Below are 56,115 nucleotides of genomic sequence, written 5' to 3'. Positions count from 1 at the left end.
ATCATGCTGGCGCTGTTCGCGGTGGCGCTCGCCGGCACCGGCCTGCTCACCACGGTCGGCGTGATCGTCGCCATGGACACCTTCGGGCCGGTCTCCGACAACGCCCAGGGCATCGCCGAGATGTCCGGCGACGTCGAGGGCGCCGGCGCCCAGGTCCTCACCAACCTGGACGCCGTCGGCAACACCACCAAGGCCATCACCAAGGGCATCGCCATCGCCACGGCCGTCCTCGCGGCCTCGGCGCTGTTCGGTTCGTACCGCGACGCCATCACCACCGGCGCGCGGGACGTGGGCGAGAAACTCAGCGGCGACGGCGCGCCGATGAGCCTGATGATGGACATCTCCCAGCCCAACAACCTCGTCGGGCTGATCGCGGGCGCGGCGGTCGTCTTCCTCTTCTCCGGACTGGCGATCAACGCGGTGTCCCGGTCGGCGGGTTCGGTGGTCTTCGAGGTGCGCCGGCAGTTCCGGGAGAAACCCGGGATCATGGACTACACCGAGACGCCGGAGTACGGCAAGGTCGTCGACATCTGCACCAGGGACGCCCTGCGCGAACTCGCCACGCCCGGACTGCTCGCGGTGATGGCGCCCATCTTCATCGGGTTCACGCTCGGCGTGGGCGCGCTCGGCGCCTTCCTGGCGGGCGCGATCGGCGCGGGCACGCTGATGGCGGTGTTCCTCGCCAACTCCGGCGGCGCCTGGGACAACGCCAAGAAACTCGTCGAGGACGGCCACCACGGCGGCAAGGGCAGCGCCGCCCACGAGGCCACCGTCATCGGCGACACGGTCGGCGACCCCTTCAAGGACACCGCGGGCCCCGCCATCAACCCGCTGCTGAAGGTCATGAACCTGGTGGCGCTGCTCATCGCGCCGGCGGTCATCAAGTTCTCCTACGGCGCCGACAAGAGCGTCGGCGTCCGGGTGCTGATCGCGGTCGTCGCGTTCGTCGTCATCGCCGGGGCGGTGTACGTGTCCAAGCGGCGCGGCATCGCGGTGGGTGACGAGGACAACACCGACCAGGAACCCAAGTCGCCCGATCCGGCCGTCGTTTCGTAGACGCCGTTCCGGGCGGCCTGTTCAAACACGGGCGGACAGCGCGTACTGACGCGTCGTCCGCCCGTGCGGTGCGTCTGCGCGCCCTCACCGTGAGCCTTCTCTCCCATGGTGCAAATGGCTGCAATACGGTCTTCATGGATGTTCGACCTGCGAGTGTCCCCCATCCGGCGTGTATGTTCCGGGGCCGAGAGCCATGGAAGGGACCAATCCGGTGAACAAGAAGCTCGCGGCCGCACTGTCCGGCGGTGCGGTACTGGTACTGGCGCTGACGGGATGCAGCAGCGACGACGGCAACGACAAGCTGGACTCGTGGGCCAAGCAGGTCTGCGACGGAGTGCAGCCGCAGGCGAAGAAGATCGAGGCCGCCAACGCCGCGATCCAGAAGGAGACCTCGGACAACAGCACGCCGGAGCAGGTCCAGAAGACCGACGCCAAGGCCTTCCAGGACATGTCCGACGCCTACAAGGCGATGGCGGGCACGGTCCAGAACGCCGGGGCGCCGGACGTCGACAACGGCGAGAAGAAGCAGCAGGACGCGGTCAAGGAGCTCAACGGCCTCTCGGCCTCCTACGCCTCCCTGAAGAAGCAGGTGGAGGCCCTCGACACCAAGGACCAGGCGAAGTTCGCCGACGGTCTCAAGGACGTCGCCACCGAGCTGAACAAGCTCAGCAAGTCCGGCAGCGACGCGCTGAAGACCCTCGAGGAGGGCGACGTCGGCAAGGCGATGGCCCAGCAGCCCAGCTGCACGTCGGCCACTCCGTCGGCGCCGGCGGCCACGAGCTGACAGACCACGGCACGGCGGAGCCGGTGGCCGGGGCGAACCCGGCCTCCGTTCGGCGGGCGCGAGGCGGAGCGCGGGCCACAATGGGGGTGTGAGTAACGCCAGCCTCTCCCCCCTGCCCTCCGCCGACCGTCCCGACGTCGCCGCACGGCTGCGGGACGCCCTGCTCGGGGCGTCCTTCACCGCCGACGGACTGCTGGAGCTGCTCGGCGCCCCCGCCTACGCGGCGCTGTCGCGCAGCGAGGTCGTGCCCGCGCTCCGGGCCACCCGCGGCGACACGCCGCTGGAACTGCTCGTCCGGCTGTTCCTCCTCCAGCAGCCGGTGCCCCACGCGCGCGCGGCGGACGTCCTGCCCGTCGACGCGTGCCTGGAGAGCGGATGGCTCGTGTCCGTCGACGGCGAGCTGGCGGCCACCGTGGACGTACGGCCGTACGGCGGGCCCGACGGCGAGGACTGGTTCATCGTGTCCGACCTCGGCTGCGCGGTCGGCGGCGCGGGCGGCATCGGCAACCGCGCGGAGGGCGTCGTCCTCGGCGTCGGCGGCGCCTCCACGACCCTCGCCGGCCTCACCGTCCGCACCCCCGTCTCCGCCGCCCTCGACCTCGGCACCGGCTCCGGCATCCAGGCGCTGCACGCCTCCCGGCACGCCACGCGCGTGACGGCGACGGATGTCAACCCGCGCGCGCTGCACATCACCGCGCTCACGCTCGCCCTGTCCGGGGCCCCGGCCGCCGACCTGCGCGAGGGCTCGCTCTACGACCCGATCGACGAGGGGGACACCTACGACCTGATCGTGTCGAACCCGCCCTTCGTGATCTCTCCCGGGGCCCGGCTGACCTACCGGGACGGCGGGATGGGCGGGGACGATCTGTGCCGCACGCTCGTTCAGCTGACGGGGGAGCGCCTGAACGAGGGCGGGTTCGCGCACTTCCTCGCCAACTGGCAGCACGTGGAGGGGGAGGACTGGACGGACCGGCTGCGCTCCTGGGTGCCGCGCGGCTGCGACGCGTGGATCGTGCAGCGCGAGGTGCAGGACATCACGCAGTACGCCGAGCTGTGGCTCAGGGACGCGGGCGACCACCGCGGCGACGAGACCGAGTACCAGGCGCGCTACGACGCGTGGCTGGACGAGTTCGAGGCGCGCAAGGTCAGGGCCGTCGGCTTCGGCTGGATCACGCTGCGCAGGACGGCGGCCGCGGAGCCGTCGATCACGGCGGAGGAGTGGCCGCACCCGATCGAGCAGCCGCTCGGCGAGACGGTGCGGGCGCACTTCGCCCGCCTCGACTACCTGCGCGACCACGACGACGCGGCCCTGCTCGAGGCGCACTTCGCGCTGGCCGCCGAGGTCGTCCAGGAGCAGGTCGGCCTGCCCGGCGCCGAGGACCCGGAGCACGTCGTGCTGCGCCAGAACCGCGGCATGCGACGGGCCACCCGGGTCGACACCGTCGGCGCCGGCTTCGCGGGCGTCTGCGACGGGACCATGAGCGCCGGCCGCATCCTGGACGCCATCGCCCAGCTGGTCGGCGAGGACCCGGTGGCGCTGCGCGACCGCACGCCCGCGCAGATCCGGCTGCTGGTGGAGCAGGGATTCCTGGAGCCGGCGTAGGGATTTCTCGCCGCGTCGAGAGGCCGGGGCCGGCCGCCCCGGTGCGTCCCGGCACCGGCGGCGGACCCGGCGGAACGCGCCACGGGCAGGGCCCGTCGGCTCCCCGTTCACCTCGGGTTCGCCTGCCTGCCGCCCGCGCGTGACAGCCTCCCGGAGGCTGGGCACTCGCGGACGGAGAAAAGGGGCACGGGGACCATGGAAAGCGGGCCGGCGATCTTCGCGGGATTGGTGTTCGCCCTGTTCGGGAGCGGCCTGCTGGTGTGGACCGTGACACGGGTGCGGCACGGCCGGCCCGTCGCGCTCGGTGTGAGGCCTGTCGCATCGGCGACCGTCGCGAGCGTCGTCTCCCTGGCCGCGCTGGCCGCCGGGGTCTGGTGCCTGACGCGCGTGTGAGGGGCCGGATCCGGACGCCGGCCGCGGCCTCGCCCCGGTAACCGGGGGATCGCGCTCCGGATACGCACATCATGGCTGGTGGACACTCCGGGCGGCAGGAACAGGGTTCGTCGGGTTACCGTTCGAGTGGCCGTTGCGGGCTTTTCCCGTTTGACACGGGGGCGGGAGGTACCGTCACACTCCGCAGCGTCACGACCGAAATGCAGCACGACCCGACCCCGGGAGCACTGCCTGGGTCAGGCCCCAGCGTCGACCGGAGAGAAGAGCGAAGTTGTCCCCGACCAGCGAGACCGCGAACGGCGGCCGCCGACTCGTCATCGTCGAGTCGCCTGCCAAGGCGAAGACGATCAAGGGCTATCTCGGCCCTGGCTACGTCGTCGAGGCGAGCGTCGGGCACATCCGCGACCTTCCCAGCGGCGCCGCGGAGGTGCCCGAGAAGTACACCGGTGAGGTCCGCCGCCTCGGTGTGGACGTCGAACACGACTTCCAGCCGATCTATGTGGTCAACGCTGACAAGAAGGCGCAGGTCAAGAAGCTCAAGGACCTGCTGAAGGACTCGGACGAGCTCTTCCTCGCCACCGATGAGGACCGCGAGGGCGAGGCCATCGCCTGGCACCTCCAGGAAGTCCTCAAGCCGAAGATCCCGGTCAAGCGCATGGTGTTCCACGAGATCACCAAGGACGCGATCCGGGCCGCCGTCGCCAACCCGCGCCAGCTCAACCAGAAGCTCGTTGACGCCCAGGAGACCCGCCGCATCCTCGACCGTCTCTACGGCTACGAGGTCTCGCCGGTCCTGTGGAAGAAGGTCATGCCGCGCCTGTCGGCCGGCCGTGTCCAGTCCGTCGCGACGCGGCTCGTGGTCGAGCGGGAACGCGAGCGCATGGCCTTCCGTACCGCCGAGTACTGGGACCTGACGGGCACCTTCGGCACGGGCCGGGCCGGCGACGCCTCCGACCCGTCGACGCTGGTCGCCCGGCTCCAGACCGTGGACGGCAGGCGGATCGCGCAGGGCCGCGACTTCGACTCCCTGGGACAGCTCAAGAGCGCGAACACCCTCCACCTCGACGAGGCGAACGCCCGCGCGCTCGCCGCCGCGCTGGAGAACACGCGCTTCGCCGTCCGCTCCGTCGAGTCCAAGCCGTACCGCCGCTCGCCGTACGCCCCGTTCCGTACGACGACGCTCCAGCAGGAGGCCTCGCGCAAGCTCGGCTTCGGTGCGAAGGCGACCATGCAGGTCGCCCAGAAGCTGTACGAGAACGGCTACATCACCTACATGCGTACGGACTCGACGACCCTGAGCGACACGGCGATCACCGCCGCCCGCGCCCAGGTCACGCAGCTGTACGGCGCCGACTACCTGCCGGCCCAGCCGCGGACGTACGCCGGCAAGGTCAAGAACGCGCAGGAGGCGCACGAGGCGATCCGCCCCTCCGGCGACCGCTTCCGCACGCCCGCCGAGACCGGACTGACCGGCGACCAGTTCAAGCTGTACGAGCTGATCTGGAAGCGGACCGTCGCCTCCCAGATGAAGGACGCGACCGGCAACAGCGTCACCGTGAAGATCGGCGGCGCCGCCTCCGACGGCCGGGACGTCGAGTTCAGCGCGTCCGGCAAGACGATCACCTTCCACGGCTTCCTCAAGGCCTACGTCGAGGGCGCCGACGACCCGAACGCCGAGCTGGACGACCGTGAGCGCAGGCTTCCGCAGGTCGCCGAGGGCGACGCGCTGACCGCCGACGAGATCACGGTCGACGGCCACGCCACCAAGCCCCCGGCCCGCTACACCGAGGCGTCGCTGGTCAAGGAGCTGGAAGAGCGCGAGATCGGCCGCCCGTCGACGTACGCGTCGATCATCGGCACGATCCTGGACCGCGGCTACGTGTTCAAGAAGGGCACGGCCCTCGTCCCGTCCTTCCTGTCCTTCGCCGTGGTCAACCTCCTGGAGAAGCACTTCGGCCGGCTCGTCGACTACGACTTCACCGCCAAGATGGAGGACGACCTCGACGCCATCGCCCGTGGCGAGGCGCAGTCCGTGCCGTGGCTGAAGCGGTTCTACTTCGGCGAGGGCACGGGCGAGGGCGGCGCCGCCGACGCCGGCAACGGCGACGGGGACCACCTCGGCGGCCTCAAGGAACTGGTGACCGACCTCGGCGCGATCGACGCCCGCGAGGTGTCGTCCTTCCCCGTCGGCAACGGCATCGTGCTGCGCGTCGGGCGCTACGGCCCGTACGTCGAGCGCGGCGAGAAGGACACCGAGGAGCACCAGCGCGCCGACGTTCCCGACGACCTGGCGCCGGACGAGCTGAGCGTCGAGCTGGCGGAGAAGCTGCTGGCCGAGCCCAGCGGCGCCCGCGAGCTGGGCACCGACCCGGCCACCGGTCACGCGATCGTCGCGAAGAAGGGCCGCTACGGCCCCTACGTCACCGAGGAGCTTCCCGAGGGCACCCCGAAGACCGGCAAGAACGCCGTGAAGCCGCGGACGGCCTCGCTGTTCAACTCGATGTCCCTGGACACGGTGACCCTGGACGACGCGCTCAAGCTGATGTCGCTGCCGCGGGTCGTCGGCGCCGACGCCGAGGGCGTCGAGATCACCGCGCAGAACGGCCGCTACGGCCCGTACCTCAAGAAGGGCACGGACTCGCGGTCGCTGCAGTCCGAGGAGCAGCTCTTCACGATCACGCTCGAAGAGGCGCTGGCGATCTACGCCCAGCCCAAGCAGCGTGGCCGGGCGGCGGCCAAGCCGCCGCTGAAGGAACTGGGCACCGACCCGGTCAGCGAGAAGCCGGTCGTCGTCAAGGACGGCCGCTTCGGCCCGTACGTCACCGACGGTGAGACCAACGCGACCCTGCGCTCCGGCGACAGCGTCGAGGACATCACGCCGGAGCGCGGCTACGAGCTGCTCGCCGAGAAGCGCGCCAAGGGGCCCGCCAAGAAGACGGCGAAGAAGGCCGCGGCCAAGAAGTCCACCGCCAAGAAGGCCCCGGCCAAGAAGGCGGCGGCGAAGAAGACCGCGGCCAAGACGACGGCCGCCAAGAGCACGGCCGCCAGGACGACGGCGAAGAAGACGACGAAGACGGCCACCAAGGCGGCCGCTTCCGAGGCTGCGGAGGACTGAGGGCCACCGGGAGGGGACTGAGCCGGTCTCAGGCCCCCCGCGGCACACACTGCCGTTCGCTGAGCGAACGCCCCGGCATCGATTCGGTGTCGGGGCGTGCGTACGTTCGGCCGGGTGCCACGGCCTGTCGGTGCCGCCCGATAGGCTGAACGCATGACGCGAGCCGAGCAGCCAACGGCCCCTCACCCCGCCTCGGACGACGCCCTGGTCGCGGACTCCCGCGAGCGCGCCGTCCGCGCCCTGCTGCGCCGACCGCAGTTGAGGCGGTTGTGGAGCGCACAGCTCGTGGGGGGTGTCGGCGACACCCTCGCCCTGCTGGTGCTGGTCCTCCTCGCCGTGCAGGCCGCCATAGGCGCGGGCTCGTTCGGCGGGGGCTACCGGGGCGTGGCGTTCGCAGTGGCGACCGTTTTCGGCGTCCGCGTCCTGGCGACGCTGCTCTTCGGCGCGGTCCTGCTCGGCCCGCTCACGTCGCTCACCTCGCAGGACGGTCCCCTCGACCGCCGCTGGACCATGGTGGGCGCGGACGGTCTGCGGGCGGCGCTGCTGATCGTGGCGCCGCTGTGGATCGACTGGACACCGGACGACGCCCTCGCCGTCCTCCTGGTGACCGGCTTCGTCACCGGCGTCGCCGAGCGCTTCTGGACCGTGTGCCGGGAGAGCGCGGCCCCCGCGCTGCTGCCCGCCCCGCCCCCGGAGGGCGCGACGGTACGGCCGCTGCCGGACCACATGGACGCCCTGCGCCGTCTGTCGCTGCGCACCGGCTTCGTGGCGATCCCCCTCGCCGGCGCCGTGCTCGTCGTCGCGGGCCTGCTGAACAACCTGCTGGGCGCCGGCGTCGACTGGTTCGCCCAGCACCAGGCCGCACTCGGCTCCTACGTGGCGGCCGGACTGTTCGCCGCCTCGCTGTCGCTGGTGACCTTCCTCGAACTGCCCGGTGCCCGCACCCCGCGCGCCCGGTCGCCGCTGGAGGGCCTGCGCCGCCCGAAGACGGCCGCGGGCGTCGACAAGGGCCGCACCGGTGCCCTGCCGCTGCTGGTGTTCGCCTGCGCGGCCGTCGCCGCCGCCGTGTCCGCCGCGGTCGCCGTGGCGGTGCTGCACGCCAAGGACCTGGGCGGCGGCCCGGTGCTGTACGGGCTGATGGTGGGCGCGCTGACCGGCGGAGTGGTCGTCGGCATCCGCACGGCCCCCGCCCTGCTGCCCTCCCTGTCGCGCCGCCGGCTGCTGGCCCTGGCGATCGCCTTCGTGGGCGTCGTCCTGCTGGCCGCCGGTCTCGTCCCGGACGTCACCAGCGTGCTGCTGCTCCTGGTGCTGGCCGGTGTCGGCGCGGGCGTGGCCGCCAACACCGGGCACGCGCTGCTCGACCAGGAGACCGAGGCTCAGCGCCGGACGCGGACGACCGAGCACCTGCACGCCGTCGTCCGGGTCTGCGTGGCGCTCGGCGCGGTGATCGCGCCCGTGGTGGCTGCGGCGATCGGGCCGCACCGGCTGGAGAACGGCAAATTCGTCTTCGCCCACGGTGGTGCCGCGTTCGTGCTGATGCTGGTCGGCGCGCTGCTGCTGCCGGTGGCCGCGCTGGTGCTGGCGAAGGTCGACGACCGTTCCGGGGTGCCGCTGCGGCACGACCTGAAGGACGCGCTGCTCGGCGGCGACGACCCGGTGCCGACCCCCGCGGCGAACGGTTTCTTCATCGCCCTGGAGGGCGGCGACGGCGCCGGCAAGTCCACTCAGGCGGAGGCTCTCGCCGAGTGGATCAGGGGCAAGGGGCACGAGGTCGTGCTGACGCGCGAGCCGGGTGCGACGCCGGTGGGCAAGCGCCTGCGGTCGATCCTGCTGGACGTGTCGAGCGCCGGTCTGTCGCACCGCGCGGAGGCGCTGCTGTACGCCGCCGACCGCGCGGAGCACGTGGACACCGTGGTCCGGCCCGCGCTGGAGCGCGGCGCCGTGGTCATCTCCGACAGGTACATCGACTCCTCCGTGGCCTACCAGGGCGCCGGCCGCGACCTGTCGCCGACCGAGATCGCCCGGATCAACCGCTGGGCGACCAACGGTCTCGTCCCGCATCTGACGGTCCTGCTGGACGTGCCGCCGGAGACCGCGCGCGAGCGGTTCACCGAGGCACCGGACCGCCTGGAGTCGGAGCCCGCCGAGTTCCACGCGCGCGTGCGGGCCGGTTTCCTGACGCTGGCCGCCGCCGACCCCGGCCGGTACCTCGTCGTGGACGCGGGCCAGGAGCCCGAGGCCGTCACCACCGTCGTACGGCACCGGCTCGACCAGGTGCTGCCGCTGTCCGAGGCCGAGATCAAGGCCCAGGAGGAGGCGCGCCGCAAGGCCGAGGAGGAGGCCCGGCGGAAGGCCGAGGAGGAGGCCGCGCGCAAGGCCGAGGAGGAGCGCCTGGAGCGTGAGCGCCTCGAGCAGCTGGAGCGGCTGCGCGCCGAGGAGGAGGAGCGCAAGCGGCGCGAGCTGGAGGAGGCGCAGCGGCGCGAGGCCGAGCGGCAGGCCGAGGAGGCCCGGCAGCGGGCCGAGGAAGCGCGCCGGAAGGCGGAGGAGGAGCGGGCCCGGCTCCTCGCGGAGGAGAAGGCCCGCGCCGAGGAGGAGGCCCGCCGCCGTGCCGAGGAGGAGCGGCGCCGCAAGCAGGCCGAGGAGGAGGAGCGGCTGCGGGCCGAGGCCGAGGCCCGGCGCCTGGAGAAGCAGCGCAAGGCCGAGGAGGCCCTGATGCGCGCCGAGGAGGCACGCCGGGCGGCGGAGCAGGCGGCGGCCGCGGCCGCGGCGGGCCCCGGGCCGGCGGCTCCGCCCGTGGCGGACGCTCCCCGGCGCACTCCGGCCGCTGCCGATCCCTCGGACGCGCTGACCGTTCCGACGCCCCTCGTGACGCCGACGAACGCTTCCGGCGGTCCGGTGGAGGACACGGCGGTACTGCGGCCGGTGCGGGACACACGGGACGACGAGCGCGGTGACGCGGAGGACCGGGCCCGGGGCGGGCGCGGCGACGACGGCCGGGCGTCCGGCGTGTCCGAGTCCGAGGTGACGGCCGAGCTGCCCGTGCCGCCGGTGCCGTCCGGCGCGGCGGACGAGACGGCGGTGCTGCCGGCGGTGGAGCCCGGGGCCGCCGACGAGACGGCGGTCCTGCCGCCCGTGACGCCGGGAGCCGCCGACGAGACGGCGGTGCTGCCCCCCGTGCGCGGGGACGATCCCGCCGACCGGGTTCCGCCGGGCTACTTCCGGGAGGAGGGCCCGGCCGGTGCCGACCGGTCCGGGGAACCCCAGGAGACCACCCGCGAGCTGCCGCGGGTCGACCCCGACCAGGTGCCGCCCCGCAGGCGTCGCTCCGACTGGGCCGAGGAGACCCCGCTGGACGATCTGCCGACACTGGCGGACGAACTGCTCGGCCCGCGGGACGACGACCGCGACGAGGGCCGCGACGGCGACGGGGGAGGCCGCGGCAAGGGCCGGGGACGGCGCTGACCGGCGCCCGCCGACCGGCCCGGGGACGACGCTGACCGGCGCCCGCCGACCGGCCCGGGGACGGCGCTGACCGGCGCCCGCCGACCGGCCCGGCGCCCGTTGTCGGAGGCGGCCCCCACAATGGAGGGCGTGGCGCAGAGTGTGCGGCGGAGTGTGACGGAAGGACGGCGTGACCCATGACCGTGTGGGACGACCTCGTCGGGCAGGAGAAGGTGAGCGAGCAGCTCGCCGCCGCCGCCCGGGACGCCGACGCCTTCGTCACCGCCGCCGCGACCGACGGCCCCCTCCCCGAGACGTCGAGCATGACGCACGCCTGGCTGTTCACCGGCCCGCCCGGTGCGGGGGTGACGCAGACGGCGCGGGCCTTCGCCGCCGCGTTGCAGTGCGTGAGCCCCGACCGCGCCCTCGGCGGCTCACCGGGCTGCGGCTTCTGCGACGGGTGTCACACGGCGCTGATCGGCACCCACGCGGACGTCAGCACGGTGGTCGCCGTGGGTGCGGAAATCCGTGCCCAGGACATGCGGGACACCGTCCGCAAGTCGTTCACCTCACCCGCGAACGGCCGTTGGCAGATCATCCTCGTCGAGGAGGCCGAGCGGCTGAACGAGAAGTCGGCCAACGCCGTCCTCAAGGCCGTCGAGGAACCCGCCCCCCGCACGGTGTGGCTGCTGTGCGCCCCGTCCGTCGAGGACGTGCTGCCCACGATCCGTTCCCGCTGCCGCCACCTGAACCTGCGCACGCCCCCGGTCGAGGCCGTCGTCGACATGCTCGTACGCCGCGAGGGCATCGAGCCGGAGGTCGCCGCCGCAGCCGCCCGGGCCACCCAGGGTCATGTCGACCGCGCCCGCCGCCTCGCGACGGATGCGGCCGCCCGGGACCGCCGGGCCGCCGTGCTGAAGCTGCCGTTGCGAGTCGACGACGTCGGCAGCGCGCTGAGGGCGGCGCAGGAGCTGGTGGACGCGGCGGCGGCGGACGCCAAGGAACTCGCCGAGGAGATGGACGGCAAGGAGGCGGAAGAGCTCAAGGCGGCCCTGGGCGCCGCCCAGGGCGGCCGGCTGCCGCGCGGCACGGCGGGTGTGATGAAGGATCTGGAGGAGAACCAGAAGCGCCGCAGAACGCGCACGCAGCGCAACAGCCTCGACCTCGCCCTGAGCGACCTCACCACCTTCTACCGGGACGTCCTGGCCCTCCAGCTCGGCTCCCGCGTGGCGATCGCCAACGCCGACTCCATGGACGTCCTGGAGCGCCTCGCCCGCGCCGGCTCGCCGGAGGCCACCCTCCGCCGTATCGAGGCGATCGCCGCCTGCGGGGAGGCCCTCGACCGCAATGTGCCGCCACTGCTCGCGGTGGAGGCCATGACGATGGCGCTCAGATCGGGCTGACGAGTACACCGACAGCGGTTGACCGGGGAACCCGTTCGGGGCACGACGGGTACGTAGAGCGTTCGTGTCGTCGCGGAGAGTTACGCTCGCTGGATGGACACCAGGCGTACCCACCGCAGAACCCGTACCGGAACCACGCTGCTCGCCGCGGCGTTGCTCGCCACCGCCTGTTCGGCCGGGGGCGCGTCGTCCTCGGCCGGTTCTCCGGCCGCGGAGGAGGCGGCCGGAGCGACCAAGGCGGCGCGGCTGACCCTGGCCGCGCTGCCCGCGTCCACGCCGTCGTCCCTGGCCCCGTACTACGGGCAGAAGCTGAGCTGGCGCGACTGCGGCGTCCCGGGCTTCCAGTGCGCCACGATGAGGGCGCCGCTCGACTACGCGAAGCCGGCCGAGGGGGACGTACGCCTCGCCGTGGCGCGCAAGAAGGCCACCGGCCCCGGCAAGCGGCTCGGCTCCCTGCTGGTGAACCCGGGCGGGCCGGGCGGCTCCGCGATCGGCTACCTCCAGCAGTACGCGGGCATCGGCTACCCGGCACAGGTCCGCGCCCGGTACGACATGGTGGCGGTCGATCCGCGGGGCGTGGCCCGCAGCGAGCCGGTGGAGTGCCTCGACGGGCGCAGGATGGACGCGTACACGCAGACGGACGTCACCCCGGACGACGCCAGGGAGACCGACCGGCTGGTCGACGCCTTCAAGGGGTTCGCCGAGGGCTGCGGAGCGGACGCGCCGAAGCTGCTGCGCCATGTCTCGACCGTCGAGGCGGCCCGGGACATGGACATCCTGCGGGCGGTACTGGGCGACGAAAAGCTGTCCTACGTCGGCGCCTCGTACGGCACGTTCCTGGGGGCGACGTACGCGGGTCTGTTCCCGGGCCGGGCGGGCCGCCTGGTCCTGGACGGCGCGCTGGACCCGTCCCTGTCCGCGCGCCGGCTGAACCTGGAGCAGACGGCGGGCTTCGAGACGGCGTTCCGGTCCTTCGCGAAGGACTGCGTCCAGCAGCCGGACTGCCCGCTCGGCGGCAAGGGCACCTCTCCCGCCCAGGTCGGCAAGAACCTGAAGGCCCTCTTCGACGACCTGGACGCCAAACCCCTCCCCACCGGTGACGCCGACGGCCGCAGGCTCACCGAGTCGCTGGCCACCACCGGCGTGATCGCGGCGATGTACGACGAGGGTGCCTGGCAGCAGCTGCGCGAGTCGCTGGGCTCGGCGATGAAGCAGCACGACGGCGCCGGCCTGCTGGTCCTGTCGGACAGCTACTACGAGCGCGAGGCCGGCGGCGACTACAGCAACCTGATGTCGGCCAACGCGGCGGTGAACTGCCTGGACCTCCCGCCGGCCTTCTCCTCCCCGGACCAGGTGCGCGAGGCCCTCCCCGCCTTCGAGAAGGCGTCCCCCGTCTTCGGTGAGGGCCTGGCCTGGTCCTCGCTGAACTGCGCCTACTGGCCCGTGCACCCGACGGGCGAGCCGCACCGCATCGAGGCCGCGGGAGCGCCGCCGGTCGTCGTGGTCGGCACCACCCGCGACCCGGCGACCCCGTACCGTTGGGCCCAGGCCCTGGCCGACCAGCTCTCCTCCGGCCGCCTCCTCACCTACGAGGGCGACGGCCACACCGCCTACGGCCGCGGCAGCACCTGCATCGACTCGGCGATCAACACCTACCTCCTGCGCGGCACCCCTCCGGCGGACGGCACGCGCTGCTCGTAACCGCCTCGCCCGCCCCGGAACCCCACCTCCGGGGCGGGTACGAAGCACCCCTGGAAACTGTGTAGACTTACCGACGTTGCTGATCGCACCATGGTGCGCACAGCGCGCCGCCTTAGCTCAGATGGCCAGAGCAACGCACTCGTAATGCGTAGGTCTCGGGTTCGAATCCCGAAGGCGGCTCCACTTGAAGCCCAGCTCGGACACTGTCTGAGCTGGGCTTTTGCGTTCAGTGGACCGCGCAGTGGATTCACTCGTTCGGCGGATGCCGAGTAGCTCGAACGGCTCAGCGGCCCGAGGCTTTATACGTACGCCCGAGATTGGACGATCCGAGCGACCGACGAATTCTCCTCGGAGGTGCGCATGTCCACGCTCATCATGGAAGAGTCCCGGCCCATCGAGGCGTTCCACCCCGATGACGGCTCGTACACGGCGTATCCCACCACCTCGGTGAACGTCATGATCAAGGGCCTCCAGACTCCCCCTCCACCCGACGGCTGGGACGTGTGTGTCCACGTCGGGCTCGCCCGCCACGAGGCCGAGCACGCGGAGGTGGGGATCATCTCGGTGGCCAAGGTGGGCCTCGGGCCGAGTGTGACGTTCGATCCGTGGGAAACAGCGGCCTACGGACAGATCCTGGGGTTCACGGTGGGGGCCTACGCCCGCCACGGAGCCATGCGGGGCTGGTGGCTCTGGCAGCTGTGGAAGACCTGACCGCTGCTCACTTGGCGTCCGCGTAGCACTCCACCACGGCCGTCGTGAACGGGAAACGTACCGGCGTCCGGCCGAAGGTGAGGCGGCCCGCCAGGTCGGCCGCCTCGCGGATCGCCGCGACGACGGTGTCGGCCTCCTGACGCGGACAGTGCACGATCACCTCGTCGTGCTGGAAGAACACCAGCTCGGCCGCCATGTCCGCGCAGGCCTGCCGCAGCGCGGCGAGCATCAGCAGGGCCCAGTCGGCGGCGCTGCCCTGGACGACGAAGTTGCGGGCGAAGCGGCCACGCGCGCGGGCGTTGGTGGAGGCGTAGCCCGGCACCCACTCCTGGGCGTCGGGCGCGTCCTGGGGGATGCCCGCCTCCTCGGCGGGGTCGTCGCCGTTCGCCCCCGCCGCCGGCGGGCAGGTGCGCCCCAGCCAGGTCCGCACGAGCCGGCCCTCCTCACCCGCGCGGGCCGCGTCGTCGACGTACGCCACCGCCCTCGGGAAACGGCGTCTGAGTGCGGCGAGGTTCTTCAGGCCGTCGCCGGAGGTCTGGCCGTACACCGCGCCGAGCACGGCGATCTTGGCCTGGGCGCGGTCGCCGGAGAAGGCCCGGTCGGACACCGACTGGTAGAGGTCGGTCTCCCGGCCGGCCACCTCCATCAGCCCGGGGTCGCGGGAGATCGCGGCGAGGACGCGCGGCTCCATCTGGTCGGCGTCGGCGACGACGAGGCACCAGCCCGGGTCGGCCACGGCGGCCCGCCGGATCACCTTGGGGATCTGCAGCGCGCCCCCGCCGTTGGTCACCCAGCGTCCGGTGACGGTGCCGCCGGCGAGGAACTCGGGGCGGAAGCGTCCGTCGCGCACCCAGTCCTGCAGCCAGGACCAGCCGTGCGCGACCCAGATCCGGTACAGCTTCTTGTACGCGAGCAGGGGCTTCACGGCCGGGTGGTCGACCGATTCCAGTTCCCAGCGGCGGGTGGAGCCGACCTTGATCCCGGCCCGGGCGAACGCCTTGACGACGTCGGCGGGCAGATCGGGCCGCACCCGGTGCCCGAACGCGGCGGACACCTCCTCCGCCAGCTCGGCCAGGCGGCGCGGCTCGCCCCCGCCCGCGTACCGCTCGCCGAGCAGGTCGTGGAGTACCTGGCGGTGCACGTCGGCCCGCCAGGGCAGTCCGGCGCGGTTCATCTCGGCGGCGACCAGCATCCCCGCCGACTCGGCCGCCGTCAGCAGCCGCAGCCGGTCGGGGTGCGCGGACCGGTCGTGGCGGCGCTGCTGCTCGGCGTAGACGGCGAGGAGGTCGTCCAGGGGCAGGTGCACGCCCTGCGGTTCGAACAGCGGGGACTGCGCGCCCGGTTCGGCGGACCGCTGGGGCGGGTCGGGCGGCACGGGGCCGCCGCGCAGACGGGCGAGGGCGGCGGCGGCCGAGTGCGGCTGCCCGTACCTCCCCTCGTGGCCGAGCAGGAGGGTCTCGGCGGCCTCCATGTCGTAGCACCGCTCCACTCGCACCCCCGCGGCGAGCAGGCGCGGACAGATCTCGGCGGTGGACCGCCACACCCACCGGGTGACGTCCGGCCGGCCGCGTACGGACTCGGCGAGGTCGGGCTCCCGCCGCACCGGTCCGGCGGGCAGCCCGTCGGGACCGAGGGGGGCGACGTCCACGCCACCGTCCTCGGCCACGGCGAGCGCCCACCGGTCGGCCATGCCGCGAGTGTGACAGGAGGGTCTGACAACGGCCCGCGGAGCCGGGGCGCGGACCGGGGGCTCGGTTCGGAGGCGTGGTTCGGGCGTCGGCCCCGCTCAGGTGCCCCGGCCTCAGGTGCCCCTACCTCAGACGTCTCCCGTCTCTGACGCAGCCCGCCTCAGCTGCCCTCCGCCCCGGCCGCCTCCTGCCCCGACTCCTCTGCCGCCTTCAGGAACTGGGACACCGTCTCGGTGACGTACCGCTCGATCGCCTCCTTGCCGATGCCGAGGCCGCTCAGCACGCCCTCCCCGTGCTCGTGCTCCAGCAGGGCGAGCAGGATGTGCTCCGTGCCGATGTAGTTGTGGCCGAGGCGCAGGGCCTCGCGGAAGGTGAGTTCCAGGACCTTCTTGGCCGCCGGCCCGTAGGGCACCAGCTCCGGGACCTCGTCGGCGGCCGGCGGGAGCACCGCCGTGGCCGCCTCCCGGACCGCGTCGAGCGGGACGCCCTGCTGGGTGATCGCCTTGGCGGCGAGGCCGTCGCGCTCGGTGAGCACGCCGAGGAGCAGGTGCTCGGGCAGGCCCTCGGTGGCGCCCGCGGCCACGGCCTCGTTGTGCGCGGCCATCACCGCGTTGCGCGCGCGGGGCGTGTAGCGGCTGAAGCCCTGGCTCGCGTCGAGGTCGGCCGACTCCTTGGGCACGAAGCGCTTCTGCGCCGCCTGCCGGGTGACGCCCATGCGCCTGCCGATGTCCGTCCAGGACGCGCCCGAACGCCGGGCCTGGTCCACGAAGTGGCCGATGAGGTGGTCGGCCACCTCCCCGAGGTGCTCACCCGCGATGACGGCGTCCTGGAGCTGTTCGAGCGGCTCCGCGTGCGCCTTCTTGATGGCGTTGATGAGTTCGTCGAGACGTACGGATGACGTGATGCTGCTCGGGTTCGTCGTCATGTGTCAACCGTAGGTTGCGCTTCAGAGGCTGTCAACCGATGGTTGACAGTGCTCGACAGTGACCGACAGGGCCGGCGGCGACTACTTCGGCGAGGCCACCACCAACCGCACCGCCAGCCCCGTGAACACCGTCCCGGAGGCGATGTTCAGCCAGCGGTTCACCCGCGCACTGCGCCTGAGCAGGCCCGCCAGCCGGCCGGACAGCAGCCCCACGAAGCCGTCCCACAGGAAGCCCATCACCACGAGCGTGCCGCCGAGCAGCAGTAGCTGACCGGGCACGTGTCCGAGGGCGGGGTCGACGAACTGCGGCAGGAACGCCACGTTGAAGAGGATCACCTTCGGGTTGAGCAGATTGGTGATCGCGCCCTGCCAGAAGGCCCGCCGCATCCCCGCTCCCCGGGGCGCCGCGTCCTCACCCGGCACCGACCGGTCCCGGAAGGCCTTCACCGCCAGGTACAGCAGATAGGCCGCGCCCGCCCAGCGCAGCACGTGGTACAGCGTCGGCAGCGTCGTGAACAGCGCGGACAGGCCGAGCGCCGCGGCGACCGCGTGCACCAGCATCGCGCAGGCCACCCCGGACGCGGCCATGACGCCCGCCGCGGGCCCGCCCCGCCCGCCCATCGCCACGATGAACATCATGTCGGGCCCCGGAGTGACGCACAGCGCGAAGGCGGCGACGAGGAACGCCGCGTAGAGAGTCGTGTCCACCATGCGCGCCATGCTCGGCGGTGCGGGCCGCGGCCGACGACCGAATTCCGCGGACCGAGACACGCCGCGGGACCGGATCCGGGGACCGTGGCACCATCTCCGGGTGAGTACGTCCACCACCGTCGACCGCGCCTTCGGGGCCGCCCTGTACGACACCGCCGACACCGCCCTCGACACCGCGGCCTCGCTGCTCGCGGCAGATCCGGCGGCGGACGCCGAACTGGCCCGGCGGGGCGAGGAGTTCGTGGCCACGGCCTGGCGGCGCGGTTGGCAGCCCGCCGACGTCGTACGGATCGTGCGGCGCGAGCTCGACGACGTGCACGTACGGCTGGTGGCCGGGCTGATCCGGGCCCAGGCGGCGCACGAGCGCCCGCGCGGCCCCCGCTGGGCCGGGCAGCTCGACGACCTGCCGGACCCGGCGGCGGCGCCCCGCACCGACCGCTTCTCGCACGCCACCGCCGTACTGGAGCTCTACCGCCTGCTGCTGCGCCTGCCCGTGCTGGAGCCGCTGGAGGCGGGGGCGCCGCGCCACGAGCCCCGGCCGGAGTCCCGCGCCCTCGCCCGCATCCGCGCGCTGCTCGCCAAGGCGGAGGCGACCGGCTATCCGCAGGAGGCGGAGGCGCTCAGCGCCAAGGCGCAGGAGCTGATGGCCCGGCACAGCGTCGACGAGGCGCTGCTGTCGGCGCACGCCCCCTCGCCCGACGCGCCCGGCGCCTGCCGGATCGGGGTGGAGCCGCCCTACGAGCAGGCCAAGGCGGTGCTGCTGGACGCGGTGGCCGCCGCCAACCACTGCCGGGCCGTGTGGAACGAGGCGTTCGGTTTCTCCACCGTCGTCGGCTTCGAGGCCGACCTGGAGGCGGTCGAACTCCTCTACACCTCCCTGCTGGTGCAGGCCGAGACGGCGATGACGAAGGCGGAGGCCGCCCAGCGCGCCGGCGGCCGTAAGCGGACCAAGACCTTCCGTCAGTCGTTCCTCGTGGCCTACGCCCACCGCGCGGGCACCCGCCTGCGGGCCGTCGCCGAGCGGACGGCCGCCGAGACCGGGGCGGCGGACGCCGATCTGCTCCCCGTGCTCGCCTCCCGCGAGGTCGCGGTCACCGACCGCCTGGAGCGGATGTTCCCGGAGACGACCACGACCCGGCTGCGGGGCGCCGACGACGCGGCGGGCTGGACGGAGGGCACCCGCGCGGCCGACCGGGCCCAGGTCGGCCGGCGGCGCCCGCTGCCCGGACAGTAGACCCGGGCACCCGTGCGGTCAGTCCCCGGCGCGCTGGAACGCGCTCACCGTCGCGTCCGGTGCCCCGCCCTTCATCGCCACCTCGCCGTACGACCACGGGAAGCGGTGGGTGGTGGCGGCACCGGGCAGGGCGAACTCCGCGGACGACACGACGAGACCGCCGGTGCCGCCCCGTACGTAGGTCAGGGTGAAGGTGGCCGTGCCCTGCGCGGCGAGGGTCATCCGCTGCGGGACGGCGGCCTCGTCCACGGGGACCTCGGCCGGGGTGCCGTCGGCGGTGAGCGTGACGGCGGGGGAGCCGTCGAGCGTGCACTCCGGGCCGCGGTTGGTGAGGTTCACGGAGACGGTGCCCGTGTCCCCGGCGGCCGGAGCGGGGCTCGGCGCGATGTCCACGCCCATCTCCCCGATCCGGCAGGCGGCGGGGCCCCGGTCGTCGGTACTGCTCTTGCCGGCGTCGTCGTCGCCACCGCCGTCGCAGGCGGTGAGGAGGAGTGCCGCCGTGACGGCGGCCATGGCCATGACGGCCGGCTTGATGGTGCGCATGGGTGTTGTTCCTTCGTGCGTGCGGTTCAGGACCCCAGACCGGCCGTCGGCAGTCCGGGTGGCAGCGATCCGCCCTCGGACCTGGTGTAGGACTCCTCGCCCACGGCGCCCTGCCACCTCACCTTCAGTGACGTCCCGTCGACCGACTCGACCGTCCCGTCGGTCCGGTCGTCGCTGCCGTCGGTGCACTTCAGGCGGATGGTGCGGGTGCCGGACTCCTCGCCCGCGGTGCCGCTGCACACGGACCCGCCCGTGGCGAAGAGGGCGGCCTTGTCACCGGTGACCATCAGGGCGACGGCGTGGCCATCGGTGGTCGCCAGCCAGCTGCCCTCCAGTTCACCGGCGGCGGCGGACGGCGAGCCGCCGTCGGCACCGCCCGTGTCCGCGCTCGCCGAGGCGCTGGGCGCGGCCGAGGACGTGCCGTCCTTGGCGGAGTCGCCGTCGGAGTCACCGCCGTCGGTGCACGCGGTCAGCGCCAGCGCGCCCACCAGGGCGAGGGCCGCGGCGGCCGCCCGGACGGAGCGCCGCGCGCGCCCGCGGGCGCCACCGGAGCCGTCCGCGCGGACTGCCGGGCAGGCCGCGTCCGCCGTACTCGTCGCGTTCGCCGTACTCGCCGTGCTCCGCGCAGTCACCAGTGTCACCGCAAGCTCCAAGCTGTAGCCGGACGGCCGGGTGGGCCCCACGTCAGCGGCAAGCTACCAGGACGACGTGCGAACTCCCGGCAGATGCCCGGCGTGTGCCTGCTCACGCAGGTTCAGCCGGGACAGGCCGAAGGCGCGGAAGTAGCCGCGCGGGCGCCCGTCGACCTGGTCTCGGTTGCGCACCCGTGTGGGGCTCGCGTCCCGGGGCTGACCGCGCAACTCGCGCCGCGCGGCGAGTCGTTCGGCCTCGGTGGACGACGGACTGCGGATGATCTCCTTCAGTTCGGCCCGCCGTGCGGCGTACCGCGCGACGGTCTTTCGGCGTTGTTCGTTCTTCGCGACCTTGCTCTTCTTCGCCATCAGATCCGCACCCCTCGCGCGCGGATGCGCGCCACGGCCGCCTCGACGCCGATCGCGTCGACCGTCCTGATCGCCTTGGTGCTCAGTCGCAGCCGTACGTGCCGGCCCTCGCTCGGCAGCCAGTAGCGCCTGGTCTGGATGTTGGGGTCGAAGCGGCGCGAAGTCCGCCGGTGGGAATGGGAGATGCGGTTGCCGAAGCCGGGCTGGGCGCCGGTGAGCATGCAGTGCGCGGACACGGTGACGTACCTCTCGTCAGGTGTGGATGCTAATGGAATTCATTTTCAGTAAGGTACCAGCATGGCACGCAACGAACTCCGCCCGGTCATCAAACTCCGGTCCACCGCCGGGACCGGCTTCACCTACGTGACCCGCAAGAACCGCCGCAACGACCCGGACCGCCTGACGCTGCGCAAGTACGACCCGGTCGCCGGCCGCCACGTCGACTTCCGAGAGGAGCGCTGACCGCCGCCATGCGCAAGGGAATCCACCCGGAGTACCGCCCGGTCGTCTTCCGCGACCGCGCCGCGAACCACGCCTTCCTCACCCGGTCCACGATGACCGGTGAGCGGACGGTCGAGTGGGAGGACGGCCGCACCTACCCGGTCGTCGACGTCGAGACCTCGAACGTGAGCCACCCCTTCTACACCGGCACCGCCCGCGTCCTGGACACCGCCGGACGCGTGGAGCGCTTCGAGCGCCGGTACGGGAAGCGGGGCGGGGCATGAGCTCGTCGACGGCCCTGCCGGTGGTGATCGTCGGCGGGCTGCACGCCGACGCCCGCCGGGCGGCCGTGGCGCGGCTGCTGACCGACGTGCCCGGCAGCGTGGTCCTCCACCACGACCTGGCGACGGCCACCGCGGGTACGGTCGTCCGCACCGTCCGGGACGCCACCGGCGTCCTGTCCACCGACGAGGCGCCCCTCGTCAACGACTGCGCCTGCTGCGCCCTGCGCGAGGACCTCGTCCCGGAGCTGGAACGGCTGGCGGACGCAGGCGGCACCCCGCTCGCCGTGGTCGAGCTGTGGGACTCGGTCGAACCAAGGGCGATGGCCGAGGTGGTGACAGCCGGCGGCTTCACCGTCACCGGCGTGATCACGGCCGTCGACCCGGCACTGGTGCTGCCGTACCTCGGCAATGGCGACGACCTCGCGGAGGGCGGCCTCGCCGCCGCGGCCACCGATCAGCGCACCGTCGCCGACACCTTCGCGCGCCAGCTGGAGTACGCCCCCGTCCTCGCCGTCGCCGACTCCCCGGAGGCCGACGACGAGGACCGGGAGCTGCTGTCCCAGCTGCACCCGACAGCCCGCCGGGTCCCGATCGGCCACGGTGACCCGGCGGGCGCTCCCTCCGCCCTGGCGCGGGCGGCGTTCGCCGGCTTCGACGTGGAGGCCGCGGCGGCCGCCCAGCACCCGGCCTGCGCGCTGCTGCCCGCGGAGGCCGACGCGCACGGTGTCGCCACCTTCGTCTGGCGCCGGCACCGCCCCTTCCACCCGGAACGGCTGTACCAGGCGCTGGAGGACCTGACCTGCGCCGCCGCCCGCAGCCGGGGCCGGTTCTGGCTCGCCGACAAGGCCGACGCGCTGCTGCACTGGGACGCCGCGGGCGGGGCCCTGTGCGTGGAGAGCGCGGGGCCGTGGCTGGCGTCGCTTCCCGACGCGGCCTGGGAACTGGTCCCGCCCGTGCGCCGCGCCGCCGCCGCGCTGGACTGGCACCCCGAGCACGGCGACCGCTGCCAGCACCTGGTCTTCACGTCGCCCGGGCTCGACCGTGACGGACTCGAACGGCTCCTGGAGTCCTGCCTGCTGACCGACGCCGAGTACGCCGCCGGGCGCGCGGCCTGGCGGCGGCTGCCCCCCGCCTTCGACACCCTCCTGGAGGTCTGACCGCCATGCCCCGCACGAGTGACCGCAAGCCCGCCAAGCACCGGCCCAATCCGCTGGACCGGGACGGGGTGACGTACGTCGACTACAAGGACACCGATCTGCTGCGGAAGTTCCTCTCCGACCGCGGCAAGATCCGCAGCCGCCGCGTCACCCGTGTGACGTCCCAGCAGCAGCGGCAGCTCGCCAGGGCGGTCAAGAACGCGCGGGAGATGGCGTTGCTGCCGTACGCGGTCCGCTGACGGCGGCGTCTTCGCCGGCGCACCGACGACACCGGGGCCCACTCCGTCGGGCGGGCCCCGGTGTCGTCGCATGTTCTCCTGATCCCCGGGCAGACGCGGGAACGGCTTCCTCGGAGTGGGCGTCAAAGAGGGCAAGGGCTTTCGGCGGAGCGGTCGGCAACGCTGTAACCGGAGGAACACCCCGCGTGCACGTGCATTTGCTCATGCATCTGCACGTGGACAGGGTTATGATCCGAACCAGTTGACCGCTGCATCAATGGCCACACCAGCCAGTGCACCACCGGGGAGCGACCTGTGGACCACGACGTGTACGACGTTGACGACGCGTCCGGCGTGTACAACGGCATGGCGGCCACGCAGCTGCACGACGTGGCCTGGCAGAAGAGCCGGCACAGCAACTCGCAGGGATCCTGTGTGGAGTTCGCACGGCTGCCCGACGGCGGTGTCGCCGTGCGCAACTCCCGTTTCCCCGACGGTCCCGCGCTCGTCTACACGCGCGCCGAGATCGAGGCCATGCTGCTGGGCGTCAAGGACGGGGAGTTCGACCACCTGATCGCGAGCTGATGCGAGCTGACGGCGAGCCGGCCCGCGTGCTGATCGCGAACGGTCAGTCGGCGGTCTGCTGAAGCCGGAACAGGGCCCAGACGACCTTGCCCCCGAGCGTCCCGGCGAGCGGGTGCCAGCCCCAGCTGTCGCTGAAGGAGTCGACGAGGAACAGGCCGCGGCCCGACTCCGCCGAGAAGTCGTCGGTGTCCCGGGCGACCGGGCTGTCGTGGCTGGGATCGCGCACCGCGCACACCAGCCGCTCGGTCCAGCGCATCAGGTGCAGCCGTACCGGGCCGTTCTGGTCGGCCAGTCGCGGGGCGTTGGCCGGCAGCGCGTGCCGCAGCGCGTTGGTGACGAGCTCGGACACGACGAGGCAGACGTCGTCGAAACGGTCGCCCATCTCCCAGCCGTCGAGCGTTCTGCGGGTGAACCGGCGGGCCTCGCGCACCGCCTCGTAACGGGGTGGCAGGGCGCAGGAGGCGGCGTTGGAGACGGCCGCGGGGTCGAGTGGTGGAAGGCCCTGCCGTAACGGCTCGAGCATGGTCGATCCATTCGTCCCCATGCGAGGCACTCCCGGGAATTCGCGGTCGTAGCGATGCGGCGCGGTGGTGCGGGACCATGGTTTCGGATGCGTACCGCAGATGCAAGGGCAGATGCACGTGCACGTGACCGAAATGGACCTGCCCGTACCGCTTGTTGGGCAATTTTTCCGTCGTCTTCGCGCCGTCTTCACCTCACATCGCGAACGGACGGCGTCAACTCCCGGTCCGTTGCTGCGCGTTCCCTTTGGCTCGATTCCGTTTCCGTAACCGGACGAGTACTGCTCGGAGTGTTTTAGTGGCAGACTTCGGCCCCTGGAGACGGCTGGGGAGGCTGGCGAACGTGAGCGCGGGAGAGCCCGGATCGGTGGTGCGGCGCATGCTGCTCGGATCACAACTCAGGCGACTGCGTGAGACGCGGGGGATCACGCGCGAGGCGGCGGGCTACTCGATCCGCGCCTCGGAATCGAAGATCAGCCGGATGGAGCTGGGCCGGGTGAGCTTCAAGACGAGGGACGTCGAGGACCTGCTGACGCTGTACGGCATCACGGACGAGCAGGAGCGCGCCTCCCTGCTCTCCCTGGCCAAGGAGGCCAACGTCGCGGGCTGGTGGCACAGTTACTCCGACGTGCTGCCCAGCTGGTTCCCCACTTATGTGGGCCTCGAGGGCGCCGCGTCGCTGATCCGCGTGTACGAGGTGCAGTTCGTCCACGGCCTGCTGCAGACCGAGGAGTACGCCCGCGCGGTCGTCCGGCGCGGCATGAGGGGCGCGAGCGAGGCGGACGTCGAGCGGCGGGTGGCGCTGCGCCTGGAGCGGCAGAAACACCTCGTCGGCGAGAACGCCCCCGAGTTCCACATCGTCCTGGATGAGGCCGCGCTGCGCCGTCCGTACGGCGACCGCACGGTGATGCGCGGGCAGTTCCAGCACCTGATCGACATGTCGGAACGCCCCAATGTGCGGCTTCAGGTCATGCCGTTCGGCTTCGGCGGGCACTCGGGCGAAAGTGGCGCGTTCACGCTCCTCAGCTTCCCCGAGTCCGACCTCTCGGACGTCGTGTACCTGGAGCAGCTCACCAGCGCCCTGTACCTGGACAAGCGCGAGGACGTCACCCAGTACGAGACGGCGCTCAAGGAGCTCCAGCAGGACAGCCCGGGTCCGGACGAGAGCCGGGACCTTCTGCGGGGGCTTCTCCAACTCTCCTAGGACTTCTCCAACTCGCCTTAAACATAAGTACGATGACGCTCGATCAGGCGGCTCGCTCGCGGCAGCTGCGGCAGCTAGGGGATTGAGGGTTCACATGTCGTCGTACTTCACCGACCTCGCCCAGCAGTACATCGACGGCGAGTGGCGTCCGGGCACCGGGTCCTGGGACATCATCGACTTCAACCCGTACGACGACGAGAAGCTCGCCTCGATCACGATAGCCACCGTCGACGAGGTCGACGCCGCCTACCGGGCGGCCGAGCGGGCCCAGAAGCAGTGGGCGGCGACGAACCCGTACGCGCGCCGCGCGGTGTTCGAGAAGGCGCTGCGCCTCGTGGAGGAGCGCGAGGCGGAGATCAGCGAGGCGATCATCGCCGAGCTGGGCGGTACGCGGCTGAAGGCGGCCTTCGAGCTGCACCTCGCCAAGGAGTTCCTGCGCGAGGCCGTCCACCTGGCGCTGCGCCCCGAGGGCCGGATCATCCCCTCGCCGGTCGACGGCAAGGAGAACCGCGTCTACCGGGTGCCGGTCGGCGTCGTGGGCGTCATCAGCCCCTTCAACTTCCCCTTCCTGCTCTCCCTGAAGTCGGTCGCCCCGGCCCTCGCCCTCGGCAACGGTGTCGTCCTCAAGCCGCACCAGAACACGCCGATCGTCGGCGGCACCCTGGTCGCGAAGCTCTTCGAGGACGCCGGCCTGCCGGGCGGCCTGCTCAACGTCGTGGTCACCGACATCGCGGAGATCGGCGACGCCTTTCTGGAGCACCCGGTCCCGAAGGTCATCTCCTTCACCGGCTCGGACAAGGTGGGCCGCCACGTGGCCACCGTCTGCGCCGCGAACTTCAAGCGCTCGGTACTCGAACTGGGCGGCAACAGCGCCCTAGTGGTCCTCGACGACGCCGATGTCGACTACGCGGTCGACGCCGCCGTCTTCAGCCGCTTCGTCCACCAGGGTCAGGTCTGCATGGCCGCCAACCGGGTGCTGGTCGACCGCGCGGTCGCCGACGAGTTCACCGAGAAGTTCGTCGCCAAGGTCAAGACCCTCAAGGCCGGCGACCCGCGTGACCCGTCGACCGTCATCGGTCCGGTGATCAACTCCTCGCAGGCGGACGCCGTCTCCGGAGTAGTCGAACAGGCACTCGCCGAGGGCGCGACGGCCCTGGTGCGCGGCACGGTCACCGACAACCTCGTCACGCCGTCGGTCCTGACCGACGTCCCGGCCGGATCCGCGCTGCTCCGGCAGGAGGTCTTCGGCCCCGTCGCCTTCCTCGTCCCCTTCGACGGCGAGGAGGAGGCCGTACGCCTGGTCAACGACACCCCCTACGGCCTGAGCGGCGCCGTGCACACCGCGGACGTCGAGCGGGGCGTCGCGTTCGCCAAGCGGATCGACACCGGCATGTTCCACGTGAACGACGGCACCGTGCACGACGAGCCGATCGTGCCCTTCGGCGGCGAGAAGCACTCCGGCATCGGCCGTCTCAACGGCGACACGATGCTGGACGCCTTCACCACCCAGAAGTGGATCTCGGTGCAGCACGGGCGGAGCGGTTTCCCGTTCTGAGCGGCGCGGGCCGGACCGGCGTCGGGTCCGGCCCCTTCCCCGCCTAACCTGGACCCCATGTCAGTGATCCGTCTCCTCGTGCTCGGCGCGGTGCGTCAGCACGGGCGGGCCCATGGCTACCAGGTGCGCAACGACCTGGAGTACTGGGGCGCGCACGAGTGGTCCAACGCCAAACCCGGATCGATCTACCACGCGCTCAAGCAGATGGCCAGGCAGGGACTGCTGCACGCCCACGAGGTCGCCCCGTCGACCGCGGGCGGTCCGCCGCGCACGGAGTACGAGATCACCGAGAAGGGCACCGAGGAGTACTTCGCCCTGCTGCGGGAGTCCCTCACCGCCTACGACCAGAAACCGGACGTGCTCTCCGCCGGACTCGGCTTCATGGTCGACCTCGGCCGCGCGGAGGTGCTGGCCCTCCTGGAGGAGCGGATCCGGGCCATCGGGGAGTGGCGCGAGTCCGTCACCACGTACTACACGCCCGAGGACGGGCCCGGCCAGCTCGGGCACATCGGCGAGATCATGAACCTCTGGGTGCACTCCGCCGACACGGGCGCCGAGTGGACCCGCGCACTGGTGGAGCGCATCCGCGGGGGCGCGTACACCTTCGCCGGGGAGGGCGAGCCGTTCGTCGGCGTCCTGGCGGAGGGCGAGGAGAACCCGTACGCGACGGGGGAGCGGCATCCCCGGGATGCCGACTAGTCAAGTTTGACCAAACTCCTGAGCGGGTGTACCTTCGCCAGTCGAGTAGTCAAGTTTGACTAGCTGGGGGAGGCTCAATGGCCGACGCGGCGATCACCGTCGAAGGGGCACGCAAGAGGTACGGCGGCAAGAACGCGCTGGACGGACTCGACCTGACGGTCACGCGTGGCACGGTGCACGGGGTGCTCGGGCCCAACGGCGCGGGCAAGACCACCCTCGTCCGGATCCTGTCCACCCTGCTGCGGCCGGACGCGGGCCGGATCGAGGTGGCCGGGCACGACGTCGTCACCGAGGCGTACGCCGTACGGCTGCGCATCGGCCTGCTCGGCCAGCACGCGGCGCTCGACGAGGAACTCGGCGGCCGGCAGAACCTGGAGATGTTCGGCCGCCTGCACCACCTCGGCGCCCGGCGGGCACGCGCGCGTGCCGGTGAACTGCTGGAGCGCTTCGGCCTCACCGCCACCGGACGCAAGTCGGTCAGCGCCTACAGCGGCGGCATGCGGCGCCGTCTGGACCTCGCGGCGTCCCTGATCACCGAGCCGGAGGTGCTCTTCCTGGACGAACCGACCACCGGACTCGACCCGCGGGGCCGCGCGGAGGTGTGGGACTCGGTCCGCTCCCTGGTCGGCGGCGGTACGACGGTCCTGCTCACCACCCAGTACCTGGAGGAGGCCGACCAGCTCGCCCACCGCATCTCCGTCGTGGACGCCGGCCGGGTCGTCGCCGACGGCACGGCGGACGAACTGAAGGCCGCCACCGGCGGCGACCGCATCGACGTCGTCCTGCGCGACGCCGGCCGACTGGGCGCCGCGGCCGGCCTGCTGCCGCTCACCGGCGTCCGCGTCGACCCCGACCGCCGGCTGCTCAGCGCGCCGGTAACCGACCGCATGGCGGCGCTCTCCGGCGTCGTACGGACGCTGCGGGAGGCCGGGATCGAGGCCGAGGACGTGGCCCTGCGCCGGCCGACCCTGGACGAGGTGTTCCTGCACCTCACCGACCACGCCGAGGAGGCCGTGTGACCGCCTTTGCCCTGACCGACTCCTGGACCATGACCCGCCGCGAGCTGGCCCGCTGGGCACGGCAGCCCGTCACGGTCGTCGTCAACCTGGTCTTCCCCGTCATGCTGCTGCTGATGTTCGGCTACCTGGTCGGCGGCGGCCGGGGCGTGAGCGGCGACTACGTCGACTACCTGGTCCCCGGGATGCTGGCGCTCACCATGGCCTTCGGCCTGGAGGGCACCATGATCGCCGTCACCAGGGACCTCGACAAGGGCGTCATCGACCGCTTCCGCTCGCTGCCGATGGCCAACGGCGCGGTGCTGGTGGGCCGTTCGGCCGCCGACATGCTGCAGTCGGCCGCCGGGCTCGCGGTGCTGATCGCGGTCGGGTACGCGCTCGGCTGGCGCGCCCACGGCGGCCCCGGCGCGTTCCTGGGCGCGGTGGGCCTGCTCCTGCTGTTCCGGTTCGCCATGCTGTGGGCCGGCATCTTCCTGGCTCTGGTGGCGGGGAAGCCGGAACTCGTGCAGGCGGTGCAGATCCTGGTCTGGCCGGTCGGCTTCCTCTCCAACGCCTTCGCCACACCGGAGTCCATGCCCGGCTGGCTGGGCACGGTCGTCCAGTGGAACCCGCTGTCCCAGACCGCCACGGCCGTACGCGACCTGTTCGGCGGCCCCGGCGGCGAGCCCGGGCACCTCTGGGCGGCCGTCGTCTGGCCGCTGGCCCTGCTCGCGGTGTTCTTCTCGTCGGCGGTCCGCAGGTTCGCGCACCTGAGCCGGTAGATCCGCCCGGTCCTAGTGATGGAAGCCGGTGGCCGCGCCCTTGTCGCGCGTCAGGGGGTGCGGCTGGCGGCGCAGGTCCGGCAGCAGCCGCTCCAGGTCCTCCAGGAGCAGGTCCGCCATGTCGGCCGAGAAACCGTTGCGGCACACCACCCGCAGCACGGAGAGGTCCTCGCGGTGCGGCGGGAAGGTGTACGCGGGCACCAGCCAGCCGCCCTCGCGCAGCCGGCGGGACACGTCGAAGACGTCGTACGCCGTCACGTCGTCCGCCGTGGTGAAGGCGAACACGGGCAGCTGGTCGCCCCGGGTCAGCAGCCGGAAGTCGCCGAGCGCTTCCACCCGCTCCGCCAGCCCCTGGGCCACGTCCCGCGTCGCCTGCTGCACGGCCCGGTAGCCCTCGCGGCCCAGCCGTAGGAAGGTGTAGTACTGCGCGACCACCTGCGCCCCCGGGCGGGAGAAGTTCAGGGCGAAGGTCGGCATGTCGCCGCCCAGGTAGTTGACCCGGAACACCAGCTCCTCGGGCAGGGCGTCCGCGTCCCGCCACAGCGCCCAGCCGACGCCCGGGTACACGAGCCCGTACTTGTGCCCCGACGTGTTGATCGAGGCGACCCTCGGCAGCCGGAAGTCCCACACCAGGTCGTCGTCCAGGAAGGGTGCGACCATGGCCCCGGAGGCCCCGTCGACGTGCACGGGGATGTCGAGGCCGGTCCGCTCCTGGAGGGCGTCCAGGGCCGCGCACAGCTCCGCGACCGGCTCGTAGGACCCGTCGAAGGTGGAGCCGAGGATGCCGACGACGCCGATGGTGTTCTCGTCGCACAGCTCCGCGGCGGCCTGGGGGTCGAGGTGGAAGCGGTCGCCCTCCATCGGCACCTGCCGGGCCTCCACCTCCCAGAAGGTGCAGAACTTCTCCCAGCACACCTGGACGTTCACGCCCATCACCAGATTGGGCCGCGCCCCCGGATACCGGTCGGCGTTGCGCAGCGCCCACCGCCGCTTCAGCGCCATCCCGGCCAGCATGCACGCCTCGCTCGAACCCGTCGTCGAGCAGCCCACGACCGCCGACGGGTCGGGCGCGTGCCACAGGTCGGCGAGCATCGCCACGCAGCGCCGCTCCAGCTCGGCGGTGCGCGGATACTCGTCCTTGTCGATCATGTTCTTGTCCCGGCACTCGCTCATCAGCACCCCGGCCTGCGGCTCCATCCAGGTGGTGACGAAGGTGGCCAGGTTCAGCCGGGCGTTGCCGTCCAGCATCAGCTCGTCGTGGACCAGCTCGTAGGCCGTGAACGGCGGCAGGGGAGAGTCCGGCAGGCGGTGCGTGGGCGGCGCCTCGGTCATGCCACTGGTCGGATTCGCCGAACCGTGGAACGGGTTCGCGGCGAGCCGACGGCGGTCGGCGTCCTCGCTGTGCGGGTGGTGCCCGTGATGCAGTGGCATGCGTCCGACGGTAGGTCCGGGCCGTGCGCCGCGCATCCGGGCTTGCACCTCACGTGACGTGAGGAGGCAGCGTGGACGGCGTCACAGAAGGGAGCGGAAGTGAGCTACTCCGTGGGACAGGTGGCCGGCTTCGCCGGAGTGACGGTGCGCACCCTGCACCATTACGACGACATCGGCCTGCTCGCCCCGAGCGAGCGCAGCCACGCGGGCCACCGGCGCTACAGCGACGCCGACCTCGACCGGCTGCAGCAGATCCTGTTCTACCGCGAGCTCGGCTTCCCGCTCGACGAGGTCGCCGCCCTGCTCGACGACCCGGACGCGGACCCCCGCGCGCACCTGCGCCGCCAGCACGAGCTGCTGACCGCCCGGATCGAGAAGCTGCAGAGGATGGCGGCGGCCGTGGAGCAGGCCATGGAGGCACGCAGCATGGGCATCAACCTCACGCCCGAGGAGAAGTTCGAGGTCTTCGGCGACTTCGACCCCGATCAGTACGAGGAGGAGGTTCAAGAACGCTGGGGCGACACCGACGCCTACCGCCAGTCGCAGCAGCGGGCCGCCTCGTACACCAAGGAGGACTGGCAGCGCATCCAGGACGAGGCCGACGAGCTCACCCGGCGCTTCGTCGCCCTGATGGACGCCGGTGAGCCCGCCGACTCCGCAGCGGCCATGGACGCCGCCGAGGACCACAGGCAGGGGATCGCCCGCAACCACTACGACTGCGGGTACGAGATGCACACCTGCCTGGGCGAGATGTACGTCTCGGACGAACGTTTCACGCGAAACATCGACGCCGCCAAGCCGGGCCTCGCCGCCTACATGCGCGACGCGATCCTCGCGAACGCCGCCCGCCACACCTCCTGAGCGCCGTGGCCCGGATCACTCCCGGGCCACGACCACCGCCGTCCCGTACGCGCACACCTCGGTGCCCACGTCCGCCGCCTCGGTCACGTCGAAGCGGAACGACAGCACCGCGTTGGCGCCGCGCGCGCGTGCCTGCTCCACGAGCCGCTCCATGGCCTGGTTGCGGGTCTCGACGAGGGTCTTGGTGAGCCCGCGCAGCTCACCGCCGACCAGCGATTTCAGCCCGGCGCCGATCTGGCTCCCCAGGTGCCGGGAGCGTACGGTCAGTCCGAAGACCTCCCCGAGCACCTCCTGCACCCGGTGGCCGGGCAGGTCGTTCGTGGTCACGACGAGTACGTCGGGCTGGGGTCCCTGTCCGCCGCCGTATTCTTCAATGCCCATGGTTCACAGGGTTCCCCGGCCGGGAGTCCAGCGCACCCCTTGGACGTCCGTGGAACCTGGGCCCCGACGGCCGCGTTGATACGTTGGGGCAGCCAAGCCCCAGCCCGCCCCCCAGTGCAGGAGCCACAATCCCGTGACCACGCTTGCGCTCGGCCCCGAGTGGCTGAGCCCGGACTACCTGATCGAGACCTTCAGCCTGGCAGGCATCCTGCTGATCGTCTTCGCCGAGTCCGGTCTCTTCGCGTTCCTGCCCGGCGACTCGCTGCTGTTCACGGCAGGCCTGTTCGTCGCCCAGGGGCAGTACATCAGCCAGCCGCTGTGGCTGGTGTGCACGCTGATCGTGGCCGCCGCCGTCCTGGGCGACCAAGTGGGTTACATGATCGGCAAGTTCTTCGGCCCCAAGCTCTTCAGCCGGCCCAACTCCAGACTCTTCAAACAGGAGAATCTGGAGAAGGCCCACGAGTTCATGGAGAAGTACGGCCCCAAGGCGATCGTCCTGGCCCGCTTCGTGCCGATCGTGCGCACCTTCGCCCCCATCGTGGCGGGCGCCGGCCGCATGAAGTACCGCACGTTCCTCACGTACAACGTCATCGGCGGCGTGGCCTGGGGCACGGGCGTCACCCTCGCGGGCTACTGGCTCGGCCAGATCGAGTTCATCCGCACCAACGTCGAGGCGATCCTCGTCCTGATCGTCGTGGTCTCGGTGGTCCCGATCGCCATCGAGTTCCTGCGTGAGCGCGGCAAGAAGAAGCGCGCCGCCGCGAACGCACCGGTGCCTCCGGCGGCCCAGCAGTCCCAGCAGCCGCAGTACCCGGTCATGGACGACGCGACGACCCAGCTCCGCCGCGTGGACCCGTACCAGCAGCCTCAGCAGCAGTACGACCAGGGCTACGGCAACCAGTCCAACGGCAACCAGGGCTACGGCGACCAGTCCCATGGCAACCAGGGCTACGGCAACCAGCAGCAGCCGTACGCACAGCAGTACCCGCAGAACTACGGCCAGCAGCCCTACGGCGACCAGCAGAGCGGCCAGTACCCGTACAACCAGGGCCACTGAAGCGCCCGAAGGGGCGCGGGGACTGCGCTGGACACCACGACGCACCCGTACTCGCCGTCGTACCGCACCCCCGCCCCATGGGGCGCCCTAGAAACCCCGGGTCCGTTTGGCCGCCCGCCTGCCGGCGGCACTCGCCGCGCCCGGCACCTTCAGGAACAGCCGCGAGATCTCCCCACCGAGGTTCACCCCGATGGCGATGGCCATGGCGAGCGCCACCGCCTTCGACAGCGACAGCAGCCCCGCGTCCACCTCGCTCTGCGCGATCGCCAGCAGCCCGAAGTACGTCGCCGAACCAGGCAGCAGCGGCCCGATCGCCGCGGTGGTGTACGGCAGCGCCGACGCGAACCGGTACCGGGACATCAGCTGCCCGAACAGGCCCACCAGCCCCGCCGCCGCGGCCGTGGAGGCCACCGGCGAGATGTCGCCGGTGTAGTGCATGGCGCCGTACACGCACCAGGCGATGCCGCCGTTCAGGGTCACCGCCAGCACGGTGGACCGTTCCTGCTGGAGCAGGATCGCGAAGGCCAGCGACAGCAGCATCGACGCGAAGATCTGCACGACCGGCTGGTCGCCGGTGCCCAGCGCGGCGTCCGGATTGAGCTCGGCGCCGAGCTGGACGCCGAAGTACAGCACCACCAGCACCCCGGCGACGATGCTGACGAAGAAGTACATGACCTCCAGCAGGCGCGCGGCAGCCGTGATGTAGAAGCCGGTCAGGCCGTCCTGCACGCCCGCGACCAGTGCCCGCCCCGGCAGCAGGGCGAACAGGCCACCGGTGATCACCGCGGACGACTTCACGTCGACGTGCGCGAGCGTCAGCGCGATGCCGATCGCGGCCGGCGGCATCGCGGCCACCGCGAACTGGTAGAACTCCGGCAGCCCGCGTCCCGCGCACAGCCATGCCAGCCGGTCGCCGAGCATCGCGCCGAACAGCGCCGCGAAGAACACGATCACGTCACCGCCGACCAGCAGCGAGGCCGCGCCGGCCAGTGATCCGCTCGCCACGGTCAGGACCCAGGTCGGGTACGGGTGCCGGTTGCGGCGGATCTCCGCGAGGCGCCGGTAGGCCTCCTCCAGGGAGGTCTGCGTGTCCGGGTCGCTGAGGTCGTCCACCAGATGGAACACGGCCGCGAGCCGCGTGTAGTCGGTGCCCCGGCGGCGCACCGTCCGTGACGCCGTCACCGGGTCCTCGACCAGGGACGGCTGGTGGGAGATCGACAGCAGCGTGAAGGTGACGTTCGGCTCGCAGCGGTCCAGGCCGTAGGAACGGCAGACCGCGAACATCGCCGCCTCCACGTCCTCGGCGCCCTCACCGCCCGCCAGCAGCAGCTCCCCGATACGCAGCGTCAGGTCGAGCACGCGCGGCACGGCGGGGCCGGTGTCGTCGTCGTGCCGCTGCGGTGTCTCCGGCGCGGGCCGCTCGGCCACCGGCATGCGCAGCATCGCGCGCATGCGGTCCTGCCAGGGCACGTCCTTGGTCAGGCTCACCAGCGGGACGCCGCTCGCCGGGGTGAAGGCGGTCGGCGCGGTCCACGCGCTGTAGGTGCTCGGCGTGCTGAACGCCGATCCCTCCGACTCCGCAGGGGGTGCCGGGGGCACGTCCAGCCCTTCCGGCAGCGCGAACTCCGAGGTCGTCTCGGACTCCGATCCGGCGGGCCGGGAGACGGCCAGCCCCTGCGGAATCTCGAATTCGGACGTCGTCGACGACTCGCCGTCGGCCGACGCCGCGACCCCCGGCGGCTGCCGGAAGGCGCTGTGCGCCTCGTCCGACTGCGGCTTGCGGTCCTCCGCCTCCGTCACTTGCGTTGCGCTCCCTGGGTACGACACACCCTCCTGTAGCCCTCAGTATGCGCATCCAAACGTCGACGGGCCGCACGCGTCTCGCGTGCGGCCCGTTACGGGAGGGGCTCCTGCTCAGTGGCCGCCCTGGTCCTTGAAGCGCTTGTAGGACCGCTCGATCTCGGCCTCGGCGTCGGTGCGGCCCACCCAGTCGGCGCCCTCGACGGACTTGCCGGGCTCCAGGTCCTTGTAGACCTCGAAGAAGTGCTGGATCTCCAGGCGGTCGAACTCCGACACGTGGTGGATGTCACGCAGGTGCTCCACACGCGGGTCCGTCGACGGCACGCACAGCAGCTTGTCGTCGCCGCCGGCCTCGTCGGTCATGCGGAACATGCCGATGGCGCGGCAGCGGATGAGGCAGCCCGGGAAGGTCGGCTCGTCCAGGATGACCAGCGCGTCCAGCGGGTCGCCGTCCTCGCCGAGGGTGTTCTCGACGAAGCCGTAGTCGGTCGGGTAGGCGGTCGAGGTGAAGAGGCGGCGGTCCAGGCGGATACGACCGGTCTCGTGGTCCACCTCGTACTTGTTCCGCGAACCCTTCGGGATCTCGATCGTGACGTCGAACTCCACCGGACGCTCCTCCATGATCAGCACATAGTTCTGGTGGTTAAGTGTCCCTCACGCAGGTGTGTGATCGCGAAAGGGGCTGGTGGTAGTGCCAGAGCTGAGGCCTTGGCGGGCCGCGAGACCGCACGTGGTGCGGGCCGCCGGTGCCGTACGACCGCGCCTCGCCCGCGCCGCGCGGGCCGCCCGACCGCGTCTGACGCGGCTCGCGCGGGCCACGACGCCGCAGCTCACCCGCGGGCCGAAGACCTGGCAGTACACCGCCGGTGCCGCCACCGCCGGGCTGGCACTGGCCGCCGGTGTGGTGACCGCCGCCGGCCCCTGGGACTCCACGGGTCAGCGTACGGCCGAGCGGGACCGGGCAGTCGCCCTGGAACGCACGGGTGGCGCAGATCACGGACCCGCCGGGCCCGGCGCGGCCTCCGGGACCCCCCGGCCGGCCCCCAGCGCCGCGTCCGTCCTGACCGCGCTCGCCGGTGCCTCCGGCGCCGACCCCGGCGGCGTCAAGGCGGCACCGCGCGGCGAGGCCCTCGCCGACGCCCTCGGGTCCCTCCTCGACGACCCGGCGCTCGGCACCCGGCGCGGGGCGGCGGTCGTCGACATCACCACCGGCAAGCGGCTGTACGGCGTCGGCGCCGGCACCGCGCTGACGCCCGCCTCCACCACCAAGATCGCCACCGCGGTCGCGGCCCTCAGCGCCCTCGGCCCCGACCACCGCCTCACCACCCGCACCGCCCTGGAGTCCGGCACGGGCGAACTCGTCCTGGTCGGCGGCGGCGACCCCACCCTCACCGCCCGCCCGCAGGCCCGCGGTCAGGCGAGCCTGCGCACCCTCGCCGAGCGGACCGCCGCGGCCCTGAAGAAGCGGGGGGTGCGCGAGGTGACGCTGTCGTACGACACGACGCTCTACGCCGGTACGGAAATGCACCCGATCGGGGTCAACGAGAACCTCGCCCCCGTCACCGCCCTGATGGCCGACGAGGCCCGCACGGACGACTCCACCAGCGGCCCGGCCCCGCGCGCGGCGGACCCGGCGGCGGACGCGGCCCGCGCCTTCGCGGGCTTCCTGGGCGGGCACGGCATCAAGACGTCGGCGCCGGGCCCGTCCAAGGCCACGGGCCGCGCGGCCACCCTCGCCACCGTCTCCTCGCCCCCGCTGTCCGCCCTGGTCGAGCGGATGCTGACCAACAGCGACAACGACCTCGCCGAGGCGCTGGCCCGCCATACGGCCGTGGCGACCGGACAGCGCGCCGACTTCGGCGGTGTCTCCGCCGCCGTCACCGCCCGGCTGAAGCAGCTCGGTCTGCCCGTACGGGGCGCGGTGTTCCACGACGGCAGCGGTCTGGACCGCACCGACCGGCTCACCGCCGACCTCCTGACGGCCCTGCTCGCCAAGGCGGCCGACCCCGCCCGGCCCGAGCTCCGCCCGGTTCTCACCGGTCTCCCCGTCGCCGGCTTCACCGGCACGCTGAGCGGCCGCTACAGGAACGGCGCGGCCGGCCTCGTCCGCGCCAAGACCGGCACCCTGACCGGCGTGAACACCCTCGCCGGCACCGTGGCCACCCCCGACGGCCGCCTCCTGGCCTTCGCCTTCCTGACCCAGGACACGACAAACCCGCAGGCAGCGCAGACGGCCCTGGACAGAGCGGCAACGGCCTTGGCGTCGTAGGGGCGGCGTCGGGGCCGGGCGCGGCGGCACCCCGTCCCGCCGGGCCCCGCACCCGCCCGGCCCCGGTGCGGCCCCCCTCAAACCTGCCCCACCCCACCGCCCCACACAGCCTGCCCCCAGCGGCGGCGCTCACGTACCGTTGAGGAATGACGAGCATCGGCGCATCTTCCGGCATGGTCGACTGGAATCTCGCGGTGGCGACCGCGACCCGGCTCGTACGGCCGGGCCCCGAGGTGAGCCGCGACGAGGCCCGGGCCGTCGTCGCGGAGCTTCGCCGACACGCCAAAGCCTCGGAGGAACACGTCCGGGGCTTCACTCGTATGGCCACCGACGAGGCCCACGACACCCCCGTCCTCGTCGTCGACCGCCCCGGCTGGGTCCGGGCGAACGTCGCCGGCTTCCGGGAGATCCTCAAGCCCCTGCTGGAGAAGATGCAGGAGCGCCGCGGCAGCTCCCCCGGCAGCGCGGTCCTCGGCGCCGTCGGCGGCAAGGTCACCGGCGTGGAGCTGGGCATGCTGCTGTCGTTCCTGTCCTCCCGCGTCCTCGGCCAGTACGAGACCTTCGCCCCGGCCACCCGCGAGCTCCCCGCCGGTGCGAACGGCGGCGGCCGGCTCCTGCTCGTCGCGCCGAACATCGTCCACGTCGAGCGCGAACTCGACGTCGAACCCCACGACTTCCGCCTGTGGGTGTGCCTGCACGAGGAGACGCACCGCACGCAGTTCACCGCCGTGCCCTGGCTGCGCGACCACCTCGAGGGCGAAATCCAGTCGTTCCTCGCGGAGACCGACGTCGACCCCATGACCGTGCTGGAGCGCGTCCGTGAGGCCGCCCAGACGCTCGCCGGGGGACGCCCCGAGGGCGAGGAGGACGACGGCGGCCGGTCGCTCGTCGAGCTGGTGCAGACCCCCGCCCAGCGGGAGGTCCTCGGCCGGCTCACCGCCGTGATGTCCCTGCTGGAGGGCCACGCCGACTTCGTGATGGACGGGGTCGGCCCCTCGGTCGTGCCGAGCGTCGGGGAGATCCGCGAGAAGTTCCAGCAGCGCCGCGCCAAGGGCGCCTCCCGCCTCGACCTGGCCCTGCGCAAGCTGCTCGGCCTGGACGCCAAGCTCCGCCAGTACCGGGACGGTGAACGCTTCGTCCGGGCCGTCGTCGACGAGTGCGGCGTCGACGGCTTCAACCGCGTGTGGACCTCGCCCAACACCCTCCCCACCAAGTCGGAGATCGCCAAACCGGCGGACTGGATCGCACGGGTGCACCGCAAGCCGGAGTCATGAGCCCCGCGGACGGGTCGTGAACGAATCCGGCCGACGGCAGGCGAACGCCCCTTCAATCACCCGTCCGAGGGACCGTGAGCCCTCGACAGGCGTGCGATGCTCGGGGAACGGCCCGTTTCTGTCACCATCTAGGCACTCTGCGTGACCGAACCTCGGGCTCACCCCCCGAAAACTTCATGAAGGGCACCGGACATGGGTCCCCATCCTGCGGTCGCGGCGATACGCCTGGCGGTCCGCCGCGTCCTCCACGACATCCTCACCGAACTGGACACCACGACCGCCGTCCCCGCCGGGACGGCCACCGAGCGCGTGCCCGGGCGTCCGCCGTCGCCGCTCGTGCTCGTGGCGTGCTCCGGCGGCGCCGACTCGATGGCGCTCGCCTCCGCCCTCGCCTTCGAGGCCCCCCGGCTCGGCATCCGCGCCGGCGGCGTCACCGTCGACCACGGCCTGCAGAACGGCTCCGACCTGCGCGCCGAAGAAGTCGTCCTGCGCCTGCGCGAACTCGGCCTCGACCCCGTCGAGGCGACCGCCGTGACCGTCGGCCGCGCCGGCGGACCCGAGGCGGCCGCCCGCGACGCGCGTTACGCCGCCCTGGACGCCGCCGCCGCCCGGCACGGGGCCGCCGCCGTCCTGCTCGGCCACACCCGCGACGACCAGGCCGAGACCGTCCTGCTGGGCCTCGCCCGCGGATCCGGCATCCGCTCCCTGTCGGGCATGGCCGCGGTCTCGGGGGCCGGCGGCCGTTACCGGCGCCCCTTCCTCCAGGTCGACCGGCAGACCGCCCGCAAGGCCTGCATGGTCCAGTCCCTGCCCGTCTGGGACGACCCGCACAACGCCGACCCGGCGTACACCCGTTCCCGGCTGCGCCACGAGGGCCTGCCCGCCCTCGAGAAGGCCCTCGGCAAGGGCGTCGTCGAGGCCCTCGCCCGTACGGCCCAGCTCTCCCGGGACGACGCCGACGCCCTCGACACCTGGGCCCGCCAGGCCGAGGCCGGTGTCCGCGACGCCACCGGCGTACTGGAGTGCGCCAAGCTCTACGCCCTGCCGCCCGCCGTACGCCGCAGGATCCTGCGCCGCGCCGCCATCGACGCCGGTGCCCCGGCCGGTGCGCTGTTCGCCCGCCACATCGAGGAAGTCGACCGGCTGATCACCGGCTGGCGCGGTCAGGGAGCCATCAACCTCCCCGGCAAAGTCGTCGCCCAGCGGCAGGGTGGCAGACTGGTGATTCGGCAAGGCTGAATCCGGACCCTCCCACCGGCCCCGACCGGGGTCACCGGGGTGATCCGGAATGGCCGGTGGGACGACCGAAAGTGATGCGGGTGGACGCGAACGACATGGGTGCCGACCTCGAAAAGGTACTCATCACCAAGGAAGAGATCGACGCGAAGCTGGCCGAGCTGGCCGCGAAGATCGACGCGGAGTACGAGGGCGAGGACCTGCTCATCGTCGGTGTCCTCAAGGGCGCCGTGATGGTCATGGCCGACCTCGCCCGGTCGCTGTCCACCCCCGTCACCATGGACTGGATGGCGGTGTCCTCCTACGGCGCGGGCACCCAGTCCTCCGGCGTGGTGCGGATCCTCAAGGACCTCGACACCGACATCAAGGGCAAGCACGTCCTGATCGTCGAGGACATCATCGACTCCGGCCTGACCCTGTCCTGGCTGATCTCCAACCTCGGCTCGCGCGAGCCCGCCTCCCTCAAGGTGTGCACGCTGCTGCGCAAGCCCGACGCCGCCAAGGTGGCCATCGACGTGGAGTGGGTCGGTTTCGACATCCCCAACGAGTTCGTCGTCGGCTACGGGCTCGATTACGCCGAGAAGTACCGGAACCTGCCGTTCGTCGGTACGCTCGCGCCCCACGTCTACGGTGGCTAGCACAGCCCCGTAGCGCGGACCGGGAACCCCGGCGGCCCCCGCGCCGTTGAGCAGGCAGACGGGAACGTCGGCCGTCCTGTGCGGCTTCGGGCCACCAGGCTGGGGTACCGTCAGAAGAACTGTCTTATCAAACTCACTATGGCAGGAGGGACGGGGCGGCACCGCTCCGTGTGGATGGACGTGAAGCGATACTTCCGTGGGCCGGTCATGTGGATCGTGCTGGCCGTCCTTGCCGTGGTCGTGTTGATGCAGGTCGTCGGCTCGTCCGGCGGCTACAAGACGGTGGACACCGGCCAGGTCGTCCAGGCGATCAACGACAACAAGGTCGAGTCGGCCAAGCTCACCACCGGTGACGAGCAGACCATCAAGGTCCAGCTCAAGGATGGCGAGAAGATCAAGGGCAGCTCGAAGATCCAGGCGAGCTACATCGGCGACCAGGGTGTGACCATCGCCGGCACCCTGCAGAACAAGTTCCAGGACAAGCAGATCCCCGACGGCTACACCGTGTCGCCGTCCAAGCAGAACGCGTTCGTCGGCATCCTGCTGTCCCTGCTGCCGTTCGTCCTGATCGTGGTCGTCTTCCTGTTCCTGATGAATCAGATGCAGGGCGGCGGCTCCCGGGTCATGAACTTCGGCAAGTCCAAGGCGAAGCTCATCACCAAGGACACCCCGAAGACGACGTTCTCCGACGTCGCCGGGTCGGACGAGGCCGTCGAGGAGCTCCACGAGATCAAGGAGTTCCTCCAGGAGCCGGCGAAGTTCCAGGCCGTCGGCGCCAAGATTCCCAAGGGCGTGCTGCTGTACGGCCCGCCCGGTACCGGCAAGACCCTGCTCGCGCGTGCCGTCGCGGGCGAGGCGGGCGTGCCGTTCTACTCGATCTCCGGTTCCGACTTCGTCGAGATGTTCGTCGGTGTCGGTGCCTCCCGAGTGCGTGACCTGTTCGAGCAGGCCAAGGCGAACGCCCCGGCCATCGTCTTCGTCGACGAGATCGACGCGGTCGGCCGCCACCGCGGCGCCGGCCTGGGCGGCGGTCACGACGAGCGCGAGCAGACGCTGAACCAGCTGCTCGTCGAGATGGACGGCTTCGACGTCAAGGGCGGCGTGATCCTCATCGCCGCGACGAACCGGCCCGACATCCTCGACCCGGCGCTGCTGCGCCCGGGCCGCTTCGACCGGCAGATCGCGGTCGACCGGCCGGACATGCAGGGCCGTCTGGAGATCCTCAAGGTCCACCAGAAGGGCAAGCCGGTCGCCCCGGACGTCGACCTGTCGGCCGTCGCCCGCCGTACGCCCGGCATGACCGGTGCCGATCTGGCCAACGTGCTGAACGAGGCCGCCTTGCTGACGGCCCGCAGCGACCAGAAGCTGATCGACAACCACATGCTGGACGAGGCGATCGACCGCGTGGTCGCGGGCCCGCAGAAGCGGACCCGGATCATGTCGGACAAGGAAAAGAAGATCACCGCGTACCACGAGGGCGGTCACGCCCTGGTCGCGGCGGCCTCGCCGAACTCCGACCCGGTCCACAAGATCACGATCCTCTCCCGCGGCCGTGCCCTCGGTTACACGATGGTGCTCCCGGACGAGGACAAGTACTCGACCACGCGCAACGAGATGCTCGACCAGCTCGCCTACATGCTGGGCGGCCGCGCGGCCGAGGAACTGGTCTTCCACGACCCGACGACGGGTGCCGCCAACGACATCGAGAAGGCCACCAGCGTGGCCCGCGCGATGGTCACGCAGTACGGCATGACCGAGCGTCTCGGCGCGATCAAGTTCGGTGGCGACAACACCGAGCCCTTCCTCGGCCGTGAGATGGCCCACCAGCGCGACTACTCGGAAGAGGTCGCCGCGCTGGTCGACGAAGAGGTCAAGAAGCTCATCGAGACGGCGCACAACGAGGCCTGGGAGATCCTGGTCGAGAACCGCGACGTCCTCGACAACCTCGTCCTCGCCCTGCTGGAGAAGGAGACGCTCGGCAAGGAGGAGATCGCCGAGATCTTCGCCCCGATCGTCAGGCGTCCGCCCCGGCCCGCCTGGACCGGCTCCTCCCGCCGCACCCCCTCGACCCGTCCGCCGGTGCTCTCCCCCAAGGAGCTCGCGCTGACGAACGGGGCGAACGGTGCGACGGCGGCGATCTCCACCGCCAAGAGCACCACGGCGGAGCCCGCCCCGGCACCGGAACGAGCCCCGGAGGACCGCCCGGAGAGCTGATCCTGGCCCTCCCCGCGGGCCCACCAGGCCCGGAATGTATGCCGCGCCCCCCAGGTTCTAGCCTGGGGGGCGTGGCATTTTCGTATGCCGGCACGTGAGAAGACAGGAACGAGGCACAGATGACCGACCCCGTGACGCTGGACGGCCAGGGCCCGATCGGCGAGTTCGACGAGAAGCGGGCCGAGAACGCCGTGCGCGAACTGCTGATCGCGGTCGGCGAGGACCCGGACCGCGAGGGACTGCGGGAGACGCCGGCACGCGTGGCGCGGGCGTACAAGGAGATATTCGCGGGACTCCGGCAGGAGCCCGAGGACGTCCTGACGACGACCTTCGACCTCGGTCACGACGAGATGGTGCTGGTCAAGGACATCGAGGTGTTCAGCACGTGTGAGCACCACCTGGTCCCGTTCCGCGGTGTCGCTCACGTCGGGTACATCCCGTCCGCCACCGGGAAGATCACCGGCCTGTCCAAGCTCGCCCGCCTGGTGGACGTCTATGCTCGCCGACCGCAGGTGCAGGAACGTCTCACCACGCAGATCGCGGACTCCCTGATGGAGATCCTGGAACCGCGTGGCGTGATCGTCGTCATCGAGTGCGAGCACATGTGCATGTCGATGCGCGGCATCCGCAAGCCCGGTGCCAAGACCATCACCTCGGCCGTGCGGGGGCAGCTGCGCGACTCCGCCACGCGCAACGAGGCGATGAGCCTGATCATGGCGCGCTGAGTCCGCCCGGGGCGGCGACGGGTCAGGTGGTGGGGGCCGCGCCCGAGTTGTCGTCGTCGTCCTCCGGGAGCTTGCAGACCCGCTCGAGGAACACGGCGGACGCTATGACGCCGATGCCGCCGAGGACCGAGAAGCCGGCGTAGATCGCCTGGTCGCGGCGGGCGGGAATGTCGAGGTACTCCAGGAGGAAGACGCCCGTGCCGCCGTACATGCCGGCGACCAGGGCGGCCACGAGGGCGCTGGCCTGGCCGAAGACGACCGCGCGGGCCGCCATCAGCGGGTCGACGCCCTTGGCGCCGGGGACCCGGTCGCGCTGGGCCTTCAGGCGGGCACGGATCGAGAGCGCCGTGGCCAGCAGGACCACGGCGATCAGCGCGAGCACGATGGGGGCCGCGAGCGGGACGCCCGGAAGGGTCCCGATCGAGTTCCACAGGCGGGCGCCCGCCCAGGACAGGACTCCGGCGACGACGAACACGCCGGCCAGCATCCTGATGCGCAGCTCTTTCACGGTGCCCCTTCGCTCCCCCGGATGTCCGGCTCAGGCGCCGGCTGCCGCACGCCCGGACGGTGGGCGTCCGGCGACGGACTTCGGTCGACTCGACCTTAACGACTACTCGGGCAGGTGAAGTTCCAGGTCCGTCCGGGGCGCGACGCCCTCGCGCGTCACCGCGTCCAGCAGGCCGGCGACCGGACCGTGGCCGGGCAGCTGGGCCTCGGGGTCCACGTCGTGCCACGGGGCGAGGACGAAGGCGCGCTGGTGGGCGCGCGGGTGGGGCAGGGTGAGGTGCGGGTCGTCGGAGACCACGTCGGCGTAGGCGATGATGTCGACGTCCAGGGTGCGCGGGCCCCAGTGCTCGTCCCGGACGCGGTGGAAGGCCTCCTCGACGGCGTGCGCCCGCTCCAGGAGCGAGGACGGCGGCAGGGTGGTCTTCAGGACCACGACCGCGTTGAAGTACGACGGCTGGGTGCCGGGCTCGACACCCCACGGCTCGGTCTCGTAGACCGGCGAGACGCCCTTGATCCGCACGCCGGGGGTCTCCTCCAGGGCGTCGATGGCGCCCTGGAGGGTCTCCAGGCGGTTGCCGAGGTTGGCGCCGAGGGCGATCACGGCGCGTTTGGGGTTGGACAGCGTGCTGTCGGCCGCGTCCACCCTCTCGACGACGGACGCGGGCACCGGCTGGACGGTCGGGTCGCTGGGACCGTTGGTGAACGGGACACTCATACACGGCTCCGGATGATGGTGACGGTCACGTCGTCGAAGGGCACCGTGATCGGCGCGTCCGGCTTGTGGACGCAGACCTCGACCTCCTCGACCCCTTCGTGCTTCAGGCAGACCTGGGCGATGCGCTCGGCGAGCGTCTCGACCAGGTTGACGGGCTCGCCCTCGACGACGGCCACGACCTCCTCGGCCACGATGCCGTAGTGCACGGTCTTCGCCAGGTCGTCGTCGGCCGCGGCCGGTCGGGTGTCCAGGCCCAGGACGATGTCGACGAGGAAGGTCTGGCCCTCCTCGCGCTCCTTGGGGAACACACCGTGGTGCCCGCGGGCCTTCAGGCCGCGCAGCGCGACACGATCCACACGAATCACTCCTGCAGTCGTCGGTCAGGGCCGGGCACACCACGTGCGGGCAGTGCCCCGGCCTCAGTCGAATCTACCCGCGGGCACTGACAGCGCCGGGCCACGGGTGGTGCGGGTCCGGGCGGACGTCCGGAGGTTTCACCGTGCGTTTGCCCTGGCGGACCCGGTGGGTCACGGGTTGGTAGCCGCCCATACCCGGCGGTCCGTGATTCCAACCACTTCTTGCTCCTGGCGGCTCAGGGGGGTGTCTCCTCGGCGTCCGGGCCGCCCTCGTCGTCGCTCTCCGCCAGGACGGGCGACGCGTGGTGCGACCAGAGTTTCCAGCCCGAGGATGTGCGGCGGTAGGCGTTGGTGGCGACCACGAGCTGACCGACGAGCGGTCCGAGCTCGTCGTCGCCCTCGGGGGCGGGGCCACCGCTGAGGATGTTCTCCGTGCAGGTCACCAGGGCGGTGTCGCCGGTGACGGAGACGTGCACGTCGGTGAGGAAGAACTGGATGTAGTCGGTGTTCGCCATGATCAGCGCGTACGACCGCAGGACCTCGCCGCGGCCGGTGAGGACCGGCCAGCCGGGGTGCACGCAGGAGACCACGCCGGCGTCCGCCGGGTCGTGGTAGGTCTCGTCGATGCCCAGGTCGGACGGGGTGAGCCAGAGCTCGGAGACCTTTTCGAAGTCGCCCTGTTCGAGAGCTTCGTAGAAGGCGGTGTTGGTGGCCTCGACCTCTTCGACGTCGATGTGAGGGGCGTTCACCGGGCTCCTTCCCGGCTGCCTCTGTCCGACGCCGTTGCCTCCGGCTGGGGCTGGGGCTGGGGCCGGCGTGCTTCTTCCACCGCGCGGGCGACCCGTACCGCGTCCGCCGTCGCGCGCACCTCGTGCACGCGCACCGCCCACGCGCCGGCGTGCGCCGCGAGCGCGGAGACGGCGGCGGTGGCGGCGTCGCGTTCGCGCGCGGGCGGCGGGGAGGCCTGCGGGCCGGCGAGGACGCGGCCGAGGAAGCGCTTGCGGGAGGCGGCCACGAGCAGCGGGTGCCCGAGGGCGAGCAGGCGGTCGAGGTGGGCGAGGAGGACGAGGTCGTGCTCGGCGTCCTTGGAGAAGCCGAGGCCGGGGTCGACGACGATGCGGTTCGCGGCGATGCCGCCCGCCAGGACCGCCTCCACGCGGGCGTGCAGCTCGTCGACGACCTCGGTGACGACGTCGGCGTAGGTGCCGCGGACGTTGCCGCCCTCCAGGAAGCCGCGCCAGTGCATGACGACGAAGGGGGCGTCGGCGTCGGCCACGACCGGGATCATCCGGGGGTCGGCGAGGCCGCCGCTGACGTCGTTGACGAGGGCGGCGCCGGCGGCGAGGGCCTGCTCGGCGACCGAGGCGCGCATCGTGTCGACGGAGATGGTGACGCCCTCGGAGGCCAGGCCGCGGACGACCGGGACGACCCGGCGGAGTTCCTCGTCCTCGTCGACGCGGGTGGCGCCGGGGCGGGTGGACTCGCCGCCGACGTCCACCAGGTCGGCGCCCTCGGCGACGAGGTCGAGGCCGTGCTTGATGGCGGCCGTGGTGTCGAAGAAGCGACCGCCGTCGGAGAAGGAGTCGGGGGTCACGTTGACGACCCCCATGACCGCACAGCGGTCCCATGCGGTCAGTCCCGCCAGGTGGCGGCGGCCGGTCTGCTTGCTCATGTGTTCAGCGTAGGCCCAGTGGGTGGGTGCGTTCGGTGGTGGTGTGGGGTGCCTGCGGCGGCCTGTGGGGGTTCGGTGGGGGTGCGCGTAGCGCCTTCGGTGGTCTGTGGGTCGGGGCCGTGCCGGGGGGTGTCCGTCCTCGGAACGGCGCGGAATCGGTCCCTTTCCAGCAGGCGGGGCGTTGACGCGCCAACCGCTGCGGGCGGACACCCCCCGGCACGTCCCCTTCCCGCCGTACGCGACTGACCGCCGTCGTCGCACCCCGACGCGCTACGCCGTCCCGGCTGCCGCCGTGCCGCCCTAGCTGCGGGCCGCCGCGCTACGCCGCCGCAGCGGCACCCCGGCAGCGCCGGGCCACCGGCCCGCACCCACGCCGGGGCGCCCCGCCGTCACGCCGCCCGGGCCTCCCGCTCCGGCGCCCCGTGCACGCACGGCCGCCGACCGGTCGCCCTGCGGCGCAGAAAGCGGGGGAGCGGTGGCGTGAGCGTCACGAAACCCTCCGCCTGCATCGCGGCGAAGCCGATGCGCGGCAGGTCGGCGGAGGCGCGGTAGACGACGAAGCGGGGCTCCCAGCGGGGCTGGAACTTGGCGTTGAACTTGTACAGGGACTCGATCTGGAACCAGCGCGACAGGAACACCAGCAGACCACGCCACGCCCGCAGCACCGGTCCCGCGCCGATCTTCTCGCCGCGCGCGAGCGCCGCGCGGAACATGGCGAAGTTCAGGGAGACCCGTGCGATGCCCAGCTTCGGGGCGGCCTGGAGTGCGGCCACGATCAGCAGTTCGTTCATGCCCGGGTCGGCCGAGCGGTCGCGGCGCATGAGGTCGAGGGAGACGCCGTCGGTGCCCCACGGCACGAAGTGCAGGATCGCCTTGAGGTCGCCGTACTCGCCGGGCTCCGCGTCCTGCTTGTGCGCCGTCGCGATCAGGCAGTCCCCGTCGGCGGGGTCGCCGATGCGGCCCAGGGCCATGGAGAAGCCGCGCTCGGTGTCGGTGCCGCGCCAGTCGTCGGCGGCGCGGCGGACGCGGTCCAGCTCGGCGTCGCCGAGGTCAGCCACGCGCCGTACCCGGGTCTCGTAACCGGCGCGCTCGATGCGCTTGACCATCTGACGCACGTTGCGCATCGCGCGGCCGGCGAGGGAGAAATCCGCTACGTCCACCACCGCCTCGTCGCCCAGTTCGAGGGCGTCGAGCCCGGTCTCGCGGGTCCACACCTCGCCGCCGGTCTCGGAGCAGCCCATCACGGCGGGCGTCCAAGAGTGGGCGCGCGCCTCGTCCATGAAGCGTTCGATGGCGCCCGGCCAGGCCTCGACGTCCCCGATCGGGTCGCCGCTGGCGAGCATGACGCCGGAGACGACGCGGTAGGTGACGGCGGCCTTGCCGCTGGGGGAGAAGACGACGGCCTTGTCGCGGCGCAGCGCGAAGTGGCCGAGGGAGTCGCGGCTGCCGTGCTTGGCCAGCAGCGCGCGCAGGCGCGTCTCGTCGTCCTCCGTCAGGCGCGCGGCCGGGTGTTCGGGGCGGAAGGCCAGGTAGATGGTGGTGACGGCGGTGAGCAGGCCGAGGGCACCGAGGGAGAAGGCGACCGTCCAGGAGGTGTTGCCCCGGTAGTCGACCGGCCCCTCGAAGCCGAACAGCCCGTAGAGCACGTGCGCGATCCGGTCGGCCAGGCTCGGGTCGCCGACCATGCGGTGCGGGTGGACACTGACGATGACCAGCCCGAGGGCGAGAGAACCGGCGCCCATGAGGACGAAGTTGGCGAGCGCCTTCCAGCGGCTGCGCGGGTCGGGCAGCGCCGCGAACTGGTCGCGGTGGCGCAGCAGCGGAGCGAGCAGCGCGAGGGAGACGAGCACCCCGGCGACGGAATGACGGTAGGTGAACTGTGCGGCGGCGCCCAGCGGCAGGAGGGCGACGGCGGCCCTCCAGGCCCGGCGCTTGCGGCGCTTGAGCCCGTGGGCGAGGAGCAGGAGCAGGACGCCCGCGCTGAGCGAGAGCGCCGCGGCGAACGGGCCGAACGCGCCGGGCAGTATCTCGGCGAGGGCGTGCATCCGGCTGTGCCGGAAGCGGGGGAAGACGCCCGCGGCGACGTTCAGCAGGCCGACCAGCGTGCAGGCTCTGCCGACGAGGACGGGCACGGACTCCGGGCGCGGACCGCGCAGCACCCGGCTCGCGCGCGTGGGGCCGGCGGTCTTGGGGGCGGCGACCCCCGGAACCGCACCCGACATTTCCTCATCTGTCCTGACAGACATCGCACCCGTAGTTCTGCGAGAGACCGTGGATCCGGGCCCGTTTCGGGCATCCGGCGACATTGCGCCCTCTAGGACGGTGTCTTGGGGAGAGAGGTTCACTCCCCTTCTCAAAGCCACGACAAAGGCCGAGGAAAGTTACGGGACACCCCTCGCGAATCCGACGGGGGGCCGGACACCCTGTGGGAAGCGTAGGCAGGTAGCAAGGCATGGGTCTGACAAGCAACAAGGTGCTGGCGCTGGCGGTTCTGTCCGGCGTGCTGCTGTTCGTCGGCACGGTGTGGCTGTGGCCACGCCTGGCCGGGCGGAGCTGGCGTGCCGTCATAGGACGGACAGGCCTGCTGTTCGCCACCCAGTTGGCGGTCTTCGCCGCGGTCGCTCTCGCCGCCAACCAGTCCTTCGGGTTCTACGCGAGCTGGGCCGACCTGTTCGGGCGGGAGACCGGCCAGGGCGTGGTGGTCGACCACTCGGCAGGCGGCGGCGGTCCGCTCCGGGTGGTCGGCGCGGGCCGGGTGAAGCAGGCGGGCGGGGCCCGGCCGGAGGTCGGCGGTCAGATCCAGCACGTCAGGATCGTCGGCCGTACGACGCACATCGCGACGCCCGCCGAGGTGTACCTGCCCCCCGAGTACTTCCAGCCGCGGTACCGCACGCGCACGTTCCCCGCGGCCGTCGTCCTGACCGGCTACCCGGGGACGACCGAGGCGCTGGTGAGCAAGCTCCACTATCCGCGCACGGCGCTGGACCTGGCCGAGGACGGCCGCATGCAGCCGATGGTGCTGGTGATGCTGCGGCCCACGGTGGCGCCGCCGCGCGACACGGAGTGCGTGGACGTGCCGGGCGGCCCGCAGACGGAGTCGTTCTTCGCCAAGGACCTCCCCGAGGCCGTTCTCGCCCACTACCGGGTGGGCCGGAAGCCGGGCAGCTGGGGCATCGTCGGCAACTCGACCGGGGGTTACTGCGCGCTGAAGCTCGCCCTGCACCACCCCGGTGTCTACGGCGCCGGCGTCGGTCTGTCCGCGTACTACGACGCCCCCAGCGACCCGACCACGGGCGACCTCTTCCAGGGCGACAAGGAACTGCGCAATCGCGCCGACCTCTGGTGGTACGTCAAGCACATGCCCGCGCCCGCCACTTCGCTGCTCGTCACCAGCAGCAAGTCCGGCGAGACGAACTACAAGGACACGCTGAAGTTCATAGAGCAGGTGAAGGACAAGAAGCCGACCCGGATCTCGTCGATCATCCTCGAAAGAGGCGGGCACAACTTCAATACCTGGCGGCGCGAGATCCCCGCGACGCTGCAGTGGCTCAGCGGGCGGCTGAGCAGCCGCTGACGGGTGGTCGCTGATCAGCGGCCGGGGCTTTCCTGGAAATGATCTTGAGTAAATGATCTTGAGTTGATTTCGGCTGTCCGTGGGCAAGTGGAATCCTGATGCCGTGTGAACGCGTCGGAGACGGCCGAGTTTTTGCGGGGCGGGGCGCCAAGATTCGCCTACGCGCGGTAAGTTTCTGGCCATGCCACGTGGACGTCACCGTCATTCCCCGCCTCTGCACAGGCTGCTTCCTCCGTCGGCGATCGCAGGCGTATCGGTCGTCTGCGCGGCCGGCCCCTGGGTGTTCAGTGAGGCGGTGATCCTCCGCGCGCTCGCGGCGGCCGCCGCGGTGACGGCGGTCGTCGGCGCGGTCGTCATGCGTCACTGGGACGCGCAGGCGGGCAAGCGCGTCGCCGACCTCACGCGCGCGCGGGCGAGCGACGAGTGGCGTTACGAGGAACGGGTCGCCGAACTGGAGTCCGACCTGGAGGAGTCGCGCGAGCTGCGCATGAAGCTCGAGACCCGGCTGCGTGCCAAGCGCACGGAGCTGGCGGGGCTGCGCAACGAGCACGCCTCCCTGCTGCGCCGGTACGCCACCGCGGAGACCGAGCGCGCCAGCGCGCTGGAGGGCCGCCGCCTGCTGGAGATCGAGGCCGCGCCGACGGCACCCGCGCTGCCCGCGGCCCGGCCGGCTCCGGCGGAAGAGACGCGCGCGCCGGAGGCCGGCGACTCCCAGGCCGCCGAGTCCACGGAGGCCGCCGAGGAGACGCCCGAGACGCCCGCCGTCTTCTCTCCGGCGGGCTCCCGGCTGTTCCTGCGGGCGAGCGCCGCACTGGCACGGTTCGACGACGAGGCGCCCGCCGGTGAGGACCGTGAGCCCGTCGACGGTGACGACGGCAGCGGTGACGACGGCGGCGACGACGGTGACGGCGGTGGCAACGGCGGCGGCGAGAGCGCCGCGGCGGCCGAGCCCGCGCGGGAGGACGAGGCCCAGGGGCAGCCCGAGGCGGCCGACGGGCACGAGGCCGCGCCCACCACCGCGCCGGGCCGTCCCGACGACCGGCCCGACCAGCCGGCGCAGCAGCCCGAGCAGCGGTCCGCGCGGCAGCCCGCCGGTCACTACACGGTGCCGACCGCGGTGGCCGTCGTACCGGCCGCTCCCGCGCGGCGTCCGGTGGTCGAGGGCGGTTTCGACTTCTTCGGCACGAAGAACGCCAAGGACGCGACGGCGTCACCCGCCGCCCTGGAGGCCGTCCAGAACGAAGACCTCGCCGACGTCGTCGGCCAGGAGGCCCTGGCGCTGCACAAGGCCGAGACGGAGGCCGCCTTCAAGCCGGCCGGCGAGGAGTCCCGGGGAGTGGGCCAGGTGATCGACCTGACCGCCCACGACGAGACCGAGCAGATCGACGTACAGGGGCTGCGCAGCGCGGTGTCCTGACCGGCACGAATGCGGCGGGGCCCGGCACCGGGGCGCGTCGTCGTGCCGGGGCACCGGTCTTGTGGCGTCGTTCCGGCCGGCCGGTTCGTGTCTTCGCCGGCTGTCACCGGTTCGCGCTCACGCCATCCACCGGTCCGGCAGCGCGTCCCGGCGCCCCGTGCGGGAGCGTTCCGCCTGGCCGCGCAGCAGCTCCGCCGCCTCGTCCGCGTCCCGCAGCCGCGCGGTCACGGTCTTGTTCGCCCCCGTGTCCACCCGTACGTCGGCGACCCGCCGGGCCCGCTGCCACGGACCCTGTGTCAGGCGGACGCTCTGGACCTTGGCGTGCGGCACCAGGGCCAGGCTCCGCCGCAGCAGCCCGCGGCGGGCGGCGAACACCGCGTCGGTGACCGCCAGCCCCTGGCCGCGCCACCACAGCGGCAGGCACCACCGGGACCGCCGCGGGGGACGCGACAGCGCCGTCGGCGCCGGCACGGTCACCCCGGGCAGCACGCGCGCCACCACCGACTCGGCGATCTCGCGCGGGGCGACCGGCAGCAGCACGGAGTTCGACGACCCGGCCACGTCCAGCTCCACCCGCACCCAGCCCCGCCGGCGCCACAGCAGCGGCTCCACGATCCGCACCGTCTGCACCCGGCCCGGCGGCACCGTCTCGTGAGCCCGGTCCAGCAGCCCGTGGTCGATGCGCAGCCCGTCCGGCGACTCGGCCACCGTCCAGTCGTACTCCCCGACGAACCGCCCCACGCTGCTCGCGCCGGCCGCGCCCAGCAGCGGCAGGGCGGTCGCCAGAATCGTCCACAGGCTGTGGGTGGCCGACCACAGCAGCGCCGGTACGACCACGGCGGCGGCCAGCGTGCCCCAGGTCGCGCCGGTCAGCAGCAGCGAGACGGCGAGGACACCGGGCGGCACGCGCAGCAGATGCCGGGACGGCGCCTCACCGACCTCGTGCGCCGTCTCGGGCGCGAAGCCCGCCGCGCGCGCGAGCAGCTCGGCCCGCAGCGCACGTGCCTCGGCGGCCCCCAGGAAGGCCAGCTCGTCCTTCTTGTCGGCGCCGATGACGTCGAGCTTCAGCTTGGCGACCCCGGCGACCCGGGCGAGCAGCGGCTGGGTGACGTCGATGGCCTGGATGCGTTCGAGCCGGATGTGCGCCGTGCGCCGGAACAGCAGGCCGGTACGGATGCGCAGCTCGGCGTCGGTTACCGCGAAGTGGGTGAACCACCAGGTCAGAAAGCCGTACAGGGCGGCGGCGGGGATCAGGACGGCCAGGCCTATCAGCAGCGTGGTCGTGGTCAGCCTCGTCAGCTGGCGCTGCGCCTGGTCGGGGTCGTGCACGGCCCACCCGACGATCACGGCGACCGGCGCCCAGGCCCGCCGCAGCGGGGTGACGGGATGCAGCCGGCGCTCGGTCACCGCATCCTCGGCGTCCGTGCCGCTCACAGCCCCGCCGATCGGGCCTCGCCCAGCGCGGTGAGCCGGTCGCGCAGGCGTTCCGCCTCGGCCGGGTCCAGCCCCGGGATGGTCGCGTCGGTCGCGGCGGCGGCCGTGTGCAGCTGCACGCTGGCCAGCCCGAAGTACCGCTCGACGGGCCCGGAGGTCACCTCGACCAGCTGCATCCGCCCGTACGGCACGACGGTCTCCTCCCGCCACAGCACGCCCCGGCTGATCAGCAGGTCGTCGGCGCGCTCGGCGTACCGCCAGGAGCGCCAGTTGCGCTCCAGCATCAGCCGGCCCCAGACCAGCACGGCCAGCGGCAGCAGCGCGAAGAGTGCCCAGGCAGGGCCCGCGAACAGGGCGGGCAGGAGACCGGCGGCGAGAGCGAGCAGGCCCATCCACACCACCAGCAACAGCCGCCGCATCCGCAGCAGTCCCGGCGGCAGCCCGGTCCACACCGGTTCGCCCGCCGCTGTGCCTGCCCCGGCCCCCGCCGTCCCTGCCGTGCCCGCCGTGCCCGCCGTGCCCGTGTGGTCAGGGCTCCCCGTCTCCATGGACCCAGCGTACGTAGGGGAGACTGTGCGCATGACTCCCAAGACGGAGACCATGGTCGGTATCGGCGGCGCCGCGGAGAGCACCGACATGGTGCTCAACATCGGCCCCCAGCATCCGTCGACGCACGGCGTGCTGCGGCTGCGGCTCGTCCTGGACGGCGAGCGCATCACGAGCGCGGAGCCCGTGATCGGCTATATGCACCGCGGCGCGGAGAAGCTGTTCGAGGCGCGTGACTACCGTCAGATCATCGTGCTGGCCAACCGGCACGACTGGCTGTCCGCGTTCTCCAACGAACTGGGCGTCGTCCTCGCCGTGGAGCGCATGCTCGGCATGGAGGTCCCCCCGCGCGCGGTGTGGACGCGGACGCTGCTCGCGGAGCTGAACCGGGTGCTGAACCATCTGATGTTCCTGGGGTCGTATCCCCTGGAGCTGGGCGGTATCACCCCGGTCTTCTACGCCTTCCGGGAGCGGGAGGTCCTCCAGAACGTCATGGAGGAGGTCTCCGGCGGGCGCATGCACTACATGTTCAACCGCGTCGGCGGCCTCAAGGAGGACCTGCCGTCGGGCTGGGCGGCGCGCGCGCGTGCCGCCGTCGCCGCCGTGCGCTCGCGCATGGACGTCTTCGACGACCTGGTGCTCGGCAACGAGATCTTCCGGGGGCGGACGCGCGGGGTGGGCGTCCTGAGCGCCGGGGCCGTGCACGCGTACGGGGTCAGCGGGCCGATCGCGCGCGCCTCCGGCGTCGACTTCGACCTGCGCCGCGACGAGCCGTACCTCGCCTACGGTGAGCTCCAGGACACCCTGAAGGTCGTCACCCGGACCGAGGGCGACTGCCTCGCCCGCTTCGAGTGCCTGCTGGAGCAGACGCACAACGCCCTCGACCTCGCCGACGCCTGCCTGGACCGGCTGGCCGAGCTGGAACCCGGGCCGATCAACCAGCGGCTCCCGAAGGTGCTGAAGGCGCCCGAGGGACACACCTACGCGTGGACCGAGAACCCGCTCGGCATCAACGGCTACTACCTGGTCAGCAAGGGTGAGAAGACCCCGTACCGGCTGAAGCTGCGCTCGGCCTCGTTCAACAACATCCAGGCGCTGACGGAGCTGCTGCCCGGGACGCTGGTCGCGGACATGGTGGCGATCCTGGGGTCACTGTTCTTCGTCGTCGGCGACATCGACAAGTAGCCGGGCGGCGTCGAGGGGCCCGACCGGCTGGAGCAGCCACACGAAGTCGCCGAGCCCGCCGGCCGCGGTCAGCTCGGCGGCCTCGGAGGCGTTCGCGAGGGCGCGCACGTACGCCGCCGGGTCGGTGGAGGCGAGGGCGAGCGGGGGACGGGCGCCGGCGACACCGAGGGCACGCAGGGCGTCGCGCTGGGGGAGCAACCGCGCGCCGGGGGGCGTGCACGCCGGCGCGCACCCCACGCCGCCGGCATCGCGGCCGGGTTCGGCTGCAGCGCGCCCGGCGTCGCCCCTGTCGCGCCCCGCACGGTCCGCGCCGGGCCCGGCGACGTCCGCCCCGCAGGCGGGGTCGCCCGGGTGGGGCGTGGCGCCGCTCCTCTCGCGCTCCGCGGGGGCTGTGCGGGGTCCGGTGTCGCCCGTGCCGGATGCCGTGGCGCCCGGGCGGGACCCGGACCCGGTGTTTCCCGGCCCGGACCCGGTGTTGTCCGGGCCGCCCTCCAGGCCGTCCTCCACGCCGCCCCCGGTACTCGCGCCGTCCTCCACGCCGCCCCCGGCACGCCCCGCGTCGCCCGCCGTCGCGCACGCGTCCAGGGCCACGTGGGACGTGATGTCGCACGAGCCGTCCGGTACCGGGGGCGTCTCCCGGCCCTCCCGGAAGCCGGTGAGCGTGCCGAAGGGCGGGCGGGTGTCCCGCGTGTGGGCGTAGTCCGCGGCCACGGCCAGTCCCCGTTCGAGCGTGGAGACGGCGGACGCCCACGCGCTGTCCCGGGGGAAGCCGATCTCCGCCCGCAGCCCCTCCTCGCCCGCCAGCGGCCACCAGCGGGCCAGCCACTCGGCGTCCGCCCCGCCCACCGGCTCCCCGAGCCGCTCCGTCCCGTCGCCCCGGACGAGCACCCGCCGTGCCACGCCGTCGGCGTCCACCTCCGCCACGTCCACCGGCACGTTGTCCAGCCACTCGTTGGCGAACAGCAGCCCCGTCACCCCGCGCGGCGGCTCGGCCAGCCACTCGATCCGCCGGTCGAGCCCGTCGGGGCGCCCGGCGACATCGACGGCGTACGCGCGCGTGCGGGCGGCCACGTCCGCGGGCAGCGCGGCCAGCACGCCCGTGACCAGCTCTCCCCGCCCCGCGGCCATGTCCACGAACGCGAGCGACGCGGGCCGGCCCAGTGCCTCGTCGACCCGGCACAGCAGCCGCGCCACGGCCCCGGCGAACAGCGGCGACGCGTGCACCGACGTACGGAAGTGCCCGGCGGGCCCCTCGGACCCGCGGTAGAACCCCGCCGGCCCGTACAGGGCGTCCGCCGTGGCCTCCCGCCAGCCACGCCAGTCGTCGCCCGTCCCGTGGGCCTCTGCCGTCCCCGCTGTCCTCGCCGTCACAGGCCCAGGCTAGGCGCACAGGCGAACGGAGCCTCCACCTTGCGGAGTATGCGCGGGAGACGCGGATCGGCCCTCCGGTTGACCCCTGCACCTATTCCGCTTCCCTACGCTGGCTACGTGCAGCGCCTCTACGATTTCCTCCGCAGACACCCGACCGGGGTCGACTGTTTCTGGGCCCTTGCTCTGCTCGGAATCTCCGTGATGTCCGTGACCACGCAGCAGGAGGCCCACGGGAAGGACGTCACGGCGCTGGTCGTTCCGTTCGTGGTGCTGCTGTGCGCGGTGATCGCGCTGCGCCGGCGCATGCCGGAGAAGATGCTGCTGCTGGCCGCCGCGCTCGGGGTGGGTCAGCTGGCGCTGGACATCCCCACGATGTCCGCCGACTTCGCCCTGCTGGTGATCGTCTACACGGTCGCCGCGACCGGTGCCCGCTGGGCCTCCCGGGTCGCGCTCACCACGGGCCTGTGCGCCGCGCCCTTCGCGCAGTTGCGCTGGCCCAGCGAGAACACCGGCATAGCCGGCAACATCGCCATCACGGTCTTCCAGGCGGTGCCGTTCGCCCTCGCCTGGGTGCTCGGCGACTCCATCCGCACCCGCCGTGCCTACTTCGCGCAGCTGGAGGAGCGCAACGCCCGGCTGGAGAAGGAGCGCGAGGCGCAGGCCAAGGTCGCGGTCGCCGCCGAGCGGGCCCGGATCGCCCGG

General features: G+C 72.4%; 53 protein-coding genes and 1 tRNA gene (2 of these 54 cut by a window edge). 33 read left to right on the top strand and 21 right to left on the bottom strand.

Annotated features, from left to right (window positions below):
- The 10 genes from ACIRG6_RS16865 to ACIRG6_RS16820 form a co-directional block, all read left to right on the top strand.
- Positions 1 to 1,056, top strand: partial view of a sodium-translocating pyrophosphatase gene (locus ACIRG6_RS16865; protein WP_318213760.1) — the end only. The gene continues 1,350 nt to the left of window position 1, outside the view; 1,056 of the gene's 2,406 nt are visible here — the last part of the coding sequence; its start codon lies beyond the left edge, outside the window; its stop codon occupies positions 1,054 to 1,056.
- 193 nt (positions 1,057 to 1,249) lie between these two features.
- On the top strand, positions 1,250 to 1,840 hold the full coding sequence (locus tag ACIRG6_RS16860; RefSeq protein ID WP_318213761.1) for a small secreted protein: 591 nt from the start codon (positions 1,250 to 1,252) through the stop codon (positions 1,838 to 1,840).
- Between the two features lie 88 nt (positions 1,841 to 1,928).
- Positions 1,929 to 3,443 (top strand): DUF7059 domain-containing protein, encoded by a 1,515-nt coding sequence (locus ACIRG6_RS16855; protein ID WP_350721216.1) that lies wholly within the window; start codon positions 1,929 to 1,931, stop codon positions 3,441 to 3,443.
- A 195-nt stretch (positions 3,444 to 3,638) separates the two neighbouring features.
- Positions 3,639 to 3,836, top strand: a complete 198-nt coding sequence (locus ACIRG6_RS16850; RefSeq protein ID WP_365021938.1) for a hypothetical protein — start codon at positions 3,639 to 3,641, stop codon at positions 3,834 to 3,836.
- Positions 3,837 to 4,107: 271 nt separating this feature from the next.
- Positions 4,108 to 6,951 (top strand): type I DNA topoisomerase, encoded by a 2,844-nt coding sequence (gene topA, locus ACIRG6_RS16845; protein WP_350721212.1) that lies wholly within the window; start codon positions 4,108 to 4,110, stop codon positions 6,949 to 6,951.
- A 153-nt stretch (positions 6,952 to 7,104) separates the two neighbouring features.
- Positions 7,105 to 10,413 (top strand): dTMP kinase, encoded by a 3,309-nt coding sequence (tmk, locus tag ACIRG6_RS16840; RefSeq protein ID WP_403323267.1) that lies wholly within the window; start codon positions 7,105 to 7,107, stop codon positions 10,411 to 10,413.
- Between the two features lie 176 nt (positions 10,414 to 10,589).
- Positions 10,590 to 11,795 carry a DNA polymerase III subunit delta' gene (locus ACIRG6_RS16835; protein ID WP_403323264.1) on the top strand — a complete coding sequence of 402 codons (1,206 nt, stop codon included), beginning with the start codon at positions 10,590 to 10,592 and terminating at the stop codon, positions 11,793 to 11,795.
- A gap of 93 nt (positions 11,796 to 11,888) precedes the next feature.
- Positions 11,889 to 13,496 (top strand): alpha/beta hydrolase, encoded by a 1,608-nt coding sequence (locus tag ACIRG6_RS16830; protein WP_403323261.1) that lies wholly within the window; start codon positions 11,889 to 11,891, stop codon positions 13,494 to 13,496.
- Between the two features lie 106 nt (positions 13,497 to 13,602).
- A tRNA-Thr gene (locus tag ACIRG6_RS16825) sits at positions 13,603 to 13,679 on the top strand.
- A 177-nt stretch (positions 13,680 to 13,856) separates the two neighbouring features.
- Complete coding sequence (locus tag ACIRG6_RS16820) at positions 13,857 to 14,207, top strand: hypothetical protein (RefSeq protein WP_364680121.1); 351 nt, start codon at positions 13,857 to 13,859, stop codon at positions 14,205 to 14,207.
- 7 nt (positions 14,208 to 14,214) lie between these two features.
- Here ACIRG6_RS16820 and ACIRG6_RS16815 read toward each other — a convergent pair whose 3' ends face one another.
- The 3 genes from ACIRG6_RS16815 to ACIRG6_RS16805 all read right to left on the bottom strand — a co-directional run bounded on the left by ACIRG6_RS16815 (position 14,215) and on the right by ACIRG6_RS16805 (position 17,531).
- On the bottom strand, positions 14,215 to 15,897 hold the full coding sequence (locus ACIRG6_RS16815; protein ID WP_403323258.1) for a bifunctional 3'-5' exonuclease/DNA polymerase: 1,683 nt from the start codon (positions 15,895 to 15,897) through the stop codon (positions 14,215 to 14,217).
- A 158-nt stretch (positions 15,898 to 16,055) separates the two neighbouring features.
- Positions 16,056 to 16,820 (bottom strand): Clp protease N-terminal domain-containing protein, encoded by a 765-nt coding sequence (locus ACIRG6_RS16810; protein WP_364680126.1) that lies wholly within the window; start codon positions 16,818 to 16,820, stop codon positions 16,056 to 16,058.
- A gap of 81 nt (positions 16,821 to 16,901) precedes the next feature.
- Entirely contained in the window at positions 16,902 to 17,531 is a 630-nt protein-coding gene (locus ACIRG6_RS16805; protein ID WP_364680129.1) for a LysE family translocator, read from the bottom strand.
- A 100-nt stretch (positions 17,532 to 17,631) separates the two neighbouring features.
- Here ACIRG6_RS16805 and ACIRG6_RS16800 point away from each other — a divergent pair, with 100 nt between their 5' ends.
- Positions 17,632 to 18,765, top strand: a complete 1,134-nt coding sequence (locus tag ACIRG6_RS16800; protein ID WP_364680132.1) for a DUF2786 domain-containing protein — start codon at positions 17,632 to 17,634, stop codon at positions 18,763 to 18,765.
- Between the two features lie 18 nt (positions 18,766 to 18,783).
- On the opposite strand, the gene ACIRG6_RS16795 is transcribed toward ACIRG6_RS16800, so the two are convergent.
- The 4 genes from ACIRG6_RS16795 to rpmB form a co-directional block, all read right to left on the bottom strand.
- Positions 18,784 to 19,308 carry a DUF4232 domain-containing protein gene (locus tag ACIRG6_RS16795; protein ID WP_364680135.1) on the bottom strand — a complete coding sequence of 175 codons (525 nt, stop codon included), beginning with the start codon at positions 19,306 to 19,308 and terminating at the stop codon, positions 18,784 to 18,786.
- Between the two features lie 26 nt (positions 19,309 to 19,334).
- Complete coding sequence (locus ACIRG6_RS16790) at positions 19,335 to 19,799, bottom strand: hypothetical protein (RefSeq protein WP_403323655.1); 465 nt, start codon at positions 19,797 to 19,799, stop codon at positions 19,335 to 19,337.
- Between the two features lie 204 nt (positions 19,800 to 20,003).
- On the bottom strand, positions 20,004 to 20,309 hold the full coding sequence (gene rpsN, locus ACIRG6_RS16785; protein ID WP_364680140.1) for a 30S ribosomal protein S14: 306 nt from the start codon (positions 20,307 to 20,309) through the stop codon (positions 20,004 to 20,006).
- Positions 20,309 to 20,545, bottom strand: a complete 237-nt coding sequence (gene rpmB, locus ACIRG6_RS16780) for a 50S ribosomal protein L28 (protein WP_239765207.1) — start codon at positions 20,543 to 20,545, stop codon at positions 20,309 to 20,311. The genes rpsN and rpmB overlap by 1 nt, the downstream gene beginning before the upstream one ends.
- Before the next feature lie 61 nt (positions 20,546 to 20,606).
- Here rpmB and rpmG point away from each other — a divergent pair, with 61 nt between their 5' ends.
- The 5 genes from rpmG (at position 20,607) to ACIRG6_RS16755 (ending at position 22,994) form a co-directional block, all read left to right on the top strand.
- A complete protein-coding gene (gene rpmG, locus ACIRG6_RS16775; protein ID WP_044382365.1) occupies positions 20,607 to 20,771 on the top strand; it encodes a 50S ribosomal protein L33 in 165 nt (54 codons plus the stop codon).
- Between the two features lie 8 nt (positions 20,772 to 20,779).
- Positions 20,780 to 21,034: a type B 50S ribosomal protein L31 gene (locus ACIRG6_RS16770; protein WP_318213775.1), complete on the top strand. Its 255-nt coding sequence runs from the start codon at positions 20,780 to 20,782 to the stop codon at positions 21,032 to 21,034.
- Positions 21,031 to 22,191: a CobW family GTP-binding protein gene (locus tag ACIRG6_RS16765; protein WP_403323251.1), complete on the top strand. Its 1,161-nt coding sequence runs from the start codon at positions 21,031 to 21,033 to the stop codon at positions 22,189 to 22,191. The genes ACIRG6_RS16770 and ACIRG6_RS16765 overlap by 4 nt, the downstream gene beginning before the upstream one ends.
- Before the next feature lie 5 nt (positions 22,192 to 22,196).
- Positions 22,197 to 22,430 (top strand): 30S ribosomal protein S18, encoded by a 234-nt coding sequence (gene rpsR, locus ACIRG6_RS16760; protein ID WP_318213777.1) that lies wholly within the window; start codon positions 22,197 to 22,199, stop codon positions 22,428 to 22,430.
- Positions 22,431 to 22,724: 294 nt separating this feature from the next.
- Positions 22,725 to 22,994, top strand: coding sequence for a DUF397 domain-containing protein (locus ACIRG6_RS16755; RefSeq protein WP_077799099.1), 270 nt, complete (start codon positions 22,725 to 22,727; stop codon positions 22,992 to 22,994).
- Positions 22,995 to 23,037: 43 nt separating this feature from the next.
- Here the strand turns inward: ACIRG6_RS16755 and ACIRG6_RS16750 are convergent, their stop codons facing one another.
- Positions 23,038 to 23,538 carry an ATP-binding protein gene (locus ACIRG6_RS16750; protein ID WP_318213778.1) on the bottom strand — a complete coding sequence of 167 codons (501 nt, stop codon included), beginning with the start codon at positions 23,536 to 23,538 and terminating at the stop codon, positions 23,038 to 23,040.
- Positions 23,539 to 23,894: 356 nt separating this feature from the next.
- On the opposite strand from ACIRG6_RS16750, the gene ACIRG6_RS16745 reads away from it, so the two are divergent.
- From ACIRG6_RS16745 to ACIRG6_RS16725, 5 genes are all read left to right on the top strand, one after another.
- Complete coding sequence (locus ACIRG6_RS16745; protein WP_365021956.1) at positions 23,895 to 24,719, top strand: helix-turn-helix domain-containing protein; 825 nt, start codon at positions 23,895 to 23,897, stop codon at positions 24,717 to 24,719.
- A gap of 94 nt (positions 24,720 to 24,813) precedes the next feature.
- On the top strand, positions 24,814 to 26,274 hold the full coding sequence (locus tag ACIRG6_RS16740) for an aldehyde dehydrogenase family protein (RefSeq protein WP_351132672.1): 1,461 nt from the start codon (positions 24,814 to 24,816) through the stop codon (positions 26,272 to 26,274).
- A 57-nt stretch (positions 26,275 to 26,331) separates the two neighbouring features.
- Entirely contained in the window at positions 26,332 to 26,973 is a 642-nt protein-coding gene (locus ACIRG6_RS16735; protein ID WP_318213780.1) for a PadR family transcriptional regulator, read from the top strand.
- Positions 26,974 to 27,050: 77 nt separating this feature from the next.
- Complete coding sequence (locus ACIRG6_RS16730) at positions 27,051 to 27,992, top strand: ATP-binding cassette domain-containing protein (RefSeq protein ID WP_403323246.1); 942 nt, start codon at positions 27,051 to 27,053, stop codon at positions 27,990 to 27,992.
- Positions 27,989 to 28,750: an ABC transporter permease gene (locus tag ACIRG6_RS16725; protein ID WP_318213782.1), complete on the top strand. Its 762-nt coding sequence runs from the start codon at positions 27,989 to 27,991 to the stop codon at positions 28,748 to 28,750. The genes ACIRG6_RS16730 and ACIRG6_RS16725 overlap by 4 nt, the downstream gene beginning before the upstream one ends.
- 12 nt (positions 28,751 to 28,762) lie before the next feature.
- On the opposite strand, the gene ACIRG6_RS16720 is transcribed toward ACIRG6_RS16725, so the two are convergent.
- Positions 28,763 to 30,181, bottom strand: a complete 1,419-nt coding sequence (locus tag ACIRG6_RS16720; protein WP_364680153.1) for a glutamate decarboxylase — start codon at positions 30,179 to 30,181, stop codon at positions 28,763 to 28,765.
- 99 nt (positions 30,182 to 30,280) lie between these two features.
- Here ACIRG6_RS16720 and ACIRG6_RS16715 point away from each other — a divergent pair, with 99 nt between their 5' ends.
- Complete coding sequence (locus ACIRG6_RS16715; RefSeq protein ID WP_364680156.1) at positions 30,281 to 31,042, top strand: MerR family transcriptional regulator; 762 nt, start codon at positions 30,281 to 30,283, stop codon at positions 31,040 to 31,042.
- 15 nt (positions 31,043 to 31,057) lie between these two features.
- On the opposite strand, the gene ACIRG6_RS16710 is transcribed toward ACIRG6_RS16715, so the two are convergent.
- On the bottom strand, positions 31,058 to 31,423 hold the full coding sequence (locus ACIRG6_RS16710) for a YbjQ family protein (RefSeq protein ID WP_003975421.1): 366 nt from the start codon (positions 31,421 to 31,423) through the stop codon (positions 31,058 to 31,060).
- 133 nt (positions 31,424 to 31,556) lie between these two features.
- Here ACIRG6_RS16710 and ACIRG6_RS16705 point away from each other — a divergent pair, with 133 nt between their 5' ends.
- On the top strand, positions 31,557 to 32,480 hold the full coding sequence (locus tag ACIRG6_RS16705; RefSeq protein WP_403323242.1) for a DedA family protein: 924 nt from the start codon (positions 31,557 to 31,559) through the stop codon (positions 32,478 to 32,480).
- An 87-nt stretch (positions 32,481 to 32,567) separates the two neighbouring features.
- Here the strand turns inward: ACIRG6_RS16705 and ACIRG6_RS16700 are convergent, their stop codons facing one another.
- Both ACIRG6_RS16700 and ACIRG6_RS16695 read right to left on the bottom strand, forming a co-directional pair.
- Positions 32,568 to 34,280, bottom strand: coding sequence for a threonine/serine exporter family protein (locus ACIRG6_RS16700; RefSeq protein ID WP_364680161.1), 1,713 nt, complete (start codon positions 34,278 to 34,280; stop codon positions 32,568 to 32,570).
- Between the two features lie 114 nt (positions 34,281 to 34,394).
- Positions 34,395 to 34,886: an inorganic diphosphatase gene (locus ACIRG6_RS16695; RefSeq protein WP_007452023.1), complete on the bottom strand. Its 492-nt coding sequence runs from the start codon at positions 34,884 to 34,886 to the stop codon at positions 34,395 to 34,397.
- 79 nt (positions 34,887 to 34,965) lie between these two features.
- Between ACIRG6_RS16695 and dacB the strand changes: the two genes are divergently transcribed.
- The 6 genes from dacB (at position 34,966) to folE (ending at position 42,636) form a co-directional block, all read left to right on the top strand.
- Positions 34,966 to 36,549, top strand: a complete 1,584-nt coding sequence (dacB, locus tag ACIRG6_RS16690; RefSeq protein ID WP_403323238.1) for a D-alanyl-D-alanine carboxypeptidase/D-alanyl-D-alanine endopeptidase — start codon at positions 34,966 to 34,968, stop codon at positions 36,547 to 36,549.
- A 146-nt stretch (positions 36,550 to 36,695) separates the two neighbouring features.
- The gene (locus tag ACIRG6_RS16685) at positions 36,696 to 37,823 is read left to right on the top strand and encodes a zinc-dependent metalloprotease (protein ID WP_239765222.1); all 1,128 of its coding nucleotides are present in this window, start codon (positions 36,696 to 36,698) and stop codon (positions 37,821 to 37,823) included.
- 192 nt (positions 37,824 to 38,015) lie between these two features.
- Positions 38,016 to 39,062: a tRNA lysidine(34) synthetase TilS gene (gene tilS / locus ACIRG6_RS16680; protein WP_403323235.1), complete on the top strand. Its 1,047-nt coding sequence runs from the start codon at positions 38,016 to 38,018 to the stop codon at positions 39,060 to 39,062.
- A gap of 74 nt (positions 39,063 to 39,136) precedes the next feature.
- Complete coding sequence (gene hpt / locus ACIRG6_RS16675; protein WP_189230328.1) at positions 39,137 to 39,697, top strand: hypoxanthine phosphoribosyltransferase; 561 nt, start codon at positions 39,137 to 39,139, stop codon at positions 39,695 to 39,697.
- Between the two features lie 174 nt (positions 39,698 to 39,871).
- On the top strand, positions 39,872 to 41,911 hold the full coding sequence (gene ftsH / locus ACIRG6_RS16670; RefSeq protein WP_239765675.1) for an ATP-dependent zinc metalloprotease FtsH: 2,040 nt from the start codon (positions 39,872 to 39,874) through the stop codon (positions 41,909 to 41,911).
- 119 nt (positions 41,912 to 42,030) lie between these two features.
- Entirely contained in the window at positions 42,031 to 42,636 is a 606-nt protein-coding gene (folE, locus tag ACIRG6_RS16665; protein ID WP_318213789.1) for a GTP cyclohydrolase I FolE, read from the top strand.
- A gap of 22 nt (positions 42,637 to 42,658) precedes the next feature.
- On the opposite strand, the gene ACIRG6_RS16660 is transcribed toward folE, so the two are convergent.
- The 6 genes from ACIRG6_RS16660 to ACIRG6_RS16635 all read right to left on the bottom strand — a co-directional run bounded on the left by ACIRG6_RS16660 (position 42,659) and on the right by ACIRG6_RS16635 (position 48,108).
- Entirely contained in the window at positions 42,659 to 43,144 is a 486-nt protein-coding gene (locus tag ACIRG6_RS16660) for a DUF3180 domain-containing protein (protein WP_318213790.1), read from the bottom strand.
- A 102-nt stretch (positions 43,145 to 43,246) separates the two neighbouring features.
- Entirely contained in the window at positions 43,247 to 43,858 is a 612-nt protein-coding gene (gene folK, locus ACIRG6_RS16655) for a 2-amino-4-hydroxy-6-hydroxymethyldihydropteridine diphosphokinase (RefSeq protein WP_350721153.1), read from the bottom strand.
- Positions 43,855 to 44,214 carry a dihydroneopterin aldolase gene (folB, locus tag ACIRG6_RS16650; RefSeq protein WP_189229916.1) on the bottom strand — a complete coding sequence of 120 codons (360 nt, stop codon included), beginning with the start codon at positions 44,212 to 44,214 and terminating at the stop codon, positions 43,855 to 43,857. Before folB ends, folK begins: the two co-directional genes overlap by 4 nt.
- Before the next feature lie 236 nt (positions 44,215 to 44,450).
- Entirely contained in the window at positions 44,451 to 44,963 is a 513-nt protein-coding gene (locus ACIRG6_RS16645) for a nuclear transport factor 2 family protein (protein ID WP_239765227.1), read from the bottom strand.
- Complete coding sequence (folP, locus tag ACIRG6_RS16640; protein ID WP_403323229.1) at positions 44,960 to 45,886, bottom strand: dihydropteroate synthase; 927 nt, start codon at positions 45,884 to 45,886, stop codon at positions 44,960 to 44,962. Before folP ends, ACIRG6_RS16645 begins: the two co-directional genes overlap by 4 nt.
- 389 nt (positions 45,887 to 46,275) lie before the next feature.
- On the bottom strand, positions 46,276 to 48,108 hold the full coding sequence (locus ACIRG6_RS16635) for a phosphatidylglycerol lysyltransferase domain-containing protein (RefSeq protein ID WP_364680174.1): 1,833 nt from the start codon (positions 48,106 to 48,108) through the stop codon (positions 46,276 to 46,278).
- A 230-nt stretch (positions 48,109 to 48,338) separates the two neighbouring features.
- Between ACIRG6_RS16635 and ACIRG6_RS16630 the strand changes: the two genes are divergently transcribed.
- Positions 48,339 to 49,460, top strand: a complete 1,122-nt coding sequence (locus tag ACIRG6_RS16630) for an alpha/beta hydrolase (RefSeq protein WP_364680176.1) — start codon at positions 48,339 to 48,341, stop codon at positions 49,458 to 49,460.
- Positions 49,461 to 49,641: 181 nt separating this feature from the next.
- Complete coding sequence (locus ACIRG6_RS16625) at positions 49,642 to 50,877, top strand: hypothetical protein (protein ID WP_403323224.1); 1,236 nt, start codon at positions 49,642 to 49,644, stop codon at positions 50,875 to 50,877.
- Positions 50,878 to 50,994: 117 nt separating this feature from the next.
- Here the strand turns inward: ACIRG6_RS16625 and ACIRG6_RS16620 are convergent, their stop codons facing one another.
- Positions 50,995 to 52,323 carry a PH domain-containing protein gene (locus ACIRG6_RS16620; protein WP_381690294.1) on the bottom strand — a complete coding sequence of 443 codons (1,329 nt, stop codon included), beginning with the start codon at positions 52,321 to 52,323 and terminating at the stop codon, positions 50,995 to 50,997.
- A complete protein-coding gene (locus ACIRG6_RS16615; protein WP_364820719.1) occupies positions 52,308 to 52,859 on the bottom strand; it encodes a PH domain-containing protein in 552 nt (183 codons plus the stop codon). Before ACIRG6_RS16615 ends, ACIRG6_RS16620 begins: the two co-directional genes overlap by 16 nt.
- Before the next feature lie 31 nt (positions 52,860 to 52,890).
- On the opposite strand from ACIRG6_RS16615, the gene ACIRG6_RS16610 reads away from it, so the two are divergent.
- Positions 52,891 to 54,042: an NADH-quinone oxidoreductase subunit D gene (locus ACIRG6_RS16610; RefSeq protein ID WP_318213798.1), complete on the top strand. Its 1,152-nt coding sequence runs from the start codon at positions 52,891 to 52,893 to the stop codon at positions 54,040 to 54,042.
- Here ACIRG6_RS16610 and ACIRG6_RS16605 read toward each other — a convergent pair.
- Entirely contained in the window at positions 54,007 to 55,413 is a 1,407-nt protein-coding gene (locus tag ACIRG6_RS16605; protein ID WP_403323220.1) for an SAM-dependent methyltransferase, read from the bottom strand. The genes ACIRG6_RS16610 and ACIRG6_RS16605 overlap by 36 nt on opposite strands.
- 117 nt (positions 55,414 to 55,530) lie before the next feature.
- Between ACIRG6_RS16605 and ACIRG6_RS16600 the strand changes: the two genes are divergently transcribed.
- On the top strand, positions 55,531 to 56,115 hold the start of the coding sequence (locus ACIRG6_RS16600; protein WP_318213799.1) for a sensor histidine kinase. 618 nt of this gene lie beyond the right edge of the window; 585 of the gene's 1,203 nt are visible here — the first part of the coding sequence; its start codon is at positions 55,531 to 55,533; the stop codon falls past the right edge of the window.

Origin of the sequence: Streptomyces flaveolus (assembly GCF_044765825.1) — a bacterium.
In the GTDB taxonomy this organism is placed as follows: Bacteria; Actinomycetota; Actinomycetes; order Streptomycetales; family Streptomycetaceae; genus Streptomyces; species Streptomyces flaveolus.
Note: the sequence above shows the minus strand (reverse complement) of the source record. Positions and strands in the feature narration are given on the sequence as shown.

What these genes read in the sequence shown, in the direction of transcription:
- ACIRG6_RS16745 (WP_365021956.1), top strand. Translation starts at nt 23,895, where the DNA reads ATGCTGCTCGGATCACAACTCAGGCGACTGCGTGAGACGCGGGGGATC.
- ACIRG6_RS16735 (WP_318213780.1), top strand. Translation starts at nt 26,332, where the DNA reads ATGTCAGTGATCCGTCTCCTCGTGCTCGGCGCGGTGCGTCAGCACGGG.
- ftsH (WP_239765675.1), top strand. Translation starts at nt 39,872, where the DNA reads ATGGACGTGAAGCGATACTTCCGTGGGCCGGTCATGTGGATCGTGCTG.
- rpsR (WP_318213777.1), top strand. Translation starts at nt 22,197, where the DNA reads ATGCCCCGCACGAGTGACCGCAAGCCCGCCAAGCACCGGCCCAATCCG.
- ACIRG6_RS16630 (WP_364680176.1), top strand. Translation starts at nt 48,339, where the DNA reads ATGGGTCTGACAAGCAACAAGGTGCTGGCGCTGGCGGTTCTGTCCGGC.
- ACIRG6_RS16625 (WP_403323224.1), top strand. Translation starts at nt 49,642, where the DNA reads ATGCCACGTGGACGTCACCGTCATTCCCCGCCTCTGCACAGGCTGCTT.
- tilS (WP_403323235.1), top strand. Translation starts at nt 38,016, where the DNA reads ATGGGTCCCCATCCTGCGGTCGCGGCGATACGCCTGGCGGTCCGCCGC.
- ACIRG6_RS16835 (WP_403323264.1), top strand. Translation starts at nt 10,590, where the DNA reads ATGACCGTGTGGGACGACCTCGTCGGGCAGGAGAAGGTGAGCGAGCAG.
- ACIRG6_RS16820 (WP_364680121.1), top strand. Translation starts at nt 13,857, where the DNA reads ATGTCCACGCTCATCATGGAAGAGTCCCGGCCCATCGAGGCGTTCCAC.
- folP (WP_403323229.1), bottom strand. Translation starts at nt 45,886, where the DNA reads ATGAGCAAGCAGACCGGCCGCCGCCACCTGGCGGGACTGACCGCATGG.
- ACIRG6_RS16765 (WP_403323251.1), top strand. Translation starts at nt 21,031, where the DNA reads ATGAGCTCGTCGACGGCCCTGCCGGTGGTGATCGTCGGCGGGCTGCAC.
- hpt (WP_189230328.1), top strand. Translation starts at nt 39,137, where the DNA reads ATGCGGGTGGACGCGAACGACATGGGTGCCGACCTCGAAAAGGTACTC.
- ACIRG6_RS16730 (WP_403323246.1), top strand. Translation starts at nt 27,051, where the DNA reads ATGGCCGACGCGGCGATCACCGTCGAAGGGGCACGCAAGAGGTACGGC.
- ACIRG6_RS16860 (WP_318213761.1), top strand. Translation starts at nt 1,250, where the DNA reads ATGGAAGGGACCAATCCGGTGAACAAGAAGCTCGCGGCCGCACTGTCC.
- ACIRG6_RS16810 (WP_364680126.1), bottom strand. Translation starts at nt 16,820, where the DNA reads ATGACGACGAACCCGAGCAGCATCACGTCATCCGTACGTCTCGACGAA.
- rpmG (WP_044382365.1), top strand. Translation starts at nt 20,607, where the DNA reads ATGGCACGCAACGAACTCCGCCCGGTCATCAAACTCCGGTCCACCGCC.
- ACIRG6_RS16615 (WP_364820719.1), bottom strand. Translation starts at nt 52,859, where the DNA reads ATGGAGACGGGGAGCCCTGACCACACGGGCACGGCGGGCACGGCGGGC.
- tmk (WP_403323267.1), top strand. Translation starts at nt 7,105, where the DNA reads ATGACGCGAGCCGAGCAGCCAACGGCCCCTCACCCCGCCTCGGACGAC.
- ACIRG6_RS16815 (WP_403323258.1), bottom strand. Translation starts at nt 15,897, where the DNA reads ATGGCCGACCGGTGGGCGCTCGCCGTGGCCGAGGACGGTGGCGTGGAC.
- ACIRG6_RS16850 (WP_365021938.1), top strand. Translation starts at nt 3,639, where the DNA reads ATGGAAAGCGGGCCGGCGATCTTCGCGGGATTGGTGTTCGCCCTGTTC.
- ACIRG6_RS16685 (WP_239765222.1), top strand. Translation starts at nt 36,696, where the DNA reads ATGACGAGCATCGGCGCATCTTCCGGCATGGTCGACTGGAATCTCGCG.
- ACIRG6_RS16770 (WP_318213775.1), top strand. Translation starts at nt 20,780, where the DNA reads ATGCGCAAGGGAATCCACCCGGAGTACCGCCCGGTCGTCTTCCGCGAC.
- ACIRG6_RS16805 (WP_364680129.1), bottom strand. Translation starts at nt 17,531, where the DNA reads ATGGTGGACACGACTCTCTACGCGGCGTTCCTCGTCGCCGCCTTCGCG.
- ACIRG6_RS16740 (WP_351132672.1), top strand. Translation starts at nt 24,814, where the DNA reads ATGTCGTCGTACTTCACCGACCTCGCCCAGCAGTACATCGACGGCGAG.
- ACIRG6_RS16750 (WP_318213778.1), bottom strand. Translation starts at nt 23,538, where the DNA reads ATGGGGACGAATGGATCGACCATGCTCGAGCCGTTACGGCAGGGCCTT.
- ACIRG6_RS16830 (WP_403323261.1), top strand. Translation starts at nt 11,889, where the DNA reads ATGGACACCAGGCGTACCCACCGCAGAACCCGTACCGGAACCACGCTG.
- folK (WP_350721153.1), bottom strand. Translation starts at nt 43,858, where the DNA reads ATGAGTGTCCCGTTCACCAACGGTCCCAGCGACCCGACCGTCCAGCCG.
- ACIRG6_RS16720 (WP_364680153.1), bottom strand. Translation starts at nt 30,181, where the DNA reads ATGCCACTGCATCACGGGCACCACCCGCACAGCGAGGACGCCGACCGC.
- folE (WP_318213789.1), top strand. Translation starts at nt 42,031, where the DNA reads ATGACCGACCCCGTGACGCTGGACGGCCAGGGCCCGATCGGCGAGTTC.
- ACIRG6_RS16635 (WP_364680174.1), bottom strand. Translation starts at nt 48,108, where the DNA reads ATGTCGGGTGCGGTTCCGGGGGTCGCCGCCCCCAAGACCGCCGGCCCC.
- rpsN (WP_364680140.1), bottom strand. Translation starts at nt 20,309, where the DNA reads ATGGCGAAGAAGAGCAAGGTCGCGAAGAACGAACAACGCCGAAAGACC.
- ACIRG6_RS16610 (WP_318213798.1), top strand. Translation starts at nt 52,891, where the DNA reads ATGACTCCCAAGACGGAGACCATGGTCGGTATCGGCGGCGCCGCGGAG.
- ACIRG6_RS16795 (WP_364680135.1), bottom strand. Translation starts at nt 19,308, where the DNA reads ATGCGCACCATCAAGCCGGCCGTCATGGCCATGGCCGCCGTCACGGCG.
- ACIRG6_RS16710 (WP_003975421.1), bottom strand. Translation starts at nt 31,423, where the DNA reads ATGGGCATTGAAGAATACGGCGGCGGACAGGGACCCCAGCCCGACGTA.